The sequence below is a fragment of the Bradyrhizobium sp. GW821-FHT13H05 genome, from assembly GCF_058804065.1.
The window spans coordinates 113,666-171,336 of the sequence record NZ_JBXAPO010000005.1 but is presented as its reverse complement, the minus strand read 5'-3'; the positions used below and the strand labels follow the sequence as shown (position 1 = coordinate 171,336).

Below are 57,671 nucleotides of genomic sequence, written 5' to 3'. Positions count from 1 at the left end.
GCTGGTTGACCAGCACGATCCGGTTGTCGGCGTCGTAGACGCAGACGCCCTGTTCCATGTGGTCGAGCGCAAGCTGGCTCAGCGCGACCAGGGCCTCCGGGCCCTGCTCGCGGCGTGCACCAAGCTCGTTGTCGCGGGTCGACGTCATGGGATCGGCGGGTCTCGGCTGGCAATAGACTTAACGCAACGTAATTCGGCTGCCGAGGGTAGCGAAGAGGCGGGAAAATTCCCTTAAGCGCAGTAGTTTACGGAGGGTGACTCGCGATGCAGAGAGTGCGTGAGACGAGCGCGCGAGCGTCGAGGTTCCTGCAAGCCAGGGTTGGCTTGGAGTACCGACAAATCTCAGTGAGTACGAGGCTCGACCAGCCTCAAGGCCCGTACAGCACGAGCTCGGTGTCGGTGAGGTCGGCGAGCTGCGGCCGATGCGGGCCTTTGAAATATTTGCGGCCGCGCCGCTCGGTATAAATACCGACGAGGCCGGGAATCGGGCCGTTGGCGTCGACCGCCACCGAGATCTTGCCGAGCCGCAGCAGCAGACGGCCGATGCGGCCGGCGCAGGCGGCGTATTCGGCAGCGTTGCGGCAGTAGATCAGCTTCATCGCGGGCGGCGCGATGAAGCCGCGGCGGATGCGCACCGGTTGCAGGATGAACGGGAACGTTCCCTTCGGCGTGCGGCAGACCAGGCTCAGGCAATTGTAGCGCGCATGCCGCGTCAGCAGCTCGGTCTCGGCTTCGGAAAGCCCCTCGATCGTCTTGGCGTGCTGCGAGATCACCTCGATCTTGCTCCAGCGCGGCGCGCGCGCCAGCGCGGGCACGGAGAAGAAGATGCCGCGGCAATAGGCGCGAAAGCCCTGCGTTTCGATGATCGGCCAGGTCCACGGCGCCGGGCTGATGTTGAGGTAGGTGACGTCCTTGTGCCGCTGCGCGATCTTGGTCAGCAGCGGCGCGTAGTTGCGGTAGGCCGGGTCGACATACCAGCTCGACAAATTGCACTGGATGGCGGTGGTCTCGCCGTCCTTGCGCGCCGTGTAGATCAACAGCAGCACGCCGACCGGCGTGCCGTCATTGTCGAGCATGTAGCCGAAGCGCGGATAGCCTTCCGGCACGGGCCGGAAGGCCTGCCGGCGCAGGCCCTGAATCCAGTAATTGCGCGAGCGGCCGACGAAGCCGCGCGTCAGCAGGTCGGCGACCGCATCGACGTCGGCTTCGGTGATCTCGCGGCATCGGACCTTGGTGTGGATCACGCTCGTCTTACCCGTGGAAATGGGAGGCCTCGTGGATTCTATCTTTTGAGCATGATCTTGGCGGAAAACCGCTTCACACTTTTCCGGATCATGTTCTAACGCCAACCCTCGCCATGGGCATCGGCCGCGACTTGCGGCTGCAGGCCCATGATCTCCCGCACCTTGGCGGGCCAGGCGGAAAGGTCAGTACCGTGGGTGTGGAACATGGCGACGGCCAGACGGTCCATGCCGAAGGCGACGCAGCCGGTGTGAGCCGGCTCGCCATTGACGTCCTGGATGCCCCAGGTCGTGCCGAAATGTTCGCGATGATAGTTGAAGCTCATGCAGGCGGTCGGCTGCTCTTCCGAACGCAGCGGGATCAGGAGCTCGAACTTGAGCTGTTGCTGCTTCTGGCTCACTGCCTTCATCTGGCCGACGCGGCCGAAGAAGGGATCGCTGGCATAGTCGACGCGGAAGGTCAGGCCGAGATCGGTCGCGATCGCCTGCGCGCGCACCATCCAGCGGTCGCGGAAATCGGAAACGTCGTCGGGCGTGCCGATGCAGACATATTCCCGCATCCGGAACGATTGCAGCCGGTCGAGATGTTTTGACGGCTCGCGGCGGAAGCAGTCGGCAGCGACGTCGAAACGCAGGCCGCCCTTCGGCAGCTGGCCGCGGCTCGCTGCGATCGGGTAGACCGGATAGCAGGCGGCGGGCGACAGCACGAGGTCGGCCGGCGAGAGCGACGTGGTCCAGTCGCCGCCGGCATCGAAACGGCTCACCGCCGCGTTGATCTCGCGCTCGGTGCCGTGCAGGCCGCAGACGCAGCCGAGCAGGTTCGGAAAGCTCTTGAGATAGCCGGATTTTTCCAGCTGGGCGCGGCTCATCACCGGCGGAAAGCGCAGCGCTTCGGTGCCGGCTTCGCGATGGCTGGTGATCAGCGCGGCGAGCTTCTCGACGACGCCTTCATAGAGCGCGGTACGGGCATAGACGCCGTCAGCGCCCATGCGGTGGAACAGCTTGTCGGCGAGATGATCGAGCGGATCTGCGATCTGCGGCGCGGTCTCCGGCGAATCGGGAAGAACAGCAATGTTCATGTTCGATGTCCTGCTATCTGAAACTATTCTTGTTGGCCTCGAAGGCACGTCAGTCACGAAGGTCTTTAGTCGCGAAGGCTTGTCGGCACGCCGCTCATCAGGGTCGAGGTCGCGGCGTTGGCCAGAATACGGTCGTTGTTGATCATGATCGGCGACGACAGCACGTCGCGCAGGTGACGGCCCATGGTGAACTCGCCGTCATTGCGGTAGCCGGAAAGGCCGGCAGTGCGCATCGCATGCATCACGGTCTCGACTGCGAGCTCGGAGGCCTGCACCTTCAACAGCGTGATCGAGGACTGGAAATCGAGCGAGCCCAGCGCACGCTCGTCATGCTCGGCGCGGGCGAAGGCGTCGATATTGGCGGCGATCAGCGCGCGCAGCCTTGCCAGCGACATCTTTGCGGCGGTGAAGTGTGCGGCAGCCGGCGGCATCTGGCCGCCGGAGGTGCGCGCCGCCTTGCGGACGAAGGCCTGCGCGCGCGTCACTGAGGCCGCAGCAATGCCGGCCCAGGCCGATGACCAGCACAGATGTGCGAACGGCGTCATGGTCTGGGCATGAATCTTGTCATAGGCTTCGGGGAAGACGCGGTCCGCGGGGCAGTCCACCTTCAGCTCGAAGCCGGTCGAGCAGGTGCCGCGCATGCCGAGTGTCTCCCAGCCCTGGGTCTGCTTCAGCGAATAATCGTCCTTGGCGAGCGCAAGCAGCACCTGGTCGGAGGCAGCGGCCTCGGTGGCACGGCGGGCGATGGTGACGAGACCATCGGCCTCGGCGCCGTAGGAAATCACGGTGGCGTCGCGCACCAGCGAGACGGTGTCGCCGGCGTGGTCGACGGCAGCCGCACTGGCGCGGATGTTGCCGCCGTTCTGGCCTTCGGTGGTGGAGGAGGCGAGCAGCCACTGGTCGCGGGCGACCCGGCGCATCATGGTCTCCATCCAGGGAATGCCGTGACCGTGGCGTATCACGCAGGCCACCTTGGTCGTATGCATCGCGTAGACCATCGCGGTCGAGGCGCAGGCGCGTCCGAGCGTGTAGCAGATGTCGGTGACGTCGTGGATCGAGGCGCCGAAGCCGCCGAACTCGACCGGGATCATGACGCCGAGCAGTTTTTGCTCACGCGCGACTTCGAAAGCCTTGTGCGGGAAGCGGGCGTCGCGATCGACCCCGTCGGCGTCTGCTGCCGCCACGGCGGCGGTGCGAGCCGCGCGCTCGATCAGGGAGGGGCCTTGCTCGAGGAAGCTCGTTTGTGGTTCGTCGACTGTGAGGACTGCTTCACGCACGTTCATGCTCGTCCGCCTCCGGTTTGCCGTTCGAGATCGCCGGCATCATTCGCGATGCCGCGCAGGCGATCCTCCGACCATCTTTGCTTGTGAGACGAGGCTACGGATTTAATTCAAATTCGTCGATGAAATAGAGGGTAAACGAACTGCAATTCCCAATGAACAGTTAAGGCCCGGTTTTTCGCATCCCCCGGATTTCCGCGATCGCGTTAGCGATCTGGAAGAAGCCCGAATTCCAGACAATCTGAGTCATCGTTTACTAAGAAACGCGATGTAATGGTGACGCCCATTGCGGGATCGGCCCGTCGTGCCCATCGTACCCGGCAACCGGTCCGACCTTTGACAGACATATGGGAATTCGCCGATGCAGGCCTTCGATACTGACGTGCGCAATCGCATCATCAAGCTGGTGAAGGGCATCCTCGAACAGAACTCGCTCAGCGCTGACGTCACGCCGCAGGCCAAGCTCGTCGACGTCGGCCTGACCTCGATGGACATGGTCAATCTGATGCTCGGCGTCGAAGCCGAATTCGACTTCACCATCCCGCAGCCCGAGATCACGCCGGAGAATTTCCAGTCCGTCGAGACGCTGGAGCGCATGGTTGCCACCCAGCTGCAGCCGGCGACCGCGGCTTAAGTTCGGCTCTCTCCTCCGTCATTGCGAGCGAAGCGAGGCAATCCAGACTACCTCCGTGGCGGCAGTCTGGATTGCTTCGTCGCTGCGCTCTTCGCAATGACGCCAATCGGGCGCTCTCCCCCGTTCCAAATCCGCTCCAAAACTGGCATAGCTTAACCATGTCGCAGGTGGTGGACAGGGCGGAGCAGGCATGACGCAGGCGGTATTGGGCATCATTGGCGGCTCCGGCATCTACGACCTGCCGGGTCTCGAGGGCGCGCACGAAGAGGTGATCGCGAGCCCCTGGGGCGAGCCGTCGGCGCCGCTGCGGCGCGGCACCATCGCAGGCCTGCCGATCGTGTTCCTGCCGCGGCACGACAAGGGGCACCGGCTGTCGCCCTCCGACATCAACTACCGCGCCAATATCGACGTGCTGAAGCGGGCCGGGGTCACCGATTTGATCTCGCTGTCGGCCTGCGGCTCTTTCAAGGAAGAGATGCCGCCCGGCACCTTCGTCCTCGTCGATCAATTCGTCGACCGCACCCATAAGCGCGAGAGCTCGTTCTTCGGCCGGGGCTGTGTCGCGCATGTGTCGATGGCGCATCCGGTCTCGCCGCGGCTGCGTGTCCATCTCGCCGCCGCAGCTGATGCCGAAGGCATCGCAATCGCGCGCGGCGGCACCTATGTCTGCATGGAAGGGCCGCAATTCTCCACTTACGCGGAGAGCATGACCTACAAGACGCTGGGCTATTCCGTGATCGGCATGACCAACATGCCCGAAGCGAAGCTCGCGCGCGAAGCAGAGATTTGCTACGCCACCGTCGCGATGGTGACCGATTTCGATTGCTGGCATCCTGATCATGATGCGGTCACCGTGCAGGACATCATCCGTGTGCTGACCTCGAATGCCGACAAAGCGAAAGCGCTGGTGGCGCGGCTGGCAAAGGATTTTCCGCGCGAGCACGAGCCGTGCCCGATCGGGTCGGACCGCGCACTCGATACCGCGCTGATCACGGCCCCCGAGGCGCGCGATCCCGAGCTTCTGAAGAAGCTCGATGCGGTGGCGGGGCGCATCCTGCGCACGTGAAGTGAAGGGCAGAATGCCATGAAGGTCGACGGCAAGCATTTCCGCAGCATCTGGCGCGAGCGCGACGGCTGGTCGGTCGGCGCGATCGACCAGCGACGGCTGCCGCATGAGTTCGTGGTTGCGCGCCTGACGTCTTGCGAAGACGCGGCGGTGGCCATCCGCGACATGCTGGTACGCGGCGCGCCGCTGATCGGCGCCACCGCGGCCTATGGCATGGCGCTCGCGATGCGCGAAGACGCTTCCGATGCGGGCCTGAAGCGTTCCTATGAAGCGCTGGTCGTGGCGCGGCCGACTGCAATCAATCTGAAATGGGCGCTCGACGAGATGCGTGCGACGCTCGCACCGATTGATCCGGTCGAACGGGCTGAGGCTGCCTACGCACGTGCCGACGAGATCGTCGAGCAGGACGTCGAGATCAACCGCGGCATTGCCGACAACGGCTTGAAGCTGATCGAGGCGATCGTATCAAAGAAGAAGCCGGGCGAGACGGTCAACGTGCTGACCCATTGCAATGCCGGCTGGCTCGCCACCGTCGATTGGGGCACCGCGACCGCGCCGATCTATCTTGCGCATGAGCGCGGCATCAAGATCCATGTCTGGGTCGACGAGACCCGCCCGCGCAATCAGGGCGCCTCGCTGACCGCCTGGGAACTCGGCCATCACGGCGTGGCTCACACCGTGATCCCTGACAACACCGGCGGGCATCTGATGCAGCACGGCATGGTCGATCTCGCCATCGTCGGTACCGACCGCGTCGCTGCCAATGGTGACGTCTGCAACAAGATCGGCACGTATCTGAAGGCGCTCGCGGCGCACGACAATGGCGTGCCGTTCTATGTCGCGCTGCCGTCGCCGACGATCGATTTCGCCGTCAATGACGGCGTCCGCGATATTCCGATCGAGCAGCGCAGCGGCACTGAAGTTACCGACATGACCGGCCGCACCGCAGACGGACGGCTGGAAACCGTGCGCATCGTGCCGGAGGGCTCGCCGGTCGCGAACTACGCCTTCGACGTGACCCCGGCGCGGCTGGTCAGCGGCCTGATCACGGAGCGCGGTGTGCTGAAGCCGGATCGTGCGTCGCTGGCTGCTGCGTTTCCCGAGCGTATTACCGCCGCAGCAGAATAGTCAGTTCGCCAGGCGAGATTTTTCCACGTCGTCATTGCGAGCGCAGCGAAGCAATCCAGAATCTCACCGCGGAGGGGGTCTGGATTGCTTCGCTGCGCTCGCAATGACGGAGAATGACGCGCCAGTTAGCCCAGCTTCAGCCCCGTCGCCGCCTCGAGCGCGGCGATTGCTTGCGCGCCGCTGGCGACCTTGATCGTGGTCATGCCCATCTCGCGCGCGGGTTTCAGATTGACGCCGAGATCGTCGAGATAGACGCAGTTCTTCGGATCGACCTTCAGCGTTTCGACCATCAGCTGGTAAATGCGCGGATCGGGCTTGCGCAGGCCGATCTTGGCGGATTCGATGACGTGGTTGAACAGCACCATCACCTCGGCGACATAGAGCGAGCGTCCGGTCATGCTGCCGATCGCATTCGCCGGCAGATTGTTGGTGATGCAGCCGGTCTTGAACTGCGCCTTGATACGTTTCAACGCCTCGACCATCTCCGGCCGCAGATCGCCCTGGAGCAGCGGCAGCACGTCGCGGCCGCGCACCTCGGCGCCGAGCGCGCGCGATTCTTCGGCGAACAGCTTGTCGAACGCCTCGATGTCGACCTCGGCGCGCTCGAATTTGGCCCAGGCATTTTCCAGATGATTGGCGGCGTTGGTGCGCCTGATAATGTCGATGGGTAGGCCGCGCTCGGTTTCGTACCGCGCGAACGCCTCGAACGGCGAGCTCGTCAGCACGCCGCCAAAATCAAAGATCACAGCTTCGATCGCCACTATCCTGCCCTCGTCAATTCCTTTCCAAGAGGGCTAGCATGCGCTATCGGCAAGGGCCAGCCTGAAGCAATTTTCCGTCTTTACCGATGCTGACGCGAAAGCGTGTTCCCATGAAGAAGCTTGTCACTCTCATCACAGCCGCACTGCTGCTCGCCACGCCCGCTTATGCCATCGTCGGTGGCGGCACGCCGCAGGCCGATGGTGTTGCGCGCGCGATCGTCACCATTGTCGGCTCGCGCGGTAATTTCTGCACCGGCACCCTGATCGCACCGAAACTTGTGCTCACCGTCGCCCACTGTGTGCAGCCAGGCGCGGACTACAAGATCGTGGATCGCGGCGCCGACGGTACGCCGCAACTGCTGAATGTCCGCACCGTCGCGATCCATCCGAACTTCAACATGCAGGCGATGCAGTCGCATCGCGCCACTGCCGACGTGGCATTGTTGCAACTGGAAATTCCACTCAAGGGAAAATCGACGGTGCCGGTCGGCGCGCCGAATATTCCGATCCAGGTCGGCAGCCGCTTCGTCATCGCCGGTATCGGCGTCACCGTGCGCGGCGATGGCAAGAGCGGCGGCACGATTCGCGTTGCCGGCCTCGTTGCAACCGGCCAGCCCGGCACGCTCCAGATCAGGCTGGTCGATCCCGTAACCAACGGCGTTCGCGACGGAATTGGCGCCTGCACCGGTGATTCCGGCGGTCCCGTGTTCGAGGACAAGCCGAGCGGGTCCGTGCTGGTCGGCGTCATCAGCTGGTCGACGGGGCCGAATGGCGCTGCCGGTTGCGGCGGATTGACCGGGGTCACGCCGCTCACGCTCTATCGCGACTGGATTTTGCAGACCGCGCGGAGCTGGGGTGCGGCGTTGTAGTTTGATCGCGACTTGATCTATGCCATTTTGGTGCGGAAGCGCGACGGGCGACCATGCCTGTCGCGGAGGAAACGCGCCGTCCGGTCAAGGGCGGCCGCAAAAACAAGCAAGGCATAGAAGCAACAATGAATGTCACTGTTCGCAGTCACGCCACCACCAAACAGACTTCTGAACATTTCGACGTGCTGATCGTCGGCGCCGGCATCTCCGGCATCGGCAGCGCCTATCACATCAACAAGCAGCTTCCGGGTACGAGCTACGTCATCCTGGAAACGCAGGCGACGTTCGGCGGTACCTGGAGCACGCATCGCTATCCCGGCATCCGCTCGGACAGCGACCTCCATACGTTCGGCTACAGCTTCAAGCCCTGGGTCGGGCCGCCGATCGCGACCGCCGAGGAAATTCTCGCTTACATGAACGAGGTGATCGACGACAACGATATCGCTCGCCACATCCGCTACAAGCACAAGATCAATTCCGCGAGCTGGTCGAGTGAGAAAAATCTCTGGACCATCGAGGCGACGACGACCGACACCGGCGAAGCCAGGACCTTCACCGCGAACTTCCTCTGGATGTGCCAGGGCTACTATCGCCATTCGGAAGGCTACACGCCGGAATGGAAGGGCACCGACCGCTTCAAGGGCCGCATCGTTCATCCGCAGACCTGGCCTGATGATATTGACCTCGCCGGCAAGAAGGTCGTTGTGATCGGTTCGGGCGCGACCGCGGCAACGCTGGTGCCGAACATCGCGGACACATGCGCGCATGTCACCATGCTGCAGCGCTCACCAACCTATTTCCGGCTCGGCCGCAACGCCATCGAGATCGCGGAGGAGCTGCGCCGGCTTCAGGTCGACGAAGCCTGGATCCACGAGATCGTCCGCCGCAAGATCCTGTTCGAGCAGGATGCGTTCACAAAACTCTGCTTGTCCAAGCCGGAACAGGTCAAGAAGGAGCTGATCGGCCAGATCAGCGCGGTGCTCGGCCCGGATTACGACGTCGAGACGCACTTCACGCCAAGCTACCGCCCTTGGCGGCAGCGCATCGCGTTCGTGCCGGATGCCGATCTGTTCAAGGGCATCGCCAGCGGCAAGGCCTCCGTCGTCACCGACGAGATCGAATGCTTCGTCGAAAACGGCATCCAGCTCAAATCGGGCAAGCTGCTCGAAGCCGAAATCATCGTCACTGCGACCGGCTTCAATCTCGCAGCGCTCGGCGACATCGCCTTCGAGATCGACGGCAAGCCGCTCGCCTTCGGCGACACCGTCACCTATCGCGGCATGATGTTCACGGGCGTGCCGAACATGGTCTGGGTGTTCGGCTATTTCCGCGCCAGCTGGACGCTGCGCGTCGATCTCGTCGCCGACTTCGTCTGCCGGCTGCTCGGCCACATGAAGGCCAAGGGTACGAAGAAGGTCGAGGTCAAGCTCCGCGCCGAAGACCACAACATGCCGATCCTGCCCTGGATCGATCCGGAGAACTTCAACCCCGGCTACATCATGCGCGACATGAACCTGTTGCCCAAGCGCGGCGACAAGCCTGAATGGCAGCACAGCCAGGATTACTGGACCGAGAAGGACGAGATCCCGAAGACTGATCTGGACGACAAGGCGTTTGTTTACGGGTGAGCCGTTAGCTTACGAATTCCTTCTCGTCGCATTCGTGGCAATTGCCGCCGCCGCCGTCCGGTTCTCCACGCCGAGCTTGGCGTAGATCTGCTCCAGATGCTTGTCGACCGTGCGCGGGCTCAATCCAAGAATCTGCGCGATGTCGCGGTTGGTCTTGCCCTTGCTGAGCCAGGCCAGCACTTCACCCTCGCGCGTGGTGAGGCCGAGCTCGCTGGTGAATTCGGGCGGCAGCGCGGTGCCGGATTCCCTGGATAGCCGCAGCAGGAACTCGTTCGGGGCTGTTTCGCCCATGTAATAGAACCGGAGCTGCGGGTTGTCGGGCAAGGATGCCGCCTGGGACTTCGAGCTGCCCTTGCCCTTGGCCTGCTCCAGCCATTGCAGCAGCGATGGCGGCAGGACGAAGTCGTCGTAGGTCTGCGCGCCGTGGTGATCGGCCAAGAGCTTCTGCGCCTGCGGCGTCGCCCAGAGTACGTTGCCTTGCCGGTTGACCGCGAACAGGAAACGACCGGAGACGTCGAGCGCGGCGCGGGCGCTCTGGGTCAGCCGGGCATTGCCGAGATGAACACGGATCCGCGCCAGCATTTCCTCGATCACGATCGGCTTCGTCACATAGTCGACGCCGCCGGCGTCCAGTCCGCGCACGATATGCTCGGTTTCGGCAAGTCCGGTCATGAAGATCACGGGAACGTTGGCAAGGCCCGCATCGCGCTTGAGGCGGCGGCAGGTCTCGAACCCGTCAATGCCGGGCATCACGGCGTCCAGCAGCACGATATCGGGCGTGATCTGGTCGACGATGCGCATTGCGGCGGCACCGTCCAGCGCCACCATCACCGTCATCCCGGCGCCGTCCAGCGCGTCGGTGAGTAGCCGCAGCGTTTCGGGAGAGTCATCGACAACGAGCGCGACGTCGCGCTTCTTCGGTTCAATGCTCATAAGCATGCAACGTCTTCAATGTGGCCATGTACTGGTCGAGATCGAAACGATCGACGAGTGAGCGCATCTGCGCGACGAAGTCGGCATGCTCCGGATGCTCGCTGCCGATCTCGTCGAGCTTGAGCTGGATGCCCTTGACGTAACCGATCTGGCCGAGGCCGATCAGCGCCTCGATATGCCGTACCGGCGGTCGTGAGCCGCTCTCGGGATGCCAGAACGGCACCGCGATCTCGTCCGAGCCGTACTGCCATTCGATCTTGAGGAGTTGGCGGATGGTCTCCAGCAACCGCGGAATGTCGATCGGCTTCATCAGATAGCCGTCGTGGAAGGGCTGCGCCAGCGGCGTGCCGTGGGCTTCCAGCGCACTCGCCGACACCATCAGGATGCGCGCCTGGTGATGGCCGCTCGCGCGCAGCGTCTCCGCGACTGTCCAGCCGTCCATGCCCGGCATGGAGATGTCGAGCAGGAACAGATCGGGCCGGCAGTGCTGTGCCAGCGCCAGGCAACCCGGCCCATCGGGAGCGCTGAGCAGGATGAAGCCGAGCGGGGTCAGCACTTCGCGCAACAGATCGCGATGAACGGGGTCGTCGTCGGTGACGAGGATGGTCTTGCGCGCGCCGTGATAGCCGGAGACCGGCGCCTCCACCGGCGCGATGCGCCTGGGATTGGTGACCTCCGACAGCAGCATCTTGACCTTGAACGTGCTGCCGCGGCCAACCGTGCTGGCGACCTTGATGTCGCCGCCCATCACGCCGGCGAGCAACCGGCTGATGGTCAGGCCGAGTCCGGTTCCGGTCTGCGGCTGCGAGACACCGAGCGCGCCGCGTTCGAACGGCGCGAAGATGCGTTCGAGATCGTCGCCCTGGATGCCGGGGCCGGTGTCGATCACCTCGAACTCGGCAACGGGGCTGCGATAGTGCACCACGAACTGCACGCTGCCGGTCTGGGTGAACTTGATCGCGTTGGAGAGCAGATTGATCAGCACCTGGCGCAGCCGCTTCTCGTCGGCGTAGACCACGAGCGGCAAATGCGGCGGTCGCCTGAACACGAAGTCGATGCCCTTGGCGGCGGCCTGAAGGCGGAACATGCCGACGAGCTGATCGAGGAATTCGCTCAGGCGCACCTCGTCGCGCGACAGGTACAGCCGTCCCGCCTCTATCTTGGAGATGTCCAGAATGCCGTCGATCAGGCCGGAGAGGTGATCGGCGCTGCGACGGACGACGCGGACCTGGTCGCGCGGTTTGGTGTTCAGCGTTGCGTCCTGCTCGAGGAGCTGCGCGTAGCCGCTGATCGCGTTCAGCGGCGAGCGCAGCTCATGGCTCAGGCCGACGACATAGCGGCTCTTGGCGAGGTTGGCGGATTCGGCAACCTCCTTGGCACGCTGGAGCTCGGCATCGGTGCGCTTGTGCGCGTCGATCTCCTGGATCAGCAGCGCGGTCTGGCGTCGCGTCTCGGCCTCGGCCGCACGGCGGCTCTGCTGCGCCAGCACGAACAGCCAGGCCACCACGCCGATGATGATGCTGAGCGAGAAGAACACCTTCCAGAGCACGTTGGAGACGAGGGTGTTCTCGCCATGCACGCTCGCCGAGGTCTGGAGATAAATCAACCCAAGCACCAGCGCGACGAGGCCGGCGGAGACGACGAACACACCGATGTAATGGCCGAACTGCGAGTTGATCCGCTGGTAGATCGGCTGCGGCAGGATCTTGCCGAGCGCGTCGGCAAACTGCACCTGCGCCCGCGCATGTGGCTTGCACAGGTCGTGGCAGCGTGCATCGAGCGAGCAGCACAGCGAGCAGATCGGGCCGGCGTAAGCCGGGCAAGAGGTCATGTCCTCCGGCTCGAAGCTGTGCTCGCAGATGCAGCACTGGATCGCTTCGATATTGGCCCAGCTCCGCTTTGGCTTGCGCGCGATGTAGTATTTTCCGCCGGTCAGCCAGGCGATCACGGGTGCGGTGACGAAGGCGACCGTCAGCGCGACGAAGGCGGCGAGCGCCTTCATGGTCGGGCCGAACAGGCCATAGAACGCCGCGATCGAGACGATGATTGCGAGCGTCATCGCGCCGACGCCGACCGGATTGATGTCGTAGAGATGCGCCCGCTTGAACTCCATCTGCGGCGGACGCAGGCCGAGCGGCTTGTTGATCACGAGGTCGGACACCAGCGCGCCGACCCAGGCAATCGCGACGTTGGAGTAGAGCGCCAGCGTCTGCTCCAACGCCTTGTAGACGCCGATCTCCATCAGCAGCAGCGCGACCATCACGTTGAACACCAGCCAGACGACGCGCCCGGGATGGCTGTGGGTCAGGCGCGAGAAGAAATTCGACCAGGCGATCGAGCCGGCATAGGCGTTGGTGACGTTGATCTTGATCTGCGACAGCACCACGAAGAAGCCGGTCAGCGCCAGCGCGAGATCCGGCTCCGACAGCACGTAGCGAAACGCCACGAGATACATATGCGCGGGCTCGGCGGCCTCTTCGGGCGGCACGCCATGGCTGAGCGCGAAGAAGGCGAGGAACGAGCCCGCGAGGAGCTTCAGTGCGCCGAGCACGATCCAGCCCGGCCCTGCGCTCATCAGCGCAATCCACCACGATGCTTTCGAGGTGCGCCGGTCGCGCGGCAAAAAGCGCAGGAAGTCGACCTGCTCGCCGATCTGCGCCACCAATGAGAACACGACAGAGGATGCGACGCCGAACAGCAGCAGGTCGAAATGGCCGCCGAGGTCGCCGTGCTCACCGGCGAATTTGTGCCATTCAGTGAAGGAGTGGGGGCTTGCCCAGGCGATTGCGGCAAAGGGCAGGATGTGGAGGACGATCCAGAGCGGCTGCGTCCAGAGCTGAAAACGGCTGATCAACGTGATGCCGTAGGTCACCAGAGGAATGATCGCGACCGCGCTGATGAGGTAGCCGATCGGGCGCGGGATGCCCAGACACATCTCCAGCGCGGTCGCCAGGATCACCGCCTCGACCGCGAAGAAGATGAAGGTGAAGGAGGCGTAGATCAGCGACGTGACGGTCGAGCCGATATAGCCGAAGCCGGCGCCGCGGGTGAGCAGGTCAATGTCGATGCCGCATTTGGCGGCATAATAGGCAATCGGTACGCCGCAGCAGAAGATGATGGTGGAGACGACCAGGATGGCGGCGGCGGCGTTGGTGACGCCGTAATTGAGGGTGATGGTTCCGCCGATCGCTTCGAGCACCAGGAACGAGATCGCGCCGATCGCGGTGTTGGCGACACGGGCGGCGGACCAGCGTCGCGCGCTTTTGGCGGTGAAGCGCAGGGCGTAGTCTTCCAGCGTCTGGTTGGCGACCCATTGGTTGTACTGGCGCCTGACGCGGTCTATTCGCTGCCGCCCTGCCACTCGAACCCCACTCCCGAAGACGTCCGAAACCTCTCGCGAACTCGCAAATCCCGTACCAAAAGCCTACGTCGGTATTTTGCGGTGCAGTATACGCGATCTTGCGTATGCTTGCGCTGCACAAATTCGAGCCATCCTCACGGCACCAATCGCGTGTCCTCGAACAAACAGTGGGGTGCTCATGTCAGACGAAGCAAACAAGGGCTTGTTGTCGCCGCTCCGGCGCAAACTATTGATGGGAATGGCCGCCGTGCCGGCCATCACGATGCTGCCGAAGGCGTCGTTTGCGCAGGCCCCGGCGACCTCGGCGGTCAACACCACGGGTCTCGCGGTCACCGACACCGAGGTGACGGTCGGCATCCTGCATTCGGCGACCGGCACCATGGCGATCTCCGAGACCGGCTCGATCGAGGCCGAAAAGCTCGCCATCGAGCAGATCAACGCCATGGGCGGCGTGCTCGGCCGCAAGATCAAGTTCATCCAGGAAGACGGCGCCAGCGACTGGCCGACGTTTGCCGAAAAGGCCAAGAAGCTGCTCGTGAACGACAAGGTCGCGGCGATCATGGGTTGCTGGACTTCGGCCTCGCGCAAGGCGGTGCTGCCGGTCATGGAGCAGTACAACGGCATGCTCTACTACCCGACCTTCTATGAAGGCCTCGAGCAGTCTAAGAACGTGATCTACACCGGCCAGGAAGCGACCCAGCAGATTCTCGCCGGCCTGAACTGGATCGCCAAGGAGAAAGGCGCCAAGTCGTTCTTCTTCATCGGCTCGGATTACATCTGGCCGCGCACCTCGAACAAGATCGCGCGCAAGCATGTCGAGAACGTGCTGAAGGGCAAGGTCGTCGGCGAAGAATATTATCCGCTCGGCAACACCCAGTTCAATTCGGTCATCAACAAGATCAAGCTGACCAAGCCCGACGTGATCTTCACCGACGTCGTCGGCGGCTCCAACGTCGCGTTCTACAAGCAGCTTAAGGCGGCCGGCATCGACCTCTCCAAGCAGGCGCTGCTGACGATCTCGGTGACCGAAGACGAGATCGATGGCATCGGCGGTGAGAACATTGCGGGCGCCTATGCCTGCATGAAGTACTTCCAGTCGCTCGACAATGCGAACAACAAGGCTTTCGTGCCCGCGTTCAAGAAGATGTGGGGCGAGAAGACCGTGATCGGAGACGTCACCCAGGCTGCCTATCTTGGCCCGTGGCTGTGGAAGTTGACGGTCGAGAAGGCCGGCTCCTTCGACGTCGACAAGATCGCGGCGGCTTCGCCGGGCGTCGAGTTCAAGGGTGCTCCGGAAGGCTATGTGCGCATCCACGAAAACCATCACCTCTGGTCGAAGACCCGGGTGGGACGCGCCAAGCTCGATGGCCAGTTCGAGCTGATCTACGAGACCGCCGATCTCGTCGAGCCGGATCCGTTCCCCAAGGGCTACCAGTAAGAAGCGTTAGTCGCGGCATTCGTCGCGCTTTCTCCCGAGATCAAGCAGCTCCCTGGCGTGGACAGCAAATCCACGCCCAAGACCCCCGCGTCGCGAACCTGCTCGCGACGCGGGACCTTACCCCCGACGGAGGACATCGATGTTCGGCGACTATTCGCTTGGTGATCTTGGCTCCATCTTCGTCATGCAGGGTTTTGCGGGACTGATCCTGTTCTCGGTCTACGTCCTGATGGCGCTCGGTCTTGCCATCATCTTCGGCCAGATGGGCGTCATCAACATGGCCCATGGCGAGTTCATGATCCTCGGGGCCTACGTCACCTGGATGACGTCGAATTTCTTCCAGACCTATTTGCCGAGCCTGTTCAGCGGCTACTTCTTCCTCGCAATGATCCTGGCCTTTGTCGCATCCGGTGCGCTGGGAATGTTGGTGGAATGGGTGCTGATACGCCATCTCTACAAGCGCCCGCTCGATACGCTGCTCGCGACCTGGGGTCTCAGCCTGATGCTCCAGCAGGCCTATCGGTCCGTGTTCGGCGCGCGCGAGGTCGGCGTCGAGCTGCCGCAATGGATGCTCGGCTCGCTGCACGTCACCGACAGCATCGAGGTGCCGATCAACGGCGTCTTCGTGATGTGCCTCACCGTGCTGATCACCGTCGCCGTCGCCTACGTGATGTACAAATCGCGCTGGGGCCGCCAGGTCCGCGCGGTGGTGCAAAATCGCATCATGGCCGGCGCCGTCGGCATCAATACCGAGAAGGTTGATCGCTATACTTACGGCCTCGGCTGCGGCATCGCCGGCATCGCTGGCAGCGCCTTCACCATGATCGGCTCGACCGGGCCGACATCAGGACAGCTCTACATCGTCGATACGTTCCTGGTGGTCGTGTTCGGCGGCGCCGCAAGCCTGCTCGGCACCATCGCCTCGGCCTTCTCGATCTCGCAGACGCAATCCACCCTCGAGTTTTTCATGTCGGGCTCGATGGCCAAGGTGCTGACGCTGCTCGCCGTTGTCGGAATCCTGATGCTGCGGCCGCAGGGGCTGTTCGCCCTCAAGGTCCGCAAGTGAGAAACGGAAGGCTGATGCAATGACCGACAATCGGTTCTTCAATCGATCGGAGCTGATCGGAATTCTGGTGCTCGCGGTCTTCCTTGTGGTGGTCCTGCCGCTCACGCTGGATGTCTTCAGGCTCAATCTGGTCGCGAAATATCTGACCTACGCCTTCGTCGCGCTCGGCCTGGTGATCTGCTGGGGTTATGGCGGCATTCTCAGCCTCGGCCAGGGCGTGTTCTTCGGGCTCGGCGGTTACTGCATGGCGATGTTCCTCAAGCTCGAGGCATCGAGCGTGGAGAACACCAAGATCCAGTCGACGCCGGGCATTCCTGATTTCATGGACTGGAATCAGATCACCGCGTTGCCGCTGTTCTGGAAGCCCTTCAGCAGCCTGACTTTCACCATCGCCGCCATCATCCTTGTGCCAGGCATTTTCGCTCTCATCATCGGGACCGCGATGTTCAAGCGCCGGGTCGGCGGCACCTATTTCGCCATCATCACCCAGGCGGTCGCGGCCATCCTGACCATCCTGATCGTGGGACAGCAGGGCTACACCGGCGGCATCAACGGCATGACCGACCTGCGGACGCTGAAGGGATGGGACATCCGGCCGGACCACGCCAAGATCGTGCTGTATTTCTTCGAAGTTGGTCTGCTGCTCACTTGCATCATGATCGCGCAGTTCGTCCGACACTCCAAGCTCGGACGCATCCTGGTCGCGATGCGTGAGAAGGAGGACCGCGTCCGCTTCTCCGGCTACAGCGTCGCGAATTTCAAGATCTTTGCTTTCTGCATCGCCGCCGTGTTTGCCGCGATCGGCGGCGCCATGTTCGCGCTCAATGTCGGGTTCATGTCGCCGTCCTTCGTCGGCATCGTGCCCTCGATCGAGATGGTGATCTACACGGCGGTCGGCGGCCGGTTGTCGATCCTCGGCGCGGTCTACGGCACGCTTCTGGTCAATTTCGCCAAGACCAGTCTCTCGGAAACGTTCCCCGAATTGTGGCTGTTCGGCCTCGGCGGCTTGTTCATCGCCGTGGTCCTGGCCTTCCCGAACGGTCTTGCCGGGATCTGGGGCGATTATGTGCAGCCGCGCATCGATCGCCTGATCTCGTCGCGCAAACCGAAACCCGAAGGTTGGACCGACAGCTCCGTCGCCGACGGCGCCCCGGCGGAGTGAGGAGATCATCATGCTCGTCGGTCACCACGATGCCGATGCCACGCTGGTAGTGAGGAGATAGATCATGCTCGTCGGTCATCACGATGCCGATGTCATGCTGGCAGTGAGGAGATAGATCATGCTCGTCGGTCATCACGATGCCGATGCCACGCTGGTAGTGAGGAGATAGATCATGCTCGTCGGTCATCAGCCCAAGGAATTCCTGCTCGCTGTCGAAGCCCTGACCGTGTCATTCGACGGGTTCAAGGCGGTCAACGATCTCTCCTTCTACGTCGACGAGAACGAAATCCGCGTCATCATCGGCCCCAACGGCGCCGGCAAGACCACGGTGCTCGATCTGATCTGCGGCAAGACCAAAGCGACATCAGGCTCGATCCAGTTCCGTGGCAAGGAGCTGACGCGGATGAAGGAAAACGAGATCGTCAAGACCGGCGTCGGTCGCAAATTCCAGAACCCGTCGATCTACGACGATCTCACCGTGTTCGAGAATCTGGAGATCTCGTATCCGCGCGGGCGCTCTGTGTTCGGTGCGCTGACCTTCACCCGCGACGCCGCCGTGCGCGACCGGGTGCATGAAGTCGCCGAGATGATCTTCCTGAAGGACCGTCTGAACATGAATGCCGATCTGCTCAGTCACGGCCAGAAGCAGTGGCTCGAGATCGGCATGCTGCTGATCCAGGATCCGGACTTGCTGATGCTCGACGAGCCCGTCGCCGGCATGAGCGTATCCGAACGCGCCAAGACCGCCGAGCTGCTCAACCGCATCATCAAGAACCGTTCGGTGCTGGTGATCGAGCACGACATGAAGTTCGTCGAGGACATCGCGCACAAGGTCACTGTGCTTCACCAGGGCCAGATCCTCTCCGAGGGCACCATGGAGAAGGTGAAGAATGATCCCAAGGTCGTCGAAGTTTATCTGGGGCACTGACGGATGGCGGAGGCTAGTGAAACAACTGCGGCTTGGACGGTGCACCTCTCCCCTTGTGGGAGAGGTCGGATCGCGCGAGCGATCCGGGTGAGGGGTATCTCTCCGCGCGTCAAACTGCCTCGAGCATCCGCGGATGCAGACCCCTCATCCGTCGCGGGCTGCGCCCGCGCCACCTTCTCCCACAAGGGGAGAAGGGAGACACACCGAGCTTAGGAGCGCGATCATGCTGGCAATCTCCGACCTCCACGTCGCCTACGGCCAGAGCGAGGTGCTGCACGGGCTCAACGTCAAGGTCGCCGCGAACGAGATCGTGGCGATCATGGGCCGCAACGGCATGGGCAAGACCACGCTGATGAAGTCGCTGATGGGCATTCTGCCCACCAAGAGCGGGTCGGTCAGCATGGACGGTGCTGAGCTCGGCAACCTGCCGAGCTACGAGCGAGTGGCAAAGGGCCTCGCCTATGTGCCGCAGGGCCGCATGATCTTCTCGACCATGACGGTGAAGGAGAACATCGAGACCGGTCTCGTTGTCTCCGGCGGGACCGAGGTGCCGGCTGACATCTACGAATTGTTCCCGGTGCTGCTGGAGATGAAAGGCCGCCGCGGCGGCAATCTCTCCGGCGGCCAGCAGCAGCAGCTCGCGATCGCCCGCGCGCTCGCCACCAAGCCGAAAGTACTCCTGCTGGACGAGCCGACCGAAGGCATCCAGCCGTCGATCATCAAGGAGATGGCGCGCACCCTCAAGCGCATCCGTGACGAAAAGGGCCTCTCGATCGTCGTGTCCGAGCAGGTCCTGAGCTTTGCGCTCGATATCGCCGACCGCGTGCTGGTGATCGAGAACGGCGAGATCGTGCGTGATGACCCGCGCGACAGCGTCGATGCCGCGCAGGTCTCGAAATATCTGTCCGTCTAACCAACCGTGTAAAAGGGGAGCTTCTCGATGCCAGAGACACTGATCAAGGTCGATCTCACCAAGTCGGCTTACGAAAATGACATGGTGCATAACCGCTGGCACCCCGACATCCCGATCGTGGCCTGGGTCAATCCCGGCGATGACTTCATCATCGAGACCTATGACTGGACCGGCGGCTTCATCAAGAACAACGATTCCGCCGATGACGTGCGCGACATCGACCTGTCGATCGTGCACTTCCTGTCCGGCCCGATCGGCGTCAAGGGCGCCGAGCCCGGCGACCTCCTCGTCGTCGACCTGCTCGACGTCGGCCCGATGAAGGAGAGCCTGTGGGGCTTCAACGGCTTCTTCTCCAAGCAGAACGGCGGCGGCTTCCTGACCGACCATTTCCCGCTGGCGCAGAAGTCGATCTGGGACATCAAGGGTCTCTACACCTCGTCGCGCCACGTGCCGGGCGTCAACTTCGCCGGCCTGATCCATCCCGGTCTGATCGGCTGTCTGCCCGATCCGAAGATGCTGGAGACCTGGAACAAGCGCGAGGCCGAGCTGATCTCGACCAACCCGACCCGCGTGCCCGGCCTTGCCAACCCGCCGTTTGCTGCGACCGCCCATGGCGGCCGCGCCAAGGGCGACGTCAAGGCCAAGATTGGTGCGGAAGGTGCGCGCACGGTGCCGCCGCGCGAGCATGGCGGCAATTGCGACATCAAGGATCTCTCGCGTGGCTCGAAGATCTATTTCCCGGTCTATGTGCCCGGCGCGGGTCTGTCGATGGGCGACCTGCACTTCAGCCAGGGCGATGGCGAGATCACCTTCTGCGGCGCCATCGAGATGGCCGGCTGGCTGCATCTGAAGGTCGAGGTGATCAAGGACGGCATGGCGAAATACGGCATCAAGAACCCGATCTTCAAGCCGTCGCCGATCACGCCGAACTACAAGGACTATCTGATCTTCGAAGGCATCTCGGTCGACGAGCAGGGCAAGCAGCACTATCTCGACGTCCACATCGCCTATCGCCAGGCCTGCCTCAACGCGATCGAGTACCTGAAGAAGTTTGGCTATTCCGGTGCGCAGGCCTATTCGATCCTCGGCACCGCGCCGTGCCAGGGTCACATCTCCGGCGTGGTCGACGTGCCCAACGCCTGCGCCACGCTGTGGCTGCCGACGGAAATCTTCGACTTTGACGTGATGCCGTCGGCGGCAGGACCCATCAAGCACATCACCGGCGATATCCAGATGCCGATCTCGCCGGACAAATAGTCGGCACTCTCCCTCTCCCCGTCCTTACGGGGAGAGGGTCGGGGTGAGGGGCTGTCTCCGCACGAACGGTGGCAGCGTGCTGTGTTGAACAGACCATAGCGTAGGGATGATGCGATGCCGGTCTATGAATATCTCTGTGACGACTGCGGTCCGTTCAAGGATCTGCGCCCGATGGCGGAATGCGACGATCCGCAAAGTTGTCCGCACTGCGAGACGATGGCGCCGCGGGTGATCCTGACCGCACCAAACTTCTTCTGCATGCCGGCGGACAAGCGCAAGGCGCACGCCGTCAACGAGCGCAGCACGCACGCGCCGCAGACGCTTGCACAATACAAGGCCTCGCACGGACCGGGTTGCGGCTGCTGCTCCTCGGGCAAGACCGTGAAGGACAAGAGTTCGTCGGACAGGAAAAAGCCGGCGCGGCTGGTGACCAAGACCAGGAGCGGCGCCAAGGGTTTTCCGACCGCGCGTCCCTGGATGATCAGCCACTAACACACGCGATGACTTCAAACGAATAAAAGACAGGAGCGCTCAAAATGCTTCACGGTGACATTTCCAGCAGCAACGACACCGTCGGCGTCGCAGTGGTGAACTACAAGATGCCCCGCCTGCACACCAAGGCCGAGGTGCTCGACAACGCGCGCAAGATTGCGGACATGCTGGTGGGCATGAAGGCTGGTCTTCCCGGCATGGATCTCGTGATCTTCCCGGAATATTCCACCCAGGGCATCATGTACGACTCCAGGGAGATGTACGAGACCGCCTCGGCCGTGCCCGGTGAAGAGACTGCGATTTTTGCTGAGGCCTGCCGCAAGGCAAAAGTGTGGGGCGTATTCTCGCTCACCGGCGAACGTCACGAGGAGCATCCCCACAAGGCGCCCTACAACACCCTGATTCTGATGAACGACAAGGGTGAGATCGTCCAGAAATACCGCAAGATCATGCCGTGGGTGCCGATCGAGGGCTGGTATCCCGGCAATTGCACTTACGTCTCCGACGGCCCGAAGGGGATGAAGGTCAGCCTGATCATCTGCGACGACGGCAATTTTCCGGAGATCTGGCGCGACTGCGCCATGAAGGGCGCCGAACTGATCGTACGTTGCCAGGGCTACATGTATCCGGCCAAGGAGCAGCAGATCCTGATTTCCAAGGCGATGGCGTGGGCCAACAATGTCTATGTCGCGGTCGCCAACGCCGCCGGCTTCGATGGCGTCTACTCCTATTTCGGCCACTCCGCGATCATCGGCTTCGACGGCCGTACCCTCGGCGAGTGCGGTGAGGAGGACTACGGCATCCAGTACGCGCAGCTCTCGAAACATCTGATCCGCGACGCGCGCCGCAACGGTCAGTCGCAGAACCATCTCTACAAGCTTGTCCACCGCGGCTACACCGGCATGATCAATTCCGGCGAAAGCCCGCGCGGCGTCGCGGCCTGCCCCTATGATTTCTACAAGAACTGGATCGCCGATCCCGAAGGCACCCGCGACATGGTCGAGGCGATGACCCGCTCGACGCCGGGCACCGACGAGTGCCCGATCGACGGCATCCCGAACGGGGCGGGCGCCAGCAATTATTGAGGGCACCGACCGCCTGATCGGAGCGGCCGGAATCGTGCTCTGGTTGCGAATAGGGGCTACATAAGCGTTGCGCGGGTACAACACCGAGCCTGAAAGTTCCCGTTTTCCGGGCAACATGGCAAGATTCGGAAACATGCCCGCAAAATTACGGAACACGACGTGCTAACCATCGCCCGGTAGCGCCGTAAGGCGCACGTGGCGTTGGGGGTGGGGCGTGCCGATTCAGTTGCGAACTGGCGAACGCGATCGACTGCGCGGAAGCGCCTTTGCCCTTCTGCTCACTCAGCTCGTTTCGGCGATTGCGTGTCTTGGGTTCGGCAGTGCCGCGCACGCTCAGAGTTTTACGTGGGGTGGCACCGGTAGCACGACAACCACGACCGGTTATCAACTGGATACCAATTGGTCCAACCCGCCCGGTGGCGCGCCGCCGGTATCTGCGGGGCAGTCGGCAATTTTTGGTGCCACCGGCTCCGCATCGATCGCGACCGGCTTTGTGTCGCCCGATTCCTGGACGTTCAACGCCAATTCGCAATCCTACACAATCAGCGGCAATGACGTGACTTTCAGCCAGGCAGGCGCGGGCGCCGGCATCGTCAACAACGCCAATGCCGGCCAAACGATTTCCATCGCCAATAACCTCGGTGAGGCGGTGGCCGGTGTCCAGTTGAGGCAGGCGGGATCCAGCACGCTGATCCTGACCGGGACCAATACCTACACCGGCGGCACCACGATCAGCGCGGGCACGCTGCAGATCGGGAACGGCGGCACAACTGGCTCGATCGTCGGCGACGTTCTGAACGACGGAAGCCTGGTGTTCTCCCGATCGAATAGTCTGACCTATAGCGGAACGATTTCCGGTGGTGGGTCCGTGACCATTCAAAACACGTTCACTGGCTTCACCATCCTGACGGGAAACAACACCTATACGGGCGGCACGACGATATCGTCGGGGGTGCTGGTGCTGGGCAGCGGTGCTGGCGGAGGCACCAGCGGCAGCATCGTCGGCGATATCCTGAACAACGGCTTGCTCACATTCAACAGGTCGGACGACATCGTTTTTGACGGACTCATCAGCGGGAATGGCGGCGTCAGCAAATTCGGGAATGGAAAGGTGACGCTGACGGCGGACAATACCTATTCCAACGGGACGGTGATCGCTGCGGGCACATTGGAGCTTGGTAACGGAGGAACAAGCGGCAATATCGGGTCGAGCACGGTCAACAACGGCGGTACGCTGGCCTTCAATCGCTCCGATACCCTGGTTTTTAATGCGGTCATAAGTGGCACCGGCAATGTCGTACAGCTGGGCTCGGGAACCACTGTGCTGGGCGCGGGCAACTCCTATATCGGCGGGACGATCATCACGTCGGGCACGTTACAAGTCACGAGTGGCACGTCTGTGTCGTCCGGCGACGTGACGCTCGACGGTGGCCTGTTCCAGGCTGACGGTGCCAGCGACCTCATCTTCACAAATAGATTCAAGATCAACAACACACCGGCCGGCGGCGCGATCGACGCCAACGGCGTCTCGCTGACGATCGCCGGCAACATCAGCGACGGCAACGGTCCCGGCAAGCTGACGGTGCTGGATGGCACGTTCAGTGGGCTCGGCGTCGTCACGCTGCTCGGCACCAACACCTATACCGGCGGCACGTTGATCTGCTCTTGCGGCAGCCTGGTGCTCGGCGATTCCACCCACATGGCCTCGATTATAGGCCACGTCACCAATGAAGGTCTCCTTGCTTTCGTCAATGCCGATACGTCGGGCATCACGACGCTGACCAATGATGGTGGCTTCACCACGTTCACGAATACGACGACCGCCGGCACGATGACCATCACCAACAAGAATGTCGGTGCAGTCGCGTTCCTGGATGCGAGCAGCGCCGGCAATTCCACGATCAAGAACCAGGGCGGCAGCGTCACGCTGTTCGGCACCAATGGCGGCACCGACACCGCGACCGCCGGCAACGCCAATATCGACAACAATGGTGCGGGCACGATCTTTGCCGCGTCGACCAATGCCGGTACCGCCACGATCACCAACCGCAATGGCGGCGGAACCGTGTTCGTCGACCAGTCGTCGGCATCGGGTGCAAACATCACCAACACGGGCGGAATTACCTCGTTCGGCCAGCCGTTTGGTACGGACGCGCCGACCGCCGGCAATGCCGTGATCACCAACAACAATGGCGGCGAAACCGACTTCAACGCCTTCGCCACGGCGGGCAATGCGGTCATCACCACCAATGCCGGCGGCGCGGTCTACTTCTTCGACAATTCGACCGGCGGCGCCGCGCAGTTCATCACCAACGGCACCGGCTTTGTCGATTTCTCGGAAAGCCTTGGGCCGAACGGCGACGGCCGCATTCCCGTGGGTTCGATTGCGGGCTCCGGATCCTACTACATCGGCGCCGGCAACACGCTGGTGGTCGGCGGCAACAATCTGTCGACCATGGTCAGCGGCGTGATCGCGGACACCAATCCGTGCGGCTGCGGCGGGCCCGGCCCGGGCAGTCTCGAGAAGGTCGGAGCGGGCACGCTGGCTCTGTCCGGCGTCAACACCTATACCGGCAGCACGACCGTCAACGGCGGTATCCTGCAAGTCGACGGCTCGATCGCCTCGTCGATCCTGACCACCGTGAATGGCGGCGGCGCGCTGACGGGCGTCGGCACTGTCGGCAATACCACGATCACGAGTGGTGGTATCTTCCTGCCCGGCAGCGGCACGGCGGGGACGTCGATGAACATCGCGGGCAATCTCGCCTTCCAGTCGGGTGCGCTTTATCTTGTCAGCGTAAACTCGACCACCTCAAGCTTCGCCAGTGTGACCGGCAGCGCGACGCTCGATGGTTCGGTCGGTGTAAGCCTCGCGGCCGGCGCGACGCTGTCCAAGAAGTATACGATCCTCACCGCGACGAGCGGCCGCAGCGGCGCATTCAGCGGCGTCGATACCACCGGCATACCGGGAGCGACAGCCACGCTCAGCTACGACGCCAATAACGTCTACCTGAATTTCGCGTTGAATTATGGCGCCAAGGGTAATCTCAATGCCAACCAGACCAACGTCGCCAATACGCTGACGAATTTCTTCAACGCGAATGGTGGCATTGGCGCGGCCTTTGTCTCGCTATCGCCGAATGGTCTGACGCAGGCCTCCGGCGAATCCGCAACCGGTGCGCAGCAGACCACCTTCAATGCGATGAATTTGTTCCTCGGCCTGCTGACCGATGCGTTTGGCTCAGGCCGCAGCGGCACGCCGGGTGCAACGCCCTATGCCGACGACACCGGCGCGAATGCCTATGCCGCGACCGGCAAGACCACCCGTGACAAGAATGCGCGCGACGCCTTCGCCTCGATCTACCGCAAGGCGCCGCCCACGGCGTTCGAGCAGCGCTGGGACGTGTGGGCGGCCGGCTACGGAGGCTCGCAGAGCACCGACGGCAACGCCGCCCTCGGCGCCAACAACACCAGCAGCAGCGTCTATGGCACTGCCGTTGGCCTCGACTATCGCTTCTCGCCGTCGACGATCGCCGGCTTTGCGCTTGCCGGCGGCGGCACCGGTTTCAACGTCAATGGACTCGGCTGGGGCCGCTCCGACCTGTTCCAGGCCGGCGCTTTCGTGCGTCACACGGCGGGACCCGCCTATATCACGGCCGCGCTGGCCTATGGCTGGCAGGACGTCACGACGAATCGCATCGTCACGGCCGCGGGCGTCGATCAGTTGCGTGCGCAGTTCAACGCCAACGCCGTCTCGGGCCGTGTCGAGGGCGGCTACCGCTACGCCACGCCGTGGATCGGCCTGACGCCCTATGCTGCGGCCCAGGCGACCCTGTTCAGCCTGCCGAGCTATTCGGAGTTCGCGGTGGTCGGCAACAACGCCTTCGCGCTCAACTATGCCGCCAAGGACGTGACCAGCACCCGCACCGAGCTCGGTTTTCGCGCGGACAAGTCGTTTGCTGCGGCCGGCGGCCTGATGACCCTGCGGGGCCGGCTCGCCTGGGCGCATGATTTCAACCCGGATCGCACCGTCGGCGCGGTATTCCAGACGCTGCCGGGCACGGCCTTCGTCGTGAATGGCGCCGCCCAGTCGCGCGATTCCGCGCTGACCACGGCGGCGGTGCAGATGAACTGGATGAACGGCTGGTCTGCGTCGGCAACCTTCGAGGGCGAGTTCTCGAACGTCACGCGTTCCTACGCCGGCAAGGGCGTGGTGCGCTACGCGTGGTAGGCTCTACTGCTTCTTCTGCGTGGGCTTGCGCGGCGGGCGCGCGGCGGCGGCAGGCGAGGGGGGCGTGCCAGCCATCTTGTTCGCGGCCTCGCTGACGTCGAGCAGGCTGCGGCGGGTGTCCTCGAGGAAACCAGCGGATTTCTTCTTCATGGTGTCGGCGAGCTCGTGCAACCCCTTGATCTTCTCGAACAGCTCGTCGGCCTTGCCGTCGACGAAGCCTGGTACCACGCTCTCGATCTTGGTGACCGCCTTGTCGAAGCCTGCGAAGGCGCTGTCGACCTTGGCCATGACGGCATCGATCTCGCCGCCCTTGCTCCTGAGATCGGCGGTATACGTCTCGAATGTGCGCAGGCCCTCCTTGATCGCAGGAGCGTTGCTCACGATGGTGCGGTCGACGCTGTGCAGGGTATCGACGATGGATTCGACGTCGCTGAGATCGGCGGTGAGCACGGGAATGCCGTCCGAATCCAGCGGCACCGGCGGTGCGGAGGGCGCTCCGCCGATCAAGGAGACCGCGGCGACGCCGGTAAGGCCCTGGAATTCGATGCCTGCGACGGTATCCTTGCGGATCGGCGCGGAGTTGTCGAGCATGACCAGCGCCACGACCTTGCGGGGATTGTCCAGCTTGATCGACAGGATCTGACCGGCGAGCACGCCGTCGAAATTGACCGGCCCGCCGCGGCGCAGACCGCTGGCGGAACCGCCTTCGAACACGACACGCAACTGACTCCGGCTTTGGGCGGCGCGCCATTTCTGCACGCCGAGCAGGCCGCCGAACGCCACGGCGATCACCGCCAGCGTCGCCGTTCCGATCACCAGATTGCTCGCGCGTGCCATAAGGCGATTCTACGGCCAAAGCGGGGAAGTTGGAAGGAGCTGCAATGGTACGTAGGGGGGTAGCGAAGCGTAACCCGCCAAAGCCTCGTGCGTGCATGAACCGAATTGGCGGATTACGCTGCGATAATCCGCCCTATGCGACATCAATGTCCGGCGGCGCGTTTGGCGGCCGCATTGTTCAGCACGATCAGCGCGTCGACGGCCACACCCGTCCTGGTATTGATCAGGAACGGATTGATGTCGATCGAGGCGATCCGGTCGCCGGCATCGGCGATCAGGTTGGACAGGCCGACCAGAGCTTTCACCGTGGAAGCCTCGTGCAACGCCGGCTTGCCGCGATAGCCGCGCATCTTGATGCCGGCCTTGGTGCGGCCGATCAAGAGCCGCGCCTCGGCCTCGTCCAGCGGCGCGCCGGCGAGCGCGACGTCCTTCATCAGCTCGATATCGATGCCGCCGGTGCCGAACAGCACGACCGGGCCCATCTCGGCATCGAGCGAGGCGCCAACCACGAGCTCGAGATCGGCCTTGACCTGCTGCGCGATCAGGATGCCGTCGAGCTTCGGCTTGCCCTTCAGCTTCCCCACCCGCGCGGTGATGTCGGTGAATGCCTTCTTCACCTCGGCCGCGCTGTTGAGGTTCAGCACCACGCCGCCAATGTCGGATTTGTGCAGGATCTCGGCACTGACGAGTTTTGCCACGACGGGAAAGCCGATCTGCTTGGCGATCTTCGTCGCCTCGGCCGCCGTCTGGGCGATCGCTTCCTTCGAGGTCGGAATGCCATAGGCCTTCAGCAGCTTCTTCGAGGCGACTTCGTCGAGCGCGGTGCCGGTCGCCGATTTCAGTGCCTTCTCCAGCACAGCGCGTGCGGCCGGCTTCGAGCCCGAGACGATGTCGGGCACTTCCTTGCGCAGCTTCGCATAGGCGAGCAGCGACTTGATCGCGGTGACCGCACGGTCCATGCCCTGCATGACTGCGAGATTGGGGAGCGATTTGCGCAGGCCCTTGGTGAATTCGGTGAAGCCGATCGACATCGCGCTGATGTAGATCACGGGCTTTGAGACCTGGCTCGCCATCTCGTTGACCATGCGCAGGTTACGCTCGCGCTGCTCGTGCGGGGCCTTGGGCAGCTCGGCATCGATGATGACGATGTCGATGTCGGGATCGTCGATCATAAGCTTGATCGACTTCATATAGACGGACGGGTCGACGACCGCGGCAAAGCCGGCGTCGAGCGGATTGCCGACGATCGAGCCCGGCCCAAGCATCTTCGCAAGTTCAGAGCCGACGTGCGGGCTGAGCGGTGCAAAATTCAGGCCTTCGGCATAGAAGGCGTCGAGCAGCATGCCGCGCTTGCCGCCCGATAGCGTGACGGCGGCAAGCCGGTCGCCTTTGGGGACGGCAGAATGGACGAAGCATTCCGTGGTCTCGATCAATTCGTCGAGCCCGCCGACCCGAATCACTCCTTCGCGCGTGGCGATGGCATCGAACGTCTCGATCGAGCCCGCGAGCGCGCCGGTATGCGCCATCGCCGCGGCGCGGCCGCCCTCGGACGCGCCGAGCTTGAGCGCGATCACGGGCTTGCTCGCGGCACGCGCTGCCTTGCAGGCGTCACGGAACGCCTTGGTGTTGCGCACGCCTTCGAGGTAGACCACGATCACCTTGATGCTCGGATCTTCCGCAAAATAGCGCATCAGGTCGGGCGTCTCGAGCCCGGTCTCGTTGCCGGTCGTGACCATGTAGCCGACGCCGACCCCGCGATCCTCCAACGCCTGGCGGATCGCCATGACGATGGCGCCGGATTGTCCGGCGATCGCCACCGCGCCCTGCTCCATGGTGACGACACGGTCGTCGATGTTCGTGAAGAGCTTTTCGCCGGCGCTTAAGTTGCCGAGGCAATTCGGCCCTGTGACCGCAAGTCCCGTCTCGCGAACCGCCGCCTGCAATTCTCCGGCGAGCTTCTGGCTCTCGTCGTCCTGCAACTCGCTGAAGCCCGAGGTGACGATGGTCGCCGAACGCGCACCGGCCGCGGCGGCGTCACGGATCACCTGCACGGCGAAGCGCGCAGGCACCAGCACCAGAACGTGATCGGGCTTTTCCGGCAGGCTGGCAAAGTCCTTGTAGCACGGCACGCCCCAGATCGTCTCGCGCTTGGCGTTGACCGGATAGAGCCCGCCCTCGTAGCCGTATCTGACCAGGTTATTCCAAATGCGCTCGGCGTAGTTGCCGGGTTTGTCGGTCGCGCCCACCAGCACGATGTTGTGCGGGTGCAGCATGGCGTGGACGCCCTTGACGATGTCGCTGGCGTCGGGCGGTGGAGACCACGGACGCGGAGAAATGGCAGACACCTGAGCTTCCATGGCGCTTCCTCACCTTTTGTTCTTGTTGCAGCGCGCTGTCATGCGCCGGGTTCGCGCGGGACTGATCGTAACGGACTCCATGCCGCGAGGCGGAATGTGCGGTACTCCGCGATAAGGCTAGCATCACCAGACTTTTGGCGAAAGTGCGAACGATCCGGTGAAGTGCTAGGAATCCGCGCGATCGTTCTCCAAGTGGTGCTCATGCCGCTGCTCTCCGTTGTGGTGCCGAGTCTCAATCGTCCCGACACGCTTCGTCACGCGCTGGCAACCATGGTCTGCCAGCCCGCCGACGTGGACTGCGAGTTCGTCGTCCAGAACAATGGCGGCAATCGCGAGATTGCAGAGATCGTCGCGGGCCTGAAGGATGCGCGCTTTAAGCACTTTGCCAGCGACGCCGTCCTCACCATGACCGACAATTGGGAGACCGCGCTCGACCACGCCACGGGTGAGTACGTCACGTTCATCGGTGATGACGACGGCCTGATGCCCTATGCGTGCGCGACGGCCGCGGACATTCTCGTAGGTGGGAAGATCGATCTGCTGAGCTGGCGCGCGTACAGCTATTACTGGCCGAGCTACTACCATCCTGCGTTCCGCAATCGGGTGCTCGCCGAGATCGACCTCACCTCGTCGGTGAAGCTGAACTCGTCGCGTCGCGAGCTGGCACGCATCTTCGGCTTCCAGGCACACTATTCCTATCTGCCGATGATCTACAATTCGTTCGTCCGCCGCAGCGTCATCGACCGGATGCGTGCGATTGGCGGACGGTATTTCATCGGCCTTTCGCCGGATGTTGCATCCGGTATCGCCAACGCCGCGCTGACCGACAGCTTCGTCCGCCTGTCGCGGCCTTTGGGCATGGCCGGCATTTCGCAGCACAGCACCGGTCACGCGCTGTTCTTCGAGACCATGGATCTTCTCGCGACGTCGCGGGGTGCTCGCGATTTCGGAGCCATCGACGGCGACCCCCGGCTTCCCGATCTCAACGCCCTCCAGCTCTTCATCGCCAAGGACATGCTCGTCCTCAAACGCCTGCTGCTGGCGGATGACGATCGCGTGCGCCTCGACTACCGGGCGCTGGCGCAGGCGCTTGCGACCGATATCAACAATCGTCCGCCCCTGTATGATCAGACCGTGCAGACCATCGGTGAGCTCGCGCGCACGCATGGCTTCGACGTCACCGACATCATCATTCCTGCACGCCTTGCCGATCGTCCGCTGCCTGGCCATGGCGTCCGCGCAACCGGACTGAACCGCGTCGCCTACGAGCTCGACGGCTCTGCGCTTGGGCTCGATTCGATCGCGGATGCGGTGCGCGTGCTGGCGCAATTCGTTCCGGATCAGCAGCCGTTCGATCCGGACGCACTGGAGGTTTCCGCATCCGCGCCTGTCCTGGGCGCAGATGAACTCGAGTTCGCACGTGACGGGGCCGGCGTCGCCGCCCTGATCGAGGGATGGAGCGAGCCGGAGGAATGGGGTACCTGGTCGGTTGCCCGGAATTGCGTGCTCCGCTTCGAGGTCCGCCCGGTTCCGTCGCGCCCGGTCGAGCTCGTCCTGGCGTGCCGGGCTTTCGTCTCCGAGAGAAATCCGCAACTGCGCGTCGTCTGCCGCGTCGGCAACGGAGCGCTCCAGCAACTGAGTTTTTCGATGGATGCGTTCGCGGGCCTGCGCAGGTTGATGCTCGATCCTGCCGCTATCGCCGAGGACGGGACGTTGACCATCAGTCTCGCGCTATCCGATCCGCGCTCGCCCGCGGATCTGGCGTTGAGCTCCGACGTGCGGCCGCTCGGCATCGGCCTCGAACGGATCTGGCTCGCTTGCGGCGCCCGGGGCTGCTGACAACCGCCTGCTCAGTGACGCAGCAGGCTCAGCCGGTAGGCGTAGTGATAGGCCAATTGCTTTGTGAGATAGGGCGCGATGGCGCGGCGGATTTGCAGCTGTGTCGGATCGAAGCCGAGAACACGGCGCCGCAGGATGCCCATCTCCTTGACGCCGACCGCGTAGGTTGAGGCCGTCTTCTGGGCATCATGGATTCGGAAGCAGGCGAGGAATCGCGGCAGGCGTACGAACTTGAAGCCAGCCGCCTGCGCCCGCAAGATGAAGTCCCAGTCCATCGCATAGTGGAAACTCTCGTCGATCGGACCGATTCTGTCCCACACGCGCCGGCGCCAGAACATTGTCTCTTGCGGAATATAGTCGGCATATTGCAACGCCTTGCCGTCATGGGGCGGCAGCACCGCGCGTCCGACCTCGAGCCCATCGCGATCGACGAAGATGCGATGGCCGTAGACCACGTCGACGTCGGGATGGGACGCGAAGTAGTTGGCGACATAGGCCAGCGTCCCCGGTAGCAGCATGTCGTCGCTGTTCAGGTAAGCCATGATTTCGCTGTCGATGCCGGCGAAGCCGAGATTGATGGCGTTGGACTGCCCCGTGTCCGGCGCGCTCTTCCAGCTGATGCTGTCGCCATGCCTCTTCAACAGATCGATCGTGCCGTCGATCGAGGCGCCATCCTGTACATGATAATACAGGTTTGGATAGTTCTGGCTGACGATACTCTCGATCGTGGCGCCGAGATACTGCGCGTGATTGTAGCTGGGCGTGACCATCGCGATCCGCGGCGCATTTGCTGGCAGCGCCGGTGCGGGTGGGAGTGCGGTCAGGTTGAGCAGGCGCGGCGGGTATTGCTCGAATGTCCAGATCGGCGGCCGACGCCAGAGGCTTCGAAGCGACGAGCGTCGCTGTCCGGCGGCGATGAGATCCAGATTCCTTTCCAGGAGCGCGACCCGGTTTTCCAGCAGTTCCAACCGCTGTTCGAGACGCTGCCTGTACCCGTCGTCCATTACTGTTTGCCCTGAAAATTGCGGCGTCAAAAGATCAATCGGTCATTCTTATAGGTCTGCGGGCGGCGGCGCCAGTTCAGTGGACCGATTGATGCGGTTCCCCAGCCGTTTGACGTGACTGCGAACCGCTATTCATCGGTTCCGATCAGGGTGGCATGCAGGATGTAGCGCTCCGGGCCGGGCGTGACGGCGTCGAACGGCCAGCAGGTCGTGAGCACGAGCTCGGCATCTTGCGTTGCGGGATCGATGCCTGACTCATCGAAACGAACGACCGCGGAGGAATCCGCCCGATAGCGAAAGTGTTGGCCATCGGCGCGCGTGATCTCGATGACGTCACCAATGGCAACATTCCGCAAGAACCGGAAGTGTGTGTCGCGATGTGCGGCATATACGGCAACGCCGCGTTCGCCCGCATCAACCGTTTGGTTGAGATGGCCGGGTCCAAAAGCGAGCGCCTGGCCGCTGGTGCCGTCCAGCACGATGGCGCTGGCGCCGATCCGCTTCACCTCGATCCGGGCGACCGGCCAGGTATCGGCCCACGACCACGGCTTGACCGGCTGGCCCGTCGCCACGCTTCTGTCGAATGCGCGCTCCAGCAGCACCTGCGCGAGCCAGGCTTTGGCGTGGACGTAGGCGCCGTCGCCGAACAGGAGGAGGCCGACCAGGGCAAGTGCGAGAGGAGAGATGAGGCGGGGCATTGTTTCCATACCCATCATCGCGAGCGCAGCGAAGCAATCCAGAGTCTTTCCGCAGAGGCAGCCTGAATTGCTTCGCTGCGCTCGCAAGGACAACAAGAAGAAAAAGGCGCGCGCGGCCGTTTTGGGACGGGCAGCCGCGCGCGCTAACAGAGGAGTTCGGGGGCTCCTCTCTCAAACGGCGTCAGTGAGCAAGGGCTGACGCCGGTTGAACACGAACAGGATCAGGGCGAGTACGATCAGGATCAGACCTGCGATCATCTTCAGCTCGGCCGAGGTTGCGGTCTTGGGCAGGCGGATCGCATCGGGCGCCGCGGGCGTGGGCCGCCTTGCTGCCGGCTGGCTGCGCGCATCGGCATGACGCTCGCGGAGCTGCGCCGGAGCTTGCTGCGGCCGTTCGCCGAAGACTTTCTCGAAGTCCCAGCCCGCCGGCAGGTTGATCGGCAATTCGCTCAGCTTGAGCGACGCGCCTTCGGGACGGCTCGGCGTCTTGTCGACCGCGACGAGGCTGGTCAGTCGCGTGACGATCTGATGGTCGAGCGCCAGTGCCAGGATCGCCTTGTCGGAGTCTTCCGGCGTCATCTCGCGGAGGGTGCGCGCCACCTCGGCATCGCCGATCTTGCGCCTGGCCCACAGTTTTGACAGGCCCTTGCCTTCGGCGGCGTTTTGCAGCGGCAGCGTCACCGACCACGGGCGGTCGCCGACGCGTCCCTTGATTTCGAGCGAGCCCGCGAGCTTGTCGAGCTTCGCCGCCAGCACCAGCGGTTCGTCACGATAGACGTCGGGAATGACCGCAGGCGTGACGTCGGCCTTGGCTTCGGAGAATTTTGCGCTGAGGCCCGTCACGGCGGGGTTCTCCAGCTTGGCGAACAGGCCGCGCATGCGCTCCTCGACCTGCTCGACCGAGCCGATATGGGTGAAGGCGCCGCGGCCGAGTTCGGCGGCGCGCGTCATCAGATAGGTGTTGGGCGCAGAGCCGATGCCGACCATGAAGACGCGCGAGCGGCCGCGCATTGCGGTGATGGTCTCGAACAATTGCTGCTCGTTGCCGATCGCACCGTCGGTCAGGAACACGACCTGACGGACCATGTTGGTGTCGCCGAGCTTGTCGGTCAGCGCGGCGCGCATCGCCGGCACCATCTCGGTGCCGCCGCGCGCCTGCAATCCATTCACGAAACCGAGTGCTTCGCCGAGATGCGCGGGGTCGGCCGGCACGGAAGTCGAGAACAGCACGTCCATGGTGTCGTCGAAACGGATCACGTTGAAGCGGTCATTAGGTTGGAGGCGGCCGAGCGCGTAAAGCAGACTCGCCTTGGCCTGCACGATGGAGGTACCGCCCATCGAACCGGAATTGTCGATCACGAACACGACTTCGCGCGGCAGCGGCTTCTGCGTCGCCTGCTCGGCGCTCGGCGGCGTGACGAAGGCGAGCAGATAATCGGCATCGCCGATATGCTCCCGGAACAGGCCGACCGACGGCGCCTTCTCGGCGGCCGGCTTCCAGGTCAGCTCGAAATCACGGTCGGCTGGCACGGCACCGTCGGCAAGCGTGATGACACGCGTGGTGTTATCGGGGCTTTCCGTCTTGACGTTGTGATGGTGGCTCTTGACCTCACCGAGCGCAAAACCGGCCTTCAGGCGCACCGTGATGCTGGTCGGATTGACCGGCGCATTCTTGGCGGGATTCAGCACCGGCGGCGAGATGTGGTCGCGATCTGGCACCGGGTTCGAATTCGTCGCGCCCCAGCCCGAGCCGTCCTGGCGGAAGTCGACGCTCTGCACGATCGGCGCGGGATTGTAGCGCGGAGCGACCACCAGCGGCAGGCGTAGCGAATATTCATTGCCGCTCTGATGCACCGGCTCCTGATATTCGATCTGCACCAGCACGGTTTCGCCGGGACCGATATTGGCGACCGAATTGGTGAAGATGTTGGGCCGCTCCTGCTCGGTCAGCGCGGCCTTCTGGCCGTCGCGTCGTGCCTGCTCGTAGATCACGCGGGCCTGCTGGCGCTCCTTGATGTCGCCGACGATGACGCGGTCGCCAACCACCATCTTCAACGTATCGACGGCGCCGTTGGTCGCGAGCGGATAGACATAGGTGGCTTCGACCCAGTCCTTGGTCGGGTTGCGGAACACTTGCGTGACGCGGGCGCGCAGCGTCGGGCCTGATACCGTGATGTCGATATCGGTGCCGAGCCGGATCGCTTCGGTAGTGGCGCCGTCTTCCTTCAGCAGGAGGCTGCCGGATTTGGCGTCGCCGGGCTGGAGCAGGCCGGCCTGCTCGGTCGTCGCCGACCAACTCGTACCGAAGCTGACCAGCAGGGCGACGAGGGAGACCAGCATCACCGCGATGCCCTGCGCCAGAAGAAACAATCCGATCTTGATCAGCCGGCTCAGGATCGGGTGTTCGTCGCTGTCGGCTGTGTCGTAGGTATCCATTTGGCCTGCTCCCGAAGCATGTTTGCTGGCCCTCAGCATTCGCCGGGAGGGCCTGATTTCGCGAGCAGAATGATCGGCAATGTTCCGCCGCGGCTGGCCCGGGCGGGCCACGGCCGGGCGGCCATGTGCGGTTTTGTGCTGGTTTGTCCGTCCTGCTAGACTGCTGCTTCCAGGGCAGGGTTGACGATGCAGACGCAGGACGACAAGCAGCTTTCGGACGAGCAGAGTCGCGAGATCGCCGAGACCATTCGCGAGGAACTCGCCAGGCGCCGGATCTCACGGCAGGCGCTGGCCGAGCAGGCCAAGCTCAGCCTGTCGACGCTGGAGAAGGTGCTCGGCGGTCGCCGGCCGTTCACGCTGGCGACGACGGTCCGGCTGGAGCAGGCGCTGGGCGTGTCCTTGCGCAAGAGCGTCGTCGTGGTGACGCCTCCGGCTGCAAACGATGTCGCGCCCGACAGCCTCGGCTCCTATTCGCATCGCGCGGTGACCTGGCTCGAGGACGTCTACATCACGCTGCGGCCGTCGTTCGGCGACAAGGACGCGATCTTCGCCTACCGCACCGAGATTGTCTGGGAACCGAAAGTTTCCTCACTGGTGTTCCGCGAGGGCGAGCGGACCGATGCGGCCTATGAGCACACCGGCGAGGTTGCGGTGCCGCATCAGTCCGGCTTCATCTACCTCGTCATCATCAAGCACGGTCAGCATCGCGTGATCACGGTGTCGCGGCCGACGGTGGCCGGCGAGATGTACGGCATCATCTCGACACTCCGCGCCGGCCCCGGCTCGCAGCTCACGCCGATCGCAGCACCGATCGCCTATGTGCCGGCGCGAAATATCGTCGACCCGTCCGTGGGCCGGATCACATCCGACCACGTCAATTACAAGCTATATCGGGATCATCTTCGCCGCACTGTCGACGAATCTTTCGCGTTGTTTCTGCCTGCCTAAGCCAAACGCCTGAGTCGGCGACCCCGCGCGATCATGTTGAGGAGTGATATCCGGCATGAGTCCCGACCCCATGTTCTCCGTGATCATTCCGCTCGAATATCATCGCGGGCAGTGGGAGCAGTCCTGGCTCGGCTGGATCTCGCAGACTGCGGACAAATCCCTCTACGAGATCATCCTGGTCGTGCCGCCCGACTTCACGGCGCGCGAGGAACTCAAGGCCCTCGCCGGCGGCGACGCCCGGATCGAATATGCCGGTATCGGGCACGACATCGGGCTCTGTGCATTTGGCGCGACCATCGCTCGCGGAAGATATCTGTTCTTCACGGAATCGCACTGCCGGCCTGAGCCCGATGTGATCGCTCTCTGTGTGGGCGCGATCGATGCGCATCCGGATTGGGCGGGGTTTTCGTGCCGATCGATCCCGATCTGCCACAACCGCCTGTCGGTCGCAGAGGCGGCGATGTACCAGGCGGACATCGAGTTCGGCATGACGCAGCATCCCTGGCGCAAGGTGCTCGATCAGTGCTTCGTGACGCGGCGCGACGTCTATTGGGAATGCGGCGGCTTGCGCGAGGAGCTTGGCCATTTCGCCGAATGGGTGCTCGCGGCCGCCTATCACGCCAGGGGCTATGCGATCGGCTATCTCGAAGAGGCACGCTTCCACCACTACTACGTAGGCCAAATCGACGAATTGAAGAAGTTCACGCTCGATTTCGTACAGGGTGAGATCCGCTATCTCAGCAAAGCGCGCGATGATCCCGGCAGCGAGTTGCTGGAAACACCCGTCGAATGGAGCGAGTGGGCCGGCTTTGACACCGTGCTCGTGCGCGCCGCGCTGAAGGTGTTTGTGCGCTACAGCCTTGCCGGCCGGGGCTGGAAGCAACCCGGCGAAAAGCTGCGTGCCTTCCTGCGCTGGGTTGTGCCGGCGATGTTCGGGGATCATCCCGCGCGTGCGGCAGCGCAGCTGACCGCCGTGCATGCGCGCGCTGTCCTGGCCTCGCTGACGGTGGTGGGGTCGAGCGAAGCCATCGCGCGTTGGATGAGGTGCTACATCGCGGCATTGATCCGGCTTCAGAGGCTTGACTGCATCCGTCGCAACCGTCGGAGCGGAGGGCTCGTTGCGAGGCCCCTCGGCAACCAGGTTCTTGCGCAGATCGGGTTCTATGCCGTGGAGTCGTCCGCCGGTCACACCTTCCGCTGGAGCGAGCCGCAGGCCGCCGTCCGCATCCAGGGAACTCCGGGCCGTAACATCGTCCGCATTCAAAGTCCCGCACTTCGCGCGCCGCTCGGCAGGATAGGCACGCATTTCTACCTTGATGGTGCGCCCGTCGACCCTGATACGATCGTGATCGGTTTCGATACCTACACGCTGAGTCTCGATCTACCGCCGACCGGTATCGCCACCCTTGCGTGGGCGTGCCCCGTGCTCAGAGGTGCCGGCGATTCGCGTCGTCTCGGTCTGTCCATCGTGGCGATCGATGTCGGCCAGGATATGCCGGAGGCCGAAAGCGCCGGAAGAGTGCCGTTGCTGGCTGAAAAAGAATAGCGGCCTTTCGGCCGCTATTCGATATCTTCGAACCAATCAGTTCAGTCGAGCTAGCCGCCGGTTTCGGCGCTGATGATGTCGCCAAACAGCTCCCACTGGCCCTTCTTGAACCGCCACATCTTGAGCTGCTCGATCGGTGCGAAGTCGGTAGATGAGGTGTTGATCTTGATCCCCGGGATCAGCGTATCAGGTACGAAGTCCTTCAGGCTGGCGGCCTGCTTCATCACGTTCTCTCGGGTCAGATTGTCGCCCGACTGCTTCAGCACCTGCACCATCGTCTGGGCTGCGGCATAGGCGTAGACCAGATTGGCGTCCGAAATGTTGGCGCCGGGCATGTACTTGTCGATGAAGGTCATGAACTTCTTCATGCCCTCGTCGTCCTTCCACTGCGGATCCGACGCATCCTTCAGATAGCCGGCCGACAGCACGCCTTCGGATGCTTCGAGACCGGCGGGCTTCATCACCGCGCCGATCGATACCGAGACATCGGTCATCAGATGCATCGGCTTCCACTCTAGCTCTGCGATCTTCTTGATGGCCTGCGCCGCGAATTTCGGGGTCGCGATGTTGACGAAGACATCGGCGCCGGTGCCCTTGAGCTTGACGATATGAGCGTCGATCGACGGCTCCGAGGTCTCGTAGCTCTCTTCGGCCACGATCAGCTTCGATGCCTTGTCACCGAACACGTCCTTGATGCCGGCGAGGTAGTCCTTGCCGAAATCGTCGTTGGCATAGAAGATCGCGACCTTCGCGTCCGGCTTCTCCTTCAGGATGTATTTTGCGAAGATCTGTGCCTCGACCCGGTAGCTCGGCTGGAAGCCCATGGTCCACGGAAAGTTCTTCGGGTCGTTCCACTTGCTGGCGCCAGTGGCGAGGAAGAGCTGCGGTACCTTCTTGGCGTTGTGATATTTCTGCACGGCGGTCTGGGTCGGTGTGCCCAGTGCGTTGAACACCAGGAAGACCTCGTCGCTCTCGATCAGCTTGCGGATCTGCTCCACGGTCTTCGGCGGCGAATAGCCGTCGTCATAGGAAATCCAGTTGATCTTGCGGCCGTTGATGCCGCCCTGGTCGTTGATCATCTTGAAATAGGCTTCCTCGGTCTTGCCGATCACGCCGTAGGCGGAGGCGGGACCGGAATAGGCCTCGACATTGCCGAGCTTGATCTCGGTGTCGGTGACGCCGGTGTCGTACGCCTTCTGCGCGTAGGCACCCTGGGTGGTGACCAACGTCAATGCCGTTGCTGCGGCAAGCAGGGGGAGTTTCTTGTTCATGAAAATTCCTTGGTGTTTCTTTGGGGTTTCTTCTGGGTTTGAGCAGGCACGTCAGAAACGAAGAAGCGCCCGCGAGGGGCGCTTTGATCAGGCGTTGGCAACTCTCTTGTCGATCTCGGAAGCCGCCGCGAATTCCTTGCGCAAGGTCGGCTTGTGGATCTTGCCGGTGGCGTTACGCGGCAGCGCATCGACGAAACGAATCTGGCACGGGCATTTGAAGCGCGCGAGATTGGCTGCGCAGTGCGCGAAGACATCCGCTTCGGTCAATCGCTGGCCTTGTTTGGTCGCGACGATGGCGAGGCCCACCTCGCCCCATTGGGCATCAGGGATGCCGATCACGGCGGCTTCCGCGATCGCGGTGAGCTGGTGCAGGACGTTCTCGACCTCGGCCGGATACACGTTCTCGCCGCCGGAGATGTACATGTCCTTCCAGCGGTCGACGATGTAGTAGAAACCTTCGTCGTCGACGCGGGTCGCATCGCCGGTGTGCAGCCAGCCGTCGGTAAAGGAACTCTTGTTCGCCTCCGGCCTGTTCCAGTAGCCCGGCGTGATGTTCGGTCCCTTCACCCAGAGCTCACCGAGCTCGCCGGTGTCGGCATCGCGGCCGTCGGGCCGCACGATGCGCACTTCCGTGTGCAGCACCGGCTTGCCGGCAGAGCCTGCTTTTCGCGCAGCATCCTCGCGATCCAGCACCAGCACGGCCGGCGAGGTCTCGGTCATGCCGTAGCCCTGCTGGAGTGCGACGCCGCGCGCCTCCCACACCTTCAGCAGCGGCACCGGCATCGGTGCGCCGCCGACACCGCCGACGATCAGCCGGGTCAGATCGGTCGTCGCGAAGGCCGGATGCTGCGCCATGAACTGGTAGATCGCGGGCACACCGAAGAACACGTTGATGCCCCGCGCGGGATCGTTGATCAGGCCGAGCGCCGTGCCGGGATCGAAGGCGCGCATGATCATCACGGTGCCGCCGGCATGCAGCACCGGGTTGGTGTAGCAATTCAGCCCGCCGGTGTGGAACAGCGGCAGCACGGTGAGCAGCACCGAGGATGGGCCGATGCAGGCGGGGCCACCGAGATTGACGCAATTCCAGAAGGTCATGCCGTGGGTGATGGTCGCGCCCTTTGGATGACCCGTCGTGCCCGACGTGTACATGATGGTCGAGACGTCATCGAGCGTGACCTCTTCCGCGCGGTCGAGCGGCTTTGCAGCCGCGATGCCGGCCTCATAGGTGCCGCCGGGGCCGAGCAGCAATCTGGTCGCTATGCCGCAGAGCTTTGCGACCGCAAGCGCCGTTTCGGTGAGATCGGTGTCGTGGATCATCACCTTCGGCGCACAATCGCCGGTGATGAACTGAAGCTCGGGAACGGTGAGGCGGGTGTTCAACGGCACGAAGATCGCACCTAGCCGCCCGCAGGCGAACTGCACCTCCAGCGTATCGGTCGTGTTCAGCGCCAGCACCGCGACGCGGTCGCCGCGCGAGACTTTCAGTGTGTGCCGCAGGAATGAAGCGAGGCGCGAGACGCGGGCGTCGAGTTGCGAATAGGTGAAGCGGCGTTCGCTCGCGAGGTCGATGACCGCAACCTTGCCTGGCGTGCGACGGCCATGATGGGCGATCCAGTCGTAGTAACGAACGGCCAAAAATCCCTCCCTCGGCGGTCTTGTGCCGCCCGCATTTTTATTGCCGTGCACCATGCCCGGCGTGGCCCCGGGAGGCCAGCCGGAGTTTTGTGCATCGACTTTTTTGTTTCGGAGTTGGCCTGCGAGGGACGAAAATCGTCTTGCGTTGAGTTGCTAGTCCATAGGTTGCCGCGGAGCGGTTCCCCCGGTCAGCCACTCTGCGCAAGTGAGCGGCAGATGTTCCGGCCATGGTGGGCAACACGAATCCGCCAACAGGGCGAAAGCGCAATGAAGAGCCCGTTCTATACCGCCGAGCACTACGCTTTCCGCGATGTGATGCGCCGCTTCGTCGAGAAGGAGATCACCCCGTTCGCCCATGACTGGGACGAGGCCGGCGAATTCCCGCGCGTGCTCTATCGCAAAGCGGCGGAGATCGGGCTGTTGGGGCTCGGATTCCCCGAGGAATATGGCGGGATCGCCGCCGATCAGTTCATGAAGATCGTCGCCAGCCAGGAGCTGGCGCAGGCAGGCGCCGGCGGCGTCAGCGCCAGCCTGATGAGCCACACCATCGGCTCGCCGCCGATCGCACGTGCGGCGCGACCGGAGGTCAAGGCGCGCGTGCTGCCGCAGGTGCTCTCCGGCGAAAAGATCTCCGCGCTTGCGATCACCGAGCCGGGCGGCGGCTCCGACGTCGCGGGCCTCCGCACCAAGGCGCGGCGCGACGGCGATCACTACGTTGTGAGCGGCGAGAAGACCTTCATCACCTCAGGCGTACGCGCCGACTATCTGACCGTTGCGGTGCGCACCGGCGGCGAGGGCGCCGGCGGCGTCAGCCTGCTCCTGATCGAGGGCGACACGCCCGGCCTGTCGCGCACCAAGCTGAAGAAGATGGGCTGGTGGGCCTCCGACACCGCGACGCTGCATTTCGACGACTGCCGCGTGCCGGCCGAAAACCTGATCGGCGAGGAAGGCCAGGGCTTCAAGATCATCATGCAGAACTTTAATAGCGAGCGGATGGGCATGGCCGCGGGCTGCACGGCCTTCGCCCGCGTCTGTCTCGATGAAGCCATCGCCTACGCCAGGGAGCGCAAGACCTTTGGCAAGCCGCTCGCCCAGCATCAGGTGATCCGCCACAAGATCGTCGACATGGCGCAGAAGGTCGCAGCGTCCCAGGCGATGCTGGAGATGCTGGCGTGGCGGCTGGAGCAGGGCGAGAGCCCGGTCGCGGAAATCTGCATGATGAAGAACCAGGCGACGCAGACCATGGCGTTCTGCGCCTCGGAGGCCGTGCAGATTTTCGGCGGCGCCGGCTTCATGCGCGGCATCAAGGCCGAGCGCATCTATCGCGAGGTCAAGGTCAACGCCATCGGCGGCGGCACCGAGGAGATCATGAAGGATCTGGCGTCAAGGCAGATGGGGTTGTGACCCACGCCGTCATTCCGGGGCGACGCGAAGCGTCGAGCCCGGAATCCATCGGGCCGCAGACACCTTAGAGGAATGGATTCCGGGTTCGCGCTTCGCGCGCCCCGGAATGACGAAGGGACAAAAATGCTATTCACCGCCGACCACGACGACATTCGCCGTTCCCTGCAAAAATTCATCGCGGGCGAGATCAACCCTCACGTCGATGACTGGGAGAAGGCCGACATCTTCCCGGCGCACGAGCTGTTCAAGAAGATGGGCAGCCTCGGCTTCCTCGGATTGAACAAGCCGGTGGAGTTCGGCGGCTCCGGCCTCGATTACTCCTATGCGCTGATGATGGCGGAGGAGCTCGGCGCCATCACCTGCGGCGGCGTACCGATGGCGATCGGGGTGCAGACCGACATGGCGACGCCGGCGCTGGCGCGGTTCGGCTCGGACGAGGTGCGGCGCGAGTTCCTGGCCCCCTCCATCTCCGGCGACTACGTCGCCTGTATCGGCGTCTCCGAGCCCGGAGCGGGCTCCGATGTCGCCTCGATCAAGACCAATGCGCGCGCCGATGGCGACGACTACGTCATCAATGGCGGCAAGATGTGGATCACCAACGGCACCCAGGCCGACTGGATCTGCCTGCTCGCCAACACCGGCGATGGGCCCGTTCACCGCAACAAGTCGCTGATCTGCGTGCCCATGAAGAGCAAGGGTGTCAACGTCGCGCGAAAGCTCGACAAGATGGGCATGCGATCGTCCGATACCGCGCAGATCTTCTTCGACAATGTCCGCGTGCCCAAGCGCAACCGGATCGGCGAAGAGGGCAAGGGCTTCACCTACCAGATGATCCAGTTCCAGGAGGAACGGCTCTGGGGCGCGGCCGCCTGCCTGAAGGCGCACGAATACATCATCGATCAGACCATCGAGTACACGCGCAACCGCAAGGCCTTCGGGAAGTCGATCCTCGACAACCAGGTCGTGCACTTCAAGCTTGCGGAAATGCAGACCGAGGTCGAGCTGCTGCGTGCGCTGATCTATCGCGCCGCCGAGCAATTGGTCGCCGGCGAAGACGTGACGAAGCTTGCGACCATGGCCAAGCTGAAAGCCGGCCGGCTCGGCCGCGAGCTCACCGACGCCTGCTTGCAATATTGGGGCGGAATGGGCTTTACCAACGAGACGCCGGTCAGCCGTGCCTATCGCGACAGCCGCCTGACCTCGATCGGCGGCGGCGCCGACGAGGTCATGCTGATGGTCCTGTGCAAGATGATGGGTACGCTGCCCAGAGCATGATCCGGAAAAGTGGAGGCCGGTTTTCCGAAAAGATCATGCTCAAGTAAAGTAAAGGAAACGCTTGATGATCACGCTCTATCACTGCGATGCCGCGCGCTCGTTCCGTCCGCTCTGGATGCTGGAGGAGATGGGGCTTCCTTACGAACTGAAGATGCTGCCGTTCCCGCCGCGCGTCTTCGCCAAGGAGTACCTCGCGCTCAATCCGTTGGGCACGATTCCCTTTTTGGTCGACGGCGAGACGAAGATGACCGAGTCCTCCGGCATCTGTCACTATCTCGGCATCAAGCACGGGCCGACGCCGTTGATGGTGGGGCCGGAAGATCCCGCCTATGGCGCGTTCCTGAACTGGCTGTATTTCAGCGACGCTACGTTAACCTTCCCGCAGACGCTGGTGCTCCGCTACACCCAGCTCGAGCCGGAGGAGCGCCGCAATCCGCAGGTCGCCACCGATTATGCAAAATGGTTTCTGGGAAGGCTGCGCGCCGTCGAGGCAGCGACCGCGAATGCCGAAACCTTGTGCGCCGGACGCTTCACCGCCGCTGACATCGTGATCGGCTACGCGCTTCGCCTTGCGGATAATATCGGCCTCGCCAAGGACTTTGGGCCAAATGTCGCAGCCTATTGGGCGCGCTTGCAGCAGCGCGATGGCTTCCAGCGCGCGGTTGCCGCGGAACAGAGGGTCGGCGTCGAGCAGAATGTTGCGCCGCGGGTGCGGGCGTAAGGGAGGCTGTCATTCCGGGGTGATGCGCAGCATCGAACCCGGAATCTCGCGCCGCAATCTCCAGGTTCCGGGTTCGGTCCCTACGGACCGCCCCGGAACGACAAAGCATGTTTCCATGACAGCGCTATCCCGTCGTGACAGCGCCCAAATTTCGGCTAAGGTGACCTCCGTCCGCAGCGGCCAGAGAGCCGCGCGAGGAGGATCCCAATGGAAGATAACGGTCGCGAATCCGACCATTTGATGCTGATCACGCCGGAGCGGGTCTTTTATGCCGGCCTGCTCGGCCGCCCCCGCAAGCGGACCCCGGGTTGCTGCCATGTCTATGTGGCGGTGAAGGGCAATCTGCACCTGACCATCGACGACGTCCTCGCCTCCGGCGAGCTGTTCGTTACCTTGCCGAACCAGCGGCATTCCATCGCCGGCGACTACCGCACTGCAATCAGCGTGACGCTCGAGCCCGAGAGCATGCCGGACGGCGTGATCGAGGCTTTGGCTGAGCGACTGACCGGCCCCGATCGGGCGATCTATGCCCGAAAGATCCTCGCCGCCTACGCGCTGCTGCGCCAGCGCCGCTACAACGACATCACCACTGCCGAATTCGACGAGATGTGCTTCGGCGAGGCGCTGCCGCGGCGCGTGCTCGACCCGCGTGTGATGCGTGCCGTCGCCCGCATCGGCCGCTTCACGGGCGAGCCGGTCACGGCCGATACGTGTGCGGCGGAAGCGGGGCTCTCCGCCTCACGCTTCCTGCACCTGTTCAAGGAGGAGACCGGCATCTCGTTCCGCTCCTTCCGGGCCTGGAAGCGCGCGCGGCATCTGCTGCACTTCGCCAACCAGGACCTCAACCTTGCCCATCTCGCGCAGGACATCGGCTATCCCGATTCCACGCACTTCAGCCACTCGATCCGCCGCTTCTACGGCCTGAAGCCGCGCGCGATCTTCGTCGGATCGCGGGATCTCGCGATCTATCGCAGCACCGAGACGGTGCGGCTTGCGGAAGCGAGCTAGCGCCGCTCTCGTAGGGTGGGTTAGCGCAGCGTAACCCACCTCTTTAGCCTCCGCGGTGACAGAAGTGGTGGGTTACGCCTTCGGCTAAACCCACCCTACGAATTCGTCGTTTTTTCCAGCTTCTCCGCGCAAGAAGCCGCATGCCACGCGTCACATGATCGCAAACGTTGAATTCTCAACGTGCGAGACATCAGTGGCATGAGCGACAAGGCCGTCATCACCTGCGCGCTGAACGGCGTGCTCACCGACCCGAAGCAGCACAACGTGCCCGTCACGCCCGAGCAGATGGCGCGCGAGGCCAGGGCTGCGTTCGATGCCGGCGCGTCCGTCATGCACATCCATCTGCGCCAGCAGGCGCCGGACAAGGGACACCTGCCGTCCTGGGAGGTTGCGGTCAGCAGGGAGATCCAACAGGCGATCCGCGGAGCCTGCCCCGGCGTGATCATCAACCACACCTCGGGCGTATCAGGGCCGAACTACAGTGGCGCGCTTGATTGCATCCGAGAGACGAAGCCCGAGATCGCGGCCTGCAACGCGGGCTCGCTGAATTACCTGAAGGTGAAGGCCGACAATAGCTGGGCCTGGCCGCCGATGATGTTCGACAACGCGGTCGAGAAAGTGAAGGACTATCTCGACGTCATGAACGCAGTCGGCACCATCCCTGAATTCGAATGCTTTGACGTCGGCATCGTGCGCTGCGTCGGCATGTACACCCAAGTCGGCATGTACAAGGGCCCGCTCGAATATAACTTCGTGATGGGCGTGGCGTCCGGCATGCCGTCTGATCCCGATCTGCTGCCGATCCTGATCAAGCTGAAGCGCCCCGAAGCGCATTTCCAGGTCACCGCCATCGGTCGCGAAGAAATCTGGCCGCTGCACCAGCGCTGCGCCGAGCTCGGCGGCCATCTGCGTACCGGCCTCGAGGACGCCTTCTATCTCGCCGACGGCAAGAAGGTGACGTCGAACGGCCAGCTCATCGAGGCCATCGCCGCCTGCGCCCGCCGCGCCGGCCGCGAGATCGCGAGCCCGGTCGAGGCGCGGAAGATCTTTGGGACCAATCGCTGAACGTAGCCCCAGCCGTCATTGCGAGCGAAGCGAAGCAATCCAGAGTGTATCCGCGGAAGCAGACTGGATTGCTTCGTCGCTTCGCTCCTCGCAATGACGGGTAGGATAGAGCCATGTCCATTCTCGAAAACACCATTTCCCCCGGCAGCCCCGCCTACCATGCCAACCGCGACGGCATGCTCGGCCTGATCGACCGGATGCGCGCGCTCGAAGAGCGCACGCGCGCCGCGTCGGCGGCGGCAAAGGACCGCTTCCACAAGCGCGGCCAGTTGCTGCCGCGCGAGCGCGTCGCGCTGGTGCTCGATCCCGGCGCGCCCTTCATCGAGCTGTCGACGCTCGCCGGCTACATGTTCGACGTGCCGGATGCGGCCAAGAGCGTGCCCGGCGGCGGCGTCATCGCCGGCATCGGTTTCGTCTCGGGCATCCGCTGTATGATCAGCGCCAACGATTCCGGCATCGATGCCGGTGCGCTCCAGCCTTTTGGCCTCGACAAGACGCTGCGGGTGCAGGAGCTCGCGCTGGAGAACAAGCTGCCTTATGTGCAGCTGGTCGAAAGCGCCGGCGCCAATCTCTTGCGCTACCGCGTCGAGGATTTTGTCCGCGGCGGCAACATCTTCCGCAATCTCGCGCGGCTCTCGGCTGCGGGCCTCCCGGTCGTCACCGTCACACACGGCTCGTCCACCGCGGGTGGCGCCTACCAGACCGGCCTGTCGGATTACATCGTCATGGTGCGCGGCCGCACCCGCGCCTTCCTCGCCGGGCCGCCGCTGCTGAAGGCTGCGACCGGCGAGATCGCGACCGAGGAAGAGCTCGGCGGTGCCGAGATGCACACGCAGGTCTCCGGCCTCGGCGACTATCTCGCCGAGGACGATCGCGATGCCTTGCGCATCGCGCGCGAGATCATGGCGGCGCTGGAATGGGAGCGGCCGGGCAGGGTGCCCACGCAATTCAAGCCGCCGCGCTACGATCAGGACGAGCTGCTCGGCATCATGCCGATGGACCACAAGCGTCCCGTCGACATGAAACAGGTGATCGCGCGCATCGTCGATGATTCCGACTTCACCGAGATGGCGCCGAACTATGGCCCTGCCACCGTCTGCGGCCATGCCCGCATCGAGGGCCAGGCGATCGGCATCATCACCAACAACGGTCCGCTCGATCCTGCCGGAGCCAACAAGGCGACGCATTTCATCCAGGCCTGCTGCCAGACCCGCACGCCGATCCTCTATCTCAACAACACGACCGGCTACATGGTCGGCAAAGCTTATGAAGAAGCCGGCATGATCAAGCACGGATCGAAGATGATCCAGGCGGTCACGTCGGCGACGGTGCCGCAGATCACCATCTATTGCGGCGCTTCGTTCGGCGCGGGCAATTACGGCATGTGCGGCCGCGGCTTCCATCCGCGCTTCTGCTTCTCCTGGCCGAACGCCAAGACCGCGGTAATGGGCGGCGAGCAGGCTGCCGAGACCATGGCCATCGTGACGGAAGCCGCCGCCGCGCGTCGCGGCAAGTCGGTCGAGAAGGACAAGCTCGATGCCATGAGGGCGCAGATCATCGGCGTGTTCGACGGCCAGATGGATGTGTTCTCGACCAGCGCCCGTGTGCTTGACGACGGCGTGATCGATCCGCGCGACACCCGTGCGGTCCTCTCCGAAGTGCTCGCGATCTGCCGCGAGGGCGACACGCGGACGCCCCAGCGCATGCAATTCTCGGTGGCTCGCCCATGAGGAACGGATCAGTGCAGCACCGCCCGTTCTTCAAGGTTTTGATCGCCAATCGCGGCGAGATCGCGCTGCGGGTGATGCGCAGCGCGCGGAAGCTCGGCCTCGGCGTCGTTGCGGTCTATTCGGATGCCGATCGCGATGCGCTCCATGTGCAGCAGGCCGATCAGGCCGTGCGCATCGGCGAAGCGCTCCCCGCGCAATCCTATCTCAATATACCCGCGATCATCGCTGCGGCCAAAGCGAGCGACGCGGATGCCGTGCATCCCGGCTATGGCTTCCTCGCCGAGAACGAAGATTTTGCGCAGGCCTGCAAGGATGCCGGTCTCGTCTTCATCGGCCCGTCGCCGCAGGCGATCGAGGCGATGGGCAACAAGGCCGGCGCCAAGGAGATCATGAGAAAGGCCGGCGTACCCTGCGTCCCCGGCTATCAGGGCGCCGATCAAAGTGATGAAGTGATGCTGGTGGAGGCCAAGAAGATCGGCTTCCCCGTGATGATCAAGGCGGTCGCCGGTGGCGGGGGACGCGGCATGCGGCTCGTGGTCGATGCGGCGTCATTTCCGGATGCGTTGCGCAGCGCGCGGTCGGAGGCGAAGGCGGCGTTCGGCGATGCCACCGTGATCCTCGAACGTGCGATCCAGAATCCGCGCCACATCGAGATCCAGGTGTTCGGCGACGGCCATGGCAACGCCATCCATCTCGGCGAGCGCGACTGCTCGGTGCAGCGGCGGCACCAGAAGCTGATCGAGGAGGCGCCGTCACCGGCGGTGACACCGGAGCTGCGTGCGAAAATGGGCGAGGTCGCGGTATCAGCGGTGAAGGCGTTGGGCTACGAGGGCGCCGGGACGCTGGAATTTTTGCTTGATGCGAGCGGCGCGTTCTACTTCATGGAGATGAACACGCGCCTGCAGGTCGAGCATCCCGTGACCGAGGCGATCACCGGGCTCGATCTCGTCGAGCTGCAGCTGCGCGTCGCGCGCGGCGAACCGCTGCCGGTGAAGCAGCAGGACATCCGCTTCCAGGGCCACGCCATCGAGGTCCGGCTGTGCTCGGAAGATGCCGCGCAGGATTTCATGCCGCAGTCCGGCCGCATGGCGCGCTGGCAGGTGCCGGAAGGCATCCGCGTCGAGCACGCGCTGCAATCGGGTACGGAGATCCCGCCGTTCTACGATTCCATGATCGCCAAGGTGATCAGCCATGGCGAGAGCCGCGAGGAGGCGAGGGGGCGGCTGATTGTTGACCTGGAGCAGCTCACGGCGTTTGGTGTGACCACCAACCAGGCGTTCCTGATGTCCTGCCTGCGTCACTCAGGTTTTGCCAAAGGCGAGGCGACGACGGCGTTCATCGGCGCGCATCGCGACGAGCTGCTGGCGTCGCGGGCGAACAGCGCATTCAGCGCCGCACTTGCGGGTCTGCTGCTGTACGTCATCAATCCGCAGGCGCCGTTGTGGCGCAACGGACGAAGCCTCGCGGCGACGTTCCCGCTGCCGGCAAAAATCGAGATCGCCGGCCACACGCTTGAACTCGAAGTCACACGCGAGCGCGATGGCAGCTACACCGTCGCCACCGACGGCCGTCAGGACAAGTTCGAAATCGACCAGCTCGATGCCGACGCCATCCGCTTCCGCCACGATGGCGTGATGGACAGCGCCAAATTCCTGCGCGACGGCGACCGGCTGTACGTCCAACACCGCGGTATCCCGCTTGCTGCCGCCGATCTCACCCTCGCCGCGCCAAAAGCTGCCGCAGCCAATGGCGGTGACGGCAAGGTGCGCGCCGCCATGAACGGCCGCGTCGTCGCCGTTCTGGTCAAGCCGGGCGACCGCGTCGCCGCCGGCCAGCCGGTGCTGACGCTGGAAGCGATGAAGATGGAGCACGTCCACAAGGCTGGTATCGACGGCGTCGTCGCTGCGATCGACGTCGCCGAGGGCGAGCAGGTGACCACGGGCAGGATCGTGGCCGAGATCGGGACGGCGTAGCGCCGCAAACGCGGTCTCGTAGGGTGGGTAAAAGCGCAAAGCGCCGTGCCCACGACCGACAGCGATTACGCGCGGAACGTGGGCACGCTCCGCTTTGCCCATCCTACGGCACCTGCCGTTCCGGAAAGATTTCTGAACAATTTCAATGATAAACCGCCTCCGTGGGCCTGCGCTCAAATTCATATTGAACATAGTTCATTTTACGACTACCAATAATGAACAATGTTCAATCGCGGAGGCTTCAAGTGCGCATCCATCCCCACGCCCAAGCAACCGATGCCGCGTTCCCCTCGGCCCCCCGCAGGTTCTCGTTCGCACTCCCCCAAGCCCGCGAAAAATACCTGATCGGCGCGCTCTTCGTCCTGGCGTTGGCCGCGGTCTTCGCACCCGCGATCCCCGCCGCCACCTGGCACATCCCGCATTTCGTAGACGGCCGCCCCTGGCTCGGTGTGCCCAACGCCGGCGACGTGCTGAGCAATCTCGCCTTCCTCGCGATGGGCGTCTGGGGCACGGAGCGACTGCGCGCCCGCAATGATGCACCCGTGGGTGCAAGCTGGTTCTTCGTCGGACTGATCCTGACGTGCCTGGGCTCAGGCTTCTATCATCTGGACCCCGACATGCCGCAGCGGCTCGTGGCCGACCGCATCGGCATGGCGGTGGCGTTCGCGGGGTTTTTGGGCATCGCGGCCAGCGAGCGCATCAGCGTGCGCGCCGGCGAAGCGGTGCTAGTGCTGATGATGATTGCAGGCCTGCTCGCGGCCTGGGTGGCACGCGAGAACCTCACGCCATGGGTGGTCGTGCAGTTCGGCGGCATGGCGCTCGCCGTGGGACTCGCGTTGACGCGGCCCCGGGCTGGTGCGCTGGGCGTGCCGCTCGGCGGCGTGATTGTCTTCTACGTGCTGGCCAAGCTTTTCGAATTGGGTGACGCGACCATCTTCGAAGCAACAGGGCACATCGTCTCGGGCCACACCCTCAAACATCTGGCTGCAGCGCTCGCGGCCTGGCCAGTGATCCGGGCGTTGAGCTCTACTGGCCCTGGCCCGTCCCCTCGTTGAGCAAGCACGCCACCTGGTGGCCGTCGCCCGCATCCACCAGCGCCGGCCGCTCGGTCTTGCACCGCTCCACCGCGAACCGGCAGCGGGTGTGAAACGCGCAGCCGGACGGCGGGTTGACCGGGCTCGGCACGTCGCCGTCCACCAGTGGCACGAGCTTTTTCGCGAGCGGGTTGGCGACCGGCACCGAGGCGAGCAGGGCCTGCGTGTAGGGATGACGCGGATTGCGAAACAGCTCGTTCTTGTCGGCGATCTCGACGATGCGGCCGAGATACATTACGGCGACGCGGTGGCTGATATGGGCGACAACGGCGAGGTCGTGGGCGATGAAGAGGTAGGAGAAGCCGTGCTGGCGTTGCAGGTCGATCAGGAGATTGATCACCTGCGCCTGGATCGAGACGTCGAGTGCGGACACCGGCTCGTCGCAGACGATCAGACGCGGCCCGAGGGCCAGCGCCCGCGCGATACAGATGCGCTGGCGCTGGCCGCCGGAGAATTGATGCGGGAAATTGCGCATCTGGTCGGGCCGGAGGCCCACCTGCTCGAACAGTTTTGCAGTGCGCGCTTCCAGCTCCTTGCCGCCTGCGAGCCCGTGCACGGCCAGCGGCTCGCCGACGATGTCGCCCGCGGTCATGCGCGGATTGAGCGAGGCGAACGGGTCCTGGAACACAATCTGCATCGAACGGCGGTGCGGACGCAGTGCCGTCTTGGAGAGATGGGTGATGTCCTCGCCGTCGAGCCGGATCTGTCCCGACGTCGGCTCGACCAACCGCAGCACGCTGCGCGCCACCGTCGATTTGCCGCAGCCGGATTCGCCGACCAGTCCTAGCGTTTCCCCGACACCAACAGAGAACGAGACGCCATCGACCGCATGCACGGTGCCGACCTGCCGGCGCAGCACGCCGGCGCGTACCGGATAATGCTTCTTGAGGTCGGCGACTTCGAGCAAGGCCTCGGTCATGCCACCTCCGCGACTTCAGCCGCGCGCCAGCAGGCGGCAAGATGGCCACCGCCCCAGTCTGAGAGCGGCGGATATTCGGCTTCACAGCGCTTCACCGCGAGCTGGCAGCGCGGCGCGAAGGCGCAGCCCTTCGGCAGCCGCACCAACGATGGAACGGTGCCCGGGATTTCGTTGAGCCGTTCCTGCATCGCGACACCGGATGCCGGCAGGGTCGGGATCGAGGCCATCAGCCCGCGCGTGTAAGGATGTTTTGGCGCGGCAAACAGCGCCTCGACGGTCGCTTCCTCGACTTTGCGCCCTGCATACATCACGATCACGCGCTGCGCGGTCTGCGCGACGACGCCGAGATCATGCGTGATCAGCACAAGGCCGGTGCCGAGCTCCTTCTGGAGGTCGAGGATCAGCGCCAGGATTTGCGCCTGGATGGTGACGTCGAGCGCGGTGGTCGGCTCGTCCGCGATCAGCAGCGCCGGCCGGCAGGCCAGCGCCATCGCGATCATCGCGCGCTGGCGCATTCCGCCGGACAATTGATGCGGATATTCGCGGGCGCGGCGCGCCGGCTCGGGAATGCGCACCAGCCGCAGCATCTCGACCGCGATATCACGCGCCGCTCTGACCGGCATCGCCCGGTGCAATCGCACCGCCTCGACGATCTGGTCGCCGATCCGCATCACCGGATTGAGCGAGGTCATCGGCTCCTGGAAGATCATGGAGATGCGGTTGCCCCGGACGGCGCGCATCTGCGCTTCATCCAGCGCCAGCAGATCGGTGCCTTCGAGCGTAATCGAGCCTCCGACGATGCGGCCGGGCGGATCGGGCACCAGCCGCATCAGCGAGAGCGCGGTGACGCTCTTGCCGCAGCCGGACTCCCCGACGATCGCCAGCGTCTCGCCGCGCTTCACGGTGAAGGAGACGTCGTCGACCGCCTTGAACAGACCGGAGTTGGTGAAGAACACCGTTTTGAGGTTCTTCACCTCGAGCACGAGATCGGATTCTTTCGCCATCAGCCGCGCTGCCGGGGATCGAGGATGTCGCGCAGGGCGTCGCCGAACAGGTTTGCGCCGAACACGGCGAGGCTGATGGCGATGCCGGGGAAGATCACGAGCCATGGCGCAGTGCGGACATACTCGGCTGCGGATTCCGAGAGCATGCGGCCCCAGGACGGATAAGGCTCGGGAATGCCGAGGCCGAGGAAGGACAGCGAGGCTTCGGTGAGAATGGTCGAGCCGAGCTGGGCGGTGGCGAGCACGATCAGCGGCGCCAGTGTGTTCGGCAGCACATGGCGGAGCGCGATGCGCGTCTCGCTCATGCCGATCGACTTGGCGGCTTCGACGAACGGCAGCTCGCGCAACGCCAGCGTGTTGGCGCGAACGACGCGAGACACGGTCGGAATCAGCGGAATGGCGATGGCGATGATGACATTCGGCAAGGACGGGCCGAGTGCCGCCGTCATGATCAGAGCCAGCACCAGCAACGGCAGCGCCTGGAGAACGTCGGAGACACGCTGGAACACCAGATCGACCCAGCCGGCGAGATAGCCGGAGGTCAGCCCGACGATGATGCCGATCGTGCCGCCGAGCGCGGTCGAGCCGATGCCGACCGCCAGCGAAATCCGCGCGCCGTGGATGATGCGGCTGAACACGTCGCGGCCGAACGAGTCCGTGCCCATCCAGTGCGCCAGGCTCGGGCGCGCCAGCGCGCGGGCGGCATCGATGGTCAGGGGATCGTAGCGCGCGATGAAGTCGGCAAAGATCGCGGTGAATACGAACGCGATCATGATGACGAGTCCGGCCGCACCCAGCACATGCCGCTGCGCCAGGAACAGCACGCGCCGCCAGCCCCCGGTCGCATGCGCCCCGGCCCGCCTCAGTTCAACGTCGTAGTCGATCGCGGCCATGTGAACTCTATCTTCCCCCTCTCCCCGCGTGCGGGGAGAGGGTAGGGGTGAGGGGGGCTCTCAGCGGGGGAGGTGGCAGCGAGATTCGCGGAGACTTCCCCTCACCCGGATGGCTGCGCAATCCGACCTCTCCCCGCAGGCGGGGAGAGGTGAAGGAACGCGCGAGCGCTGTGTGAGCGATGATCATGCGGCTAATCCGTGTACCTGATGCGCGGATCGAACACCGCGTAGAGCATGTCGACGATAAAGTTCGCGCTGACCACCACCACCGCAATCAGCATCACGAGGTTCTGCACGATCGGATAATCGCGCCAGCGGATCGCCTCGACCAGGAATCGGGCGACGCCGGGGATGTTGAACACGGTCTCCGTCACAATGAGGCCGCCGATCAGGAACGCCGCCTCGATGCCGATCACGGTGATGACCGGCAGGATCGCGTTCTTCAGTGCATGCTGGTAGTTCACGGCGGCATCGGACGCGCCCTTGGCGCGCGCGGTGCGGATATAGTCCTGCCGCAGCACCTCCAGCATCGAGGAGCGCGTGATGCGCATCGTCAGCGCTGCGCTGCGGAAGCCGACAGCCGCGGCGGGCACGGCGTAGGTTGCGAACGCTTCCAGCCAGGTCGACGGATTCGGATTGAAGATCGGCATCTGGTTGAACATCGCCACGGAGGCAGTGAGGATCAGAAGGCCGAGCCAGAACGAGGGCAGTGACAAGCCGCTCAGACTGACGATGCGCAGAGCGTAGTCGAGCCGCGTGCCCTGCTTCACCGCGCTGATGACGCCGAGCGGAATGCCGATGGATGCCGAGAACAGCAGTGCGAGGCCGGCAAGCCGCGCGGTGATCGGGATGCGCGGCAGGATTTCCTGGAGCGCCGGCTTCTCCGAAACGTAGGAGTAACCGAAATCGCCGCGCAGAAAACCGCTGATCCAGTGCCAATATTGCACGATCAGCGGCTGGTCGATGCCGAGTTCCTTTTCCAGATTGGCCTTGTCGGCGGGATCGACATAGCCGGCGGCGGCGAACAGGATGTCGACGATGTTGCCGGGCACGATGCGCAGCAGGAAGAAGATGACGACCGAGATCCCGAACAGGGTCACGAGCATCAGGAACAGGCGCCGCACCAGATAGGCAAACATTCCGCGCCCTCCCGTCGAGCCGTCAGCGCGCTACTTGTCCATCCAAACGTCTTCGTACCGGTAGCCATTATAGGAGCTGTTCGACATCACGGTCACGCCCTTCACATAAGGTTGCCAGCAGGAGCCGGTCCGTGCGTGGAAGATGATCGGGCGCGCGACGTCCTCCTGCAGCTTCTTGTCGATGTCCCACACCATCTTCTTGCGTTTGGCGATATCGGTCTCCTGCGACTGCACGTCGAACAGCTTTTCGATCTCCTTGTTGCAGTAATTGGTGTAGTTGCGCTCGGACCCGCAGGAATAGTTCTCGTAGAAGGACTGGTCGGGATCGTCGACGGCATTGCCGGTCAGATTGAGCCCGAGCATGTAGTCCTTGCGCGCGAGCTTCGGGAACCAGTTCGCGGTCTCGACCACGTCGAGCTCGCCGTCGATATAGATGCTCTTGAGCTGGTCGATCAGGATCACCGCGGGATCGCGATAGACCGGGATGTTGCGGGTCGAGACCTTGACGGCGAGGTGCTTGTCCGGCCCGTAGCCGGCCTTCTGTATCAGCTTCTTGGCCTCCTCACGGTTGGCATTCACGTCAGGGCCGTAGCCGGGAATGGTCTCGAGCATCTCCTTCGGCATGCCCCACAGCCCGTTCGGCGGCGGCAGCATGGTGCCACCGACATCGCCCTGGCCCTCGAACATGATCGAGATGAAGGCCTTGCGGTCGAGTGACAGCGCCATGGCGCGGCGGATGTCGATATTGTCGAACGGCGGCGCCGACGAATTGACGATGATGTTGGTCGCGACATTGTTGGGCTCGACCACGCAGACCGCGTTCGGCGCCTGCGATTTCACGTCCTTCAGCAGCGGAATGCTGACCTCGGTCGGGAACGCCATGTCGAACTTGCCGGCGACGAAGGCGAGGATCGCGGTCGAACGGTTCGGGATGATGGTGAACTCGATGCCGTCGAGATAGGGCCGGCCCTTGCGCCAATAATCCGTGTTTCGCGTCAGCTTGATCGATTCATTGGCCTTGAACTCGACGAACTTGAACGGCCCAGTGCCGATCGGATGCGTGCGCATGTCGCCGGGTGAGACGTGGCAGGGATAGACCGGGGTGTAGCCTGAAGCCAGCAGCGCCAGCAGCGACGGCTGCGGCCGCTTCAGGTTGAAGGAGACCTCGAAATCGCCGTTGGTCGAGATATCGTTGACCTGATCGTACCAGGTCTTGCGCGGGTTCTGCCGGAATTTCTGCTGCGACTTGCCCATCAGCATGTCGAAGGTGCACTTCACGTCGGCGGACGTGAACGGCTTGCCGTCGTGCCATTTGACACCCTGGCGCAGCTTGAAGCTCAGCGTCTTGTTGTCGTTGACCCAGGCCCAGCTCTCGGCGAGCTCGGGTACGATGTTGTCCATCCTGTTCTGGGCCTCGTCCTGCTTGTAGATGACGAGGTTGTTGAAGACCGGCATGAAGGAAACATTGAGCGAATAGGTCGCGCCTTCATGGATCGAGGCATTGCCGGGGCTGTCGCGGTGATACATCCGCAAAATCCCGCCCTGTTTGGGCTCGCCAGCGAATGCAATGGTCGAAAACGCCAGCAAAGATAGCGCCGCCGTCGCGGCGAGCGCCCGTACGCTCCGCATCCTCGTCCTCCCCGGACATTGGTCTTTTGGGCCTTTTGCGGCCTGTTTGTCAGGACGATAGCCGACGGGAGCGTCGCGAGGCAACCAGCAAGGCCGGTCGATCTCTCGACAATTCGGATGACGGAAGGCCGCAGGGGCTCTTCTCTCACAATGTGAGAGTGTAGCTGTGTTCCCTCGCCCCGCACGCCGGGGCGAAGGCGAAGAGCATCTCACACAATCCGCGAGGTCTTGTTCCCCCAATACCGGTCGCGCAGCAGCCGCTTGTACAGCTTGCCCGTCGGCAACCGTGGCAGCTCCTTCTCGAAATCGACCGAGCGTGGCACCTTCTGCCGCGACAGCGAGGCACCGCAGAAGGCGATCAGCTCGTCGGCGAGCGCTGGTCCCGGCACCACGCCCGGCATCGGCTGCACCACCGCCTTCACCTCCTCGCCGAGATCGGGATTGGGCACGCCGAACACGGCGGCGTCCGCAACCTTCGGATGGGTGATCAGCAGATTCTCGCATTCCTGCGGATAGATGTTCACGCCGCCGGAGATGATCATGAAGGTCGCGCGGTCGGTGAGATAGAGGAAGCGATCCTCGTCGACATAGCCGACATCGCCGACCGTGCTCATGCTGCCGTCGGCCGAACGCGCTTCCTTGGTCTTCTCGGGGTCGTTGAAATATTCGAACGGCGAGGCCGTCTTGAACC

45 protein-coding genes (2 of these 45 running past the window's edge) are annotated in these 57,671 nt (G+C 63.6%); 25 read left to right on the top strand and 20 right to left on the bottom strand.

Features of this window, described 5'->3' with window-relative positions; translation table 11 throughout:
- From AC1RR3_RS17530 to AC1RR3_RS17515, 4 genes are all read right to left on the bottom strand, one after another.
- A protein-coding gene (locus AC1RR3_RS17530) for a PAS-domain containing protein (RefSeq protein WP_492824366.1) crosses the window boundary here: on the bottom strand, nt 1–148 show its beginning. The gene continues 2,720 nt to the left of window position 1, outside the view; the window shows 148 of its 2,868 coding nt (coding positions 1–148); its start codon is at nt 146–148; the stop codon falls past the left edge of the window.
- Nucleotides 149–368: 220 nt separating this feature from the next.
- Entirely contained in the window at nt 369–1,244 is an 876-nt protein-coding gene (locus AC1RR3_RS17525) for a GNAT family N-acetyltransferase (RefSeq protein ID WP_492824365.1), read from the bottom strand.
- 95 nt (nt 1,245–1,339) lie between these two features.
- Complete coding sequence (locus AC1RR3_RS17520; RefSeq protein WP_492824364.1) at nt 1,340–2,320, bottom strand: amino acid--[acyl-carrier-protein] ligase; 981 nt, start codon at nt 2,318–2,320, stop codon at nt 1,340–1,342.
- 65 nt (nt 2,321–2,385) lie between these two features.
- Nucleotides 2,386–3,603, bottom strand: a complete 1,218-nt coding sequence (locus AC1RR3_RS17515; protein WP_492824363.1) for an acyl-CoA dehydrogenase family protein — start codon at nt 3,601–3,603, stop codon at nt 2,386–2,388.
- Nucleotides 3,604–3,961: 358 nt separating this feature from the next.
- Here AC1RR3_RS17515 and AC1RR3_RS17510 point away from each other — a divergent pair, with 358 nt between their 5' ends.
- The 3 genes from AC1RR3_RS17510 to mtnA all read left to right on the top strand — a co-directional run bounded on the left by AC1RR3_RS17510 (nt 3,962) and on the right by mtnA (nt 6,428).
- Entirely contained in the window at nt 3,962–4,234 is a 273-nt protein-coding gene (locus tag AC1RR3_RS17510) for a phosphopantetheine-binding protein (protein ID WP_492824362.1), read from the top strand.
- Nucleotides 4,235–4,424: 190 nt separating this feature from the next.
- A complete protein-coding gene (locus AC1RR3_RS17505) occupies nt 4,425–5,300 on the top strand; it encodes an S-methyl-5'-thioadenosine phosphorylase (RefSeq protein ID WP_492824361.1) in 876 nt (291 codons plus the stop codon).
- Nucleotides 5,301–5,318: 18 nt separating this feature from the next.
- A complete protein-coding gene (mtnA, locus tag AC1RR3_RS17500; RefSeq protein ID WP_492824360.1) occupies nt 5,319–6,428 on the top strand; it encodes an S-methyl-5-thioribose-1-phosphate isomerase in 1,110 nt (369 codons plus the stop codon).
- Nucleotides 6,429–6,553: 125 nt separating this feature from the next.
- On the opposite strand, the gene AC1RR3_RS17495 is transcribed toward mtnA, so the two are convergent.
- A complete protein-coding gene (locus tag AC1RR3_RS17495) occupies nt 6,554–7,189 on the bottom strand; it encodes an HAD-IA family hydrolase (protein WP_492824359.1) in 636 nt (211 codons plus the stop codon).
- Between the two features lie 110 nt (nt 7,190–7,299).
- Here AC1RR3_RS17495 and AC1RR3_RS17490 point away from each other — a divergent pair, with 110 nt between their 5' ends.
- Together AC1RR3_RS17490 and AC1RR3_RS17485 are read left to right on the top strand one after the other, a co-directional pair.
- A complete protein-coding gene (locus AC1RR3_RS17490; protein ID WP_492824358.1) occupies nt 7,300–8,058 on the top strand; it encodes a S1 family peptidase in 759 nt (252 codons plus the stop codon).
- A gap of 125 nt (nt 8,059–8,183) precedes the next feature.
- Nucleotides 8,184–9,686: a flavin-containing monooxygenase gene (locus AC1RR3_RS17485; protein WP_492824357.1), complete on the top strand. Its 1,503-nt coding sequence runs from the start codon at nt 8,184–8,186 to the stop codon at nt 9,684–9,686.
- A gap of 9 nt (nt 9,687–9,695) precedes the next feature.
- On the opposite strand, the gene AC1RR3_RS17480 is transcribed toward AC1RR3_RS17485, so the two are convergent.
- The gene (locus AC1RR3_RS17480; RefSeq protein WP_492824356.1) at nt 9,696–10,625 is read right to left on the bottom strand and encodes a response regulator; all 930 of its coding nucleotides are present in this window, start codon (nt 10,623–10,625) and stop codon (nt 9,696–9,698) included.
- Nucleotides 10,609–13,980 (bottom strand): hybrid sensor histidine kinase/response regulator, encoded by a 3,372-nt coding sequence (locus AC1RR3_RS17475; protein WP_492824355.1) that lies wholly within the window; start codon nt 13,978–13,980, stop codon nt 10,609–10,611. Before AC1RR3_RS17475 ends, AC1RR3_RS17480 begins: the two co-directional genes overlap by 17 nt.
- A 178-nt stretch (nt 13,981–14,158) precedes the next feature.
- On the opposite strand from AC1RR3_RS17475, the gene urtA reads away from it, so the two are divergent.
- From urtA to AC1RR3_RS17430, 9 genes are all read left to right on the top strand, one after another.
- Nucleotides 14,159–15,418: an urea ABC transporter substrate-binding protein gene (urtA, locus tag AC1RR3_RS17470; protein ID WP_492824354.1), complete on the top strand. Its 1,260-nt coding sequence runs from the start codon at nt 14,159–14,161 to the stop codon at nt 15,416–15,418.
- Between the two features lie 139 nt (nt 15,419–15,557).
- Nucleotides 15,558–16,484 carry an urea ABC transporter permease subunit UrtB gene (gene urtB, locus AC1RR3_RS17465; RefSeq protein WP_492824353.1) on the top strand — a complete coding sequence of 309 codons (927 nt, stop codon included), beginning with the start codon at nt 15,558–15,560 and terminating at the stop codon, nt 16,482–16,484.
- Between the two features lie 19 nt (nt 16,485–16,503).
- A complete protein-coding gene (gene urtC / locus AC1RR3_RS17460) occupies nt 16,504–17,646 on the top strand; it encodes an urea ABC transporter permease subunit UrtC (RefSeq protein ID WP_492824352.1) in 1,143 nt (380 codons plus the stop codon).
- A gap of 172 nt (nt 17,647–17,818) precedes the next feature.
- Nucleotides 17,819–18,574, top strand: a complete 756-nt coding sequence (gene urtD, locus AC1RR3_RS17455) for an urea ABC transporter ATP-binding protein UrtD (RefSeq protein WP_271581475.1) — start codon at nt 17,819–17,821, stop codon at nt 18,572–18,574.
- 223 nt (nt 18,575–18,797) lie between these two features.
- Nucleotides 18,798–19,487, top strand: coding sequence for an urea ABC transporter ATP-binding subunit UrtE (gene urtE / locus AC1RR3_RS17450; RefSeq protein ID WP_492824351.1), 690 nt, complete (start codon nt 18,798–18,800; stop codon nt 19,485–19,487).
- A gap of 27 nt (nt 19,488–19,514) precedes the next feature.
- Nucleotides 19,515–20,744, top strand: coding sequence for a formamidase (fmdA, locus tag AC1RR3_RS17445; protein WP_008138949.1), 1,230 nt, complete (start codon nt 19,515–19,517; stop codon nt 20,742–20,744).
- 114 nt (nt 20,745–20,858) lie between these two features.
- Nucleotides 20,859–21,236: an FmdB family zinc ribbon protein gene (locus AC1RR3_RS17440; RefSeq protein WP_492824350.1), complete on the top strand. Its 378-nt coding sequence runs from the start codon at nt 20,859–20,861 to the stop codon at nt 21,234–21,236.
- Between the two features lie 44 nt (nt 21,237–21,280).
- A complete protein-coding gene (locus tag AC1RR3_RS17435; RefSeq protein WP_492824349.1) occupies nt 21,281–22,321 on the top strand; it encodes an aliphatic amidase in 1,041 nt (346 codons plus the stop codon).
- A gap of 493 nt (nt 22,322–22,814) precedes the next feature.
- Complete coding sequence (locus AC1RR3_RS17430) at nt 22,815–26,552, top strand: autotransporter domain-containing protein (protein WP_492824348.1); 3,738 nt, start codon at nt 22,815–22,817, stop codon at nt 26,550–26,552.
- Between the two features lie 3 nt (nt 26,553–26,555).
- Here the strand turns inward: AC1RR3_RS17430 and AC1RR3_RS17425 are convergent, their stop codons facing one another.
- Nucleotides 26,556–27,389: an MlaD family protein gene (locus tag AC1RR3_RS17425; RefSeq protein ID WP_492824347.1), complete on the bottom strand. Its 834-nt coding sequence runs from the start codon at nt 27,387–27,389 to the stop codon at nt 26,556–26,558.
- 143 nt (nt 27,390–27,532) lie between these two features.
- On the bottom strand, nt 27,533–29,746 hold the full coding sequence (locus AC1RR3_RS17420; RefSeq protein WP_492824346.1) for an acetate--CoA ligase family protein: 2,214 nt from the start codon (nt 29,744–29,746) through the stop codon (nt 27,533–27,535).
- Here AC1RR3_RS17420 and AC1RR3_RS17415 point away from each other — a divergent pair.
- Nucleotides 29,666–31,585 (top strand): glycosyltransferase family 2 protein, encoded by a 1,920-nt coding sequence (locus AC1RR3_RS17415; protein WP_492824345.1) that lies wholly within the window; start codon nt 29,666–29,668, stop codon nt 31,583–31,585. The two genes, AC1RR3_RS17420 and AC1RR3_RS17415, sit on opposite strands and share 81 nt — an antisense overlap.
- A gap of 11 nt (nt 31,586–31,596) precedes the next feature.
- On the opposite strand, the gene AC1RR3_RS17410 is transcribed toward AC1RR3_RS17415, so the two are convergent.
- The 3 genes from AC1RR3_RS17410 to AC1RR3_RS17400 form a co-directional block, all read right to left on the bottom strand.
- A complete protein-coding gene (locus tag AC1RR3_RS17410; protein ID WP_492824344.1) occupies nt 31,597–32,589 on the bottom strand; it encodes a glycosyltransferase family 2 protein in 993 nt (330 codons plus the stop codon).
- A 128-nt stretch (nt 32,590–32,717) separates the two neighbouring features.
- Nucleotides 32,718–33,287, bottom strand: a complete 570-nt coding sequence (locus tag AC1RR3_RS17405) for a class GN sortase (protein ID WP_492824343.1) — start codon at nt 33,285–33,287, stop codon at nt 32,718–32,720.
- 171 nt (nt 33,288–33,458) lie between these two features.
- Nucleotides 33,459–35,723 (bottom strand): marine proteobacterial sortase target protein, encoded by a 2,265-nt coding sequence (locus AC1RR3_RS17400; RefSeq protein WP_492824342.1) that lies wholly within the window; start codon nt 35,721–35,723, stop codon nt 33,459–33,461.
- 186 nt (nt 35,724–35,909) lie between these two features.
- Here AC1RR3_RS17400 and AC1RR3_RS17395 point away from each other — a divergent pair, with 186 nt between their 5' ends.
- Both AC1RR3_RS17395 and AC1RR3_RS17390 read left to right on the top strand, forming a co-directional pair.
- Complete coding sequence (locus tag AC1RR3_RS17395; RefSeq protein WP_492824341.1) at nt 35,910–36,671, top strand: helix-turn-helix transcriptional regulator; 762 nt, start codon at nt 35,910–35,912, stop codon at nt 36,669–36,671.
- 55 nt (nt 36,672–36,726) lie between these two features.
- The gene (locus tag AC1RR3_RS17390) at nt 36,727–38,217 is read left to right on the top strand and encodes a glycosyltransferase family 2 protein (RefSeq protein ID WP_492824340.1); all 1,491 of its coding nucleotides are present in this window, start codon (nt 36,727–36,729) and stop codon (nt 38,215–38,217) included.
- 50 nt (nt 38,218–38,267) lie between these two features.
- On the opposite strand, the gene AC1RR3_RS17385 is transcribed toward AC1RR3_RS17390, so the two are convergent.
- Together AC1RR3_RS17385 and AC1RR3_RS17380 are read right to left on the bottom strand one after the other, a co-directional pair.
- On the bottom strand, nt 38,268–39,488 hold the full coding sequence (locus tag AC1RR3_RS17385) for an ABC transporter substrate-binding protein (RefSeq protein WP_492824339.1): 1,221 nt from the start codon (nt 39,486–39,488) through the stop codon (nt 38,268–38,270).
- A gap of 87 nt (nt 39,489–39,575) precedes the next feature.
- Nucleotides 39,576–41,126 (bottom strand): acyl-CoA synthetase, encoded by a 1,551-nt coding sequence (locus AC1RR3_RS17380; protein ID WP_492824338.1) that lies wholly within the window; start codon nt 41,124–41,126, stop codon nt 39,576–39,578.
- A 267-nt stretch (nt 41,127–41,393) separates the two neighbouring features.
- On the opposite strand from AC1RR3_RS17380, the gene AC1RR3_RS17375 reads away from it, so the two are divergent.
- From AC1RR3_RS17375 to AC1RR3_RS17340, 8 genes are all read left to right on the top strand, one after another.
- Nucleotides 41,394–42,530, top strand: coding sequence for an acyl-CoA dehydrogenase family protein (locus AC1RR3_RS17375; protein ID WP_492824337.1), 1,137 nt, complete (start codon nt 41,394–41,396; stop codon nt 42,528–42,530).
- Nucleotides 42,531–42,653: 123 nt separating this feature from the next.
- Nucleotides 42,654–43,805: an acyl-CoA dehydrogenase family protein gene (locus tag AC1RR3_RS17370; protein ID WP_492824336.1), complete on the top strand. Its 1,152-nt coding sequence runs from the start codon at nt 42,654–42,656 to the stop codon at nt 43,803–43,805.
- 64 nt (nt 43,806–43,869) lie between these two features.
- The gene (locus tag AC1RR3_RS17365; RefSeq protein ID WP_492824335.1) at nt 43,870–44,526 is read left to right on the top strand and encodes a glutathione S-transferase family protein; all 657 of its coding nucleotides are present in this window, start codon (nt 43,870–43,872) and stop codon (nt 44,524–44,526) included.
- Between the two features lie 207 nt (nt 44,527–44,733).
- Entirely contained in the window at nt 44,734–45,534 is an 801-nt protein-coding gene (locus tag AC1RR3_RS17360) for an AraC family transcriptional regulator (protein WP_492824334.1), read from the top strand.
- A 198-nt stretch (nt 45,535–45,732) separates the two neighbouring features.
- Nucleotides 45,733–46,599 (top strand): beta-keto acid cleavage family enzyme, encoded by an 867-nt coding sequence (locus AC1RR3_RS17355; protein ID WP_492824333.1) that lies wholly within the window; start codon nt 45,733–45,735, stop codon nt 46,597–46,599.
- A gap of 113 nt (nt 46,600–46,712) precedes the next feature.
- On the top strand, nt 46,713–48,329 hold the full coding sequence (locus tag AC1RR3_RS17350; RefSeq protein ID WP_492824332.1) for an acyl-CoA carboxylase subunit beta: 1,617 nt from the start codon (nt 46,713–46,715) through the stop codon (nt 48,327–48,329).
- Nucleotides 48,326–50,302: an acetyl/propionyl/methylcrotonyl-CoA carboxylase subunit alpha gene (locus AC1RR3_RS17345; protein ID WP_492824331.1), complete on the top strand. Its 1,977-nt coding sequence runs from the start codon at nt 48,326–48,328 to the stop codon at nt 50,300–50,302. Before AC1RR3_RS17350 ends, AC1RR3_RS17345 begins: the two co-directional genes overlap by 4 nt.
- 245 nt (nt 50,303–50,547) lie before the next feature.
- Nucleotides 50,548–51,357: a hypothetical protein gene (locus AC1RR3_RS17340; RefSeq protein WP_492824330.1), complete on the top strand. Its 810-nt coding sequence runs from the start codon at nt 50,548–50,550 to the stop codon at nt 51,355–51,357.
- Here AC1RR3_RS17340 and AC1RR3_RS17335 read toward each other — a convergent pair.
- From AC1RR3_RS17335 to AC1RR3_RS17310, 6 genes are all read right to left on the bottom strand, one after another.
- Nucleotides 51,329–52,315, bottom strand: a complete 987-nt coding sequence (locus AC1RR3_RS17335) for an ABC transporter ATP-binding protein (protein ID WP_492824329.1) — start codon at nt 52,313–52,315, stop codon at nt 51,329–51,331. The genes AC1RR3_RS17340 and AC1RR3_RS17335 overlap by 29 nt on opposite strands.
- Nucleotides 52,312–53,319 carry an ABC transporter ATP-binding protein gene (locus tag AC1RR3_RS17330; RefSeq protein ID WP_492824328.1) on the bottom strand — a complete coding sequence of 336 codons (1,008 nt, stop codon included), beginning with the start codon at nt 53,317–53,319 and terminating at the stop codon, nt 52,312–52,314. Before AC1RR3_RS17330 ends, AC1RR3_RS17335 begins: the two co-directional genes overlap by 4 nt.
- Nucleotides 53,319–54,212 (bottom strand): ABC transporter permease, encoded by an 894-nt coding sequence (locus AC1RR3_RS17325; RefSeq protein WP_492824327.1) that lies wholly within the window; start codon nt 54,210–54,212, stop codon nt 53,319–53,321. The genes AC1RR3_RS17330 and AC1RR3_RS17325 overlap by 1 nt, the downstream gene beginning before the upstream one ends.
- Before the next feature lie 191 nt (nt 54,213–54,403).
- Nucleotides 54,404–55,351 carry an ABC transporter permease gene (locus AC1RR3_RS17320; protein ID WP_492824326.1) on the bottom strand — a complete coding sequence of 316 codons (948 nt, stop codon included), beginning with the start codon at nt 55,349–55,351 and terminating at the stop codon, nt 54,404–54,406.
- Between the two features lie 30 nt (nt 55,352–55,381).
- Entirely contained in the window at nt 55,382–56,980 is a 1,599-nt protein-coding gene (locus AC1RR3_RS17315) for an ABC transporter substrate-binding protein (protein WP_492824325.1), read from the bottom strand.
- A 209-nt stretch (nt 56,981–57,189) separates the two neighbouring features.
- Nucleotides 57,190–57,671, bottom strand: partial view of an AMP-binding protein gene (locus tag AC1RR3_RS17310; RefSeq protein ID WP_492824324.1) — the end only. 1,069 nt of this gene lie beyond the right edge of the window; the window shows 482 of its 1,551 coding nt (coding positions 1,070–1,551); the start codon falls outside the window, past its right edge — the gene reads right to left on this strand; its stop codon occupies nt 57,190–57,192.

Coding starts and splice junctions, on each gene's coding strand:
- AC1RR3_RS17420 (WP_492824346.1), bottom strand. CDS start 29,746: ATGGAAGCTCAGGTGTCTGCCATTTCTCCGCGTCCGTGGTCTCCACCG.
- urtC (WP_492824352.1), top strand. CDS start 16,504: ATGACCGACAATCGGTTCTTCAATCGATCGGAGCTGATCGGAATTCTG.
- AC1RR3_RS17350 (WP_492824332.1), top strand. CDS start 46,713: ATGTCCATTCTCGAAAACACCATTTCCCCCGGCAGCCCCGCCTACCAT.
- AC1RR3_RS17365 (WP_492824335.1), top strand. CDS start 43,870: ATGATCACGCTCTATCACTGCGATGCCGCGCGCTCGTTCCGTCCGCTC.
- AC1RR3_RS17425 (WP_492824347.1), bottom strand. CDS start 27,389: ATGGCACGCGCGAGCAATCTGGTGATCGGAACGGCGACGCTGGCGGTG.
- AC1RR3_RS17480 (WP_492824356.1), bottom strand. CDS start 10,625: ATGCTTATGAGCATTGAACCGAAGAAGCGCGACGTCGCGCTCGTTGTC.
- AC1RR3_RS17435 (WP_492824349.1), top strand. CDS start 21,281: ATGCTTCACGGTGACATTTCCAGCAGCAACGACACCGTCGGCGTCGCA.
- AC1RR3_RS17335 (WP_492824329.1), bottom strand. CDS start 52,315: ATGACCGAGGCCTTGCTCGAAGTCGCCGACCTCAAGAAGCATTATCCG.
- AC1RR3_RS17315 (WP_492824325.1), bottom strand. CDS start 56,980: ATGCGGAGCGTACGGGCGCTCGCCGCGACGGCGGCGCTATCTTTGCTG.
- AC1RR3_RS17325 (WP_492824327.1), bottom strand. CDS start 54,212: ATGGCCGCGATCGACTACGACGTTGAACTGAGGCGGGCCGGGGCGCAT.
- AC1RR3_RS17410 (WP_492824344.1), bottom strand. CDS start 32,589: ATGGACGACGGGTACAGGCAGCGTCTCGAACAGCGGTTGGAACTGCTG.
- AC1RR3_RS17375 (WP_492824337.1), top strand. CDS start 41,394: ATGAAGAGCCCGTTCTATACCGCCGAGCACTACGCTTTCCGCGATGTG.
- AC1RR3_RS17490 (WP_492824358.1), top strand. CDS start 7,300: ATGAAGAAGCTTGTCACTCTCATCACAGCCGCACTGCTGCTCGCCACG.
- AC1RR3_RS17510 (WP_492824362.1), top strand. CDS start 3,962: ATGCAGGCCTTCGATACTGACGTGCGCAATCGCATCATCAAGCTGGTG.
- fmdA (WP_008138949.1), top strand. CDS start 19,515: ATGCCAGAGACACTGATCAAGGTCGATCTCACCAAGTCGGCTTACGAA.
- AC1RR3_RS17520 (WP_492824364.1), bottom strand. CDS start 2,320: ATGAACATTGCTGTTCTTCCCGATTCGCCGGAGACCGCGCCGCAGATC.
- urtA (WP_492824354.1), top strand. CDS start 14,159: ATGTCAGACGAAGCAAACAAGGGCTTGTTGTCGCCGCTCCGGCGCAAA.
- AC1RR3_RS17395 (WP_492824341.1), top strand. CDS start 35,910: ATGCAGACGCAGGACGACAAGCAGCTTTCGGACGAGCAGAGTCGCGAG.
- AC1RR3_RS17390 (WP_492824340.1), top strand. CDS start 36,727: ATGAGTCCCGACCCCATGTTCTCCGTGATCATTCCGCTCGAATATCAT.
- AC1RR3_RS17385 (WP_492824339.1), bottom strand. CDS start 39,488: ATGAACAAGAAACTCCCCCTGCTTGCCGCAGCAACGGCATTGACGTTG.
- AC1RR3_RS17320 (WP_492824326.1), bottom strand. CDS start 55,351: ATGTTTGCCTATCTGGTGCGGCGCCTGTTCCTGATGCTCGTGACCCTG.
- AC1RR3_RS17485 (WP_492824357.1), top strand. CDS start 8,184: ATGAATGTCACTGTTCGCAGTCACGCCACCACCAAACAGACTTCTGAA.
- AC1RR3_RS17400 (WP_492824342.1), bottom strand. CDS start 35,723: ATGGATACCTACGACACAGCCGACAGCGACGAACACCCGATCCTGAGC.
- urtB (WP_492824353.1), top strand. CDS start 15,558: ATGTTCGGCGACTATTCGCTTGGTGATCTTGGCTCCATCTTCGTCATG.
- AC1RR3_RS17405 (WP_492824343.1), bottom strand. CDS start 33,287: ATGCCCCGCCTCATCTCTCCTCTCGCACTTGCCCTGGTCGGCCTCCTC.
- AC1RR3_RS17330 (WP_492824328.1), bottom strand. CDS start 53,319: ATGGCGAAAGAATCCGATCTCGTGCTCGAGGTGAAGAACCTCAAAACG.
- AC1RR3_RS17515 (WP_492824363.1), bottom strand. CDS start 3,603: ATGAACGTGCGTGAAGCAGTCCTCACAGTCGACGAACCACAAACGAGC.
- AC1RR3_RS17440 (WP_492824350.1), top strand. CDS start 20,859: ATGCCGGTCTATGAATATCTCTGTGACGACTGCGGTCCGTTCAAGGAT.
- AC1RR3_RS17355 (WP_492824333.1), top strand. CDS start 45,733: ATGAGCGACAAGGCCGTCATCACCTGCGCGCTGAACGGCGTGCTCACC.
- AC1RR3_RS17345 (WP_492824331.1), top strand. CDS start 48,326: ATGAGGAACGGATCAGTGCAGCACCGCCCGTTCTTCAAGGTTTTGATC.
- urtE (WP_492824351.1), top strand. CDS start 18,798: ATGCTGGCAATCTCCGACCTCCACGTCGCCTACGGCCAGAGCGAGGTG.
- AC1RR3_RS17370 (WP_492824336.1), top strand. CDS start 42,654: ATGCTATTCACCGCCGACCACGACGACATTCGCCGTTCCCTGCAAAAA.
- urtD (WP_271581475.1), top strand. CDS start 17,819: ATGCTCGTCGGTCATCAGCCCAAGGAATTCCTGCTCGCTGTCGAAGCC.
- AC1RR3_RS17360 (WP_492824334.1), top strand. CDS start 44,734: ATGGAAGATAACGGTCGCGAATCCGACCATTTGATGCTGATCACGCCG.
- AC1RR3_RS17505 (WP_492824361.1), top strand. CDS start 4,425: ATGACGCAGGCGGTATTGGGCATCATTGGCGGCTCCGGCATCTACGAC.
- mtnA (WP_492824360.1), top strand. CDS start 5,319: ATGAAGGTCGACGGCAAGCATTTCCGCAGCATCTGGCGCGAGCGCGAC.